The following is a 50093-nucleotide window of genomic DNA, read 5'->3' on the forward strand; positions in this document are numbered from 1 at the left end:
TTTCGGGACACGCCGTGAACCCATCCATGGGGGCTCGTAGGCGACATCCATGTCGCCTACGGTCCCGAAAGGGCCCCACCCCCGCAGGCCCGACAAATCCCGCAACCGGACAACAAGAGCGAAGGCGCATCCCACGCACGCCCACACCGCCCCCCGCCCGCGCCCGCTCCCTGTAGGAGCGGCTTCAGCCGCGACCGGAAAAATTAAAGAGAGGGGAGATTTGAAGAGATGAGAGAGGATCAGTCGAGGGCTTTGGCTTTGGCCTTTGCCTTTGCTCTTCCCCACCCACCCTCCCGCGCACCCCAAACGAAGCGTGAAAGACAAAGCGCCTAGCGCCGGTCTGCCGGGTATGAGCGTCAGCGGGCCATGGATGGCCCGCGGCGGCGAATCGGACATGGATGTCTGCTGAGCCGTGACGCTCATACCCGGCAGACCGGTGCCCACACCGCAAGTCAGCGCACCCCACCGCCCGAACACGCAGCAGCAGCGCGCAAAAAAACTACTCCTCTCCCTTCGCCACCAACGTAGTCAACGCCAGATCACCCGTCACGTTGAGCGCCGTCCGGCACATATCCAGGAAGTGGTTCACGCCCAGGATCAACCCGATCCCCACCGGATTTACCCCCACCATCGCGCAGATCAACGCCACCACCGGCAGCGAGCCCGAGGGCACCCCCGCCGTGCCGATGCCGCCCAGGATGCACACCAGCATCACCATGAACTGCTGGCCCAGGCTCAGGTCCACGCCGAAGAACTGCGCCAGGAAGATCACCGTCACGCCTTCGAAGAGCGCCGTGCCGTTCTGGTTGGCCGTGGCGCCCACCGTCAGCACGAAACGCGAAACGCGCTGCGGCAGGCCCATGCTGTCGGCCACGCGCAGCGCGGTCGGCAAGGTGGCGTTGCTGGACGCGGTCGAGAAGGCCATCAGCGTGGCCGGCTGCGTTTCGCGGAAGAACTGCAGCGGCGAGCGCCCGGCGAACTTCACCGCCAGGCCATAGGTCACCACCATGTGCAGCGCCAGCGCGAGGACCACCACGCCCACGTACGCGCCCAGCTTCACCAGCAGGTCCAGGCCGAACAGCGCGGCCAGGTTGAACATGAAACAGGCCACGGCATACGGCGCCAGGCGGATCACCAGGCCGATCAGCGTCATCGAGATCTCGAAGATGCCCTCGATGCCCTTGCGCAACGTGGCCACCTTCTCGTCCTCGGTCAACACCATGCCCACGCCGAACATCACCGCGAAGAACATCAGCGAGAGGATCGCGCCATTGCTGGACGCGGCCGCGATGACGTTGCTCGGCACGATCGACATCAGCATGTCCATGCCCTGCGGCTGCCCCGAGGCGCCGGCGACGATCTCCTTGCTGCGTTCGGCGTTGGCCTGCAGCAGCTGCGCGGCCAGCTGCGGGTCCACGCCCGCGCCCGGCTTGAGCAGGTTGACCAGCACCAGGCCCAGCAGCACCGCGATGCCCGACAGGATCACCGTGTAGGCCAGCGTGCGCCAGCCGATGCGGCCCAGCGCGCGGATGTCGCCCATGTCCGCCACGCCCATCACCAGCGCCGAGAACAGCAGCGGGACGATCAGCATGAAGATCAGGTTGAGGAACAGCTGCGAGAACGGCGTGGTGACGTAGCGGGTGAAACCCTGCACCCAGGACGCCTCGGCACCGCCGATGAAGTGGACCGCCAGCCCCAGCAACAGGCCGGCGGCAAAGCCAATCCCCATCTTCCAGTGCAGCGGCATGCCGGGACGGCGGGAGGGTTCGGACCGGTTCGGGGTCGTCGGCATCGGCGGCTCCTGTCTTTTGCGCAGCGAAACCGCGACTTTAACAGGCCCCCTCCCCGCGCCGTCCGCTGCGAAACTGCATCGATGCCGGCGCGCCGGCGCCGATCAGCGCCCCGGCGGGCCGCTGTCCGGGTACAGCGGCGGCAACTCGGGCGGTGTGCGGGCAGTGGCGTGGCGCCACTGCGGGCCCTGCCGGAAAGCCTCGCGCAGGCGTTGCCGCGCCTGCACCACGTCGCCCTCGCCGGCCCAGCGCGCGCGTTGCATCGCGGCGATGGCCTCGCGCTGCGGCGCGGAAGCCAGCCGCGCGACGACCTCGTCCAGTTCGCGCACGCCCGCCATCGCGCACAGGCATTGCGCAACCTCGTCCAGGCCGCCCTGGTCCAGTGCACGCCGCAGGTCGGCCACGCTGGGACGATGCACCGGTGTTCCGGCCTCGCCGCTCGGCAACGGGCCGGGGGCTCTGTATGCGCCACGCGGGCGCCGCCGCCACAACCACGCCGTCACCGCCAACGTGGCCAGCCACAGCACCGCCAACACGCCCGCGACGATGCGCCAAGGGCCCGGCGCACGGGCCACGGCCTGTTCCTGCGCGCCGGGCGCGGTCGGGGCGACCGCCGCGCCGGGCGCCGGTGCCGCCGGCGCGGCGAACGCGCCACTGCCGGCAGCCACCTCCAGGCGCAAGTCCGGCAAGGTGGCGCTGCGCGGGGCACCGGCACGCACATCCCACCAGTCCACGCGCGGGCCGGCCACCTGCAACGTGCCGGCCTGGTTGGGCACGAGGGAAAAGCGCCGCGTCATCTTCAGCTGCGGCGAACCGTCGACGAAGCGTTCGTCGTACTGCGGCGGCTCGGGGAACACCTGCGCGCCGCTCACCGGCGGCAGCAGCAGATCGGGGAACTGCGCGCGAGTGGCGCCGCTGGCGGTGGCCTCGACCACCACCTGCACGGCTTCGCCGGCCACCGCGCGCTGCGGCGTGGCGACATAGCGCAACTGCAGGTCGCGCAACGGCAGCCAGGGTTGCGGTGCCTGGTCCGGTTGCGGGCGCACCTGCAGCGTGGTGGCCGCACTGCGGGCGCTCAACTCGCCATTGCCGCGGCCGAAGTAATCATCGAAGAAGCCGCCGACGGCGCGGCCGCTGAAGCGCGCGCCCGGTAGCACCAGCGTGCCGCTGCGTTCGGGCACGAGCAGGTAGCGGCGCTCGGCGACGTTGTAAGGCCGGCCGTTGACGTTCTGCACCGAGTTGCCATCGTCGCCGACCTGTTGCAGCGACGCGCCCGCCGGCGCATCCAGTTCCAGCGCGCCGGCCGCCAGCTGCGTGGCGTAGTACAGGCGCACGACAACGCCCACGCTCTGCTGCACGTAAGGCTGGGTGTCGTCCACGCGCGTTTCCACGAACACCGGCTCGTCGCCGCGCGCGGGCGTGGCGGCCGCCGTGGCCGCGCCCTCGGTCACGGTCAGGCGGATCGGCGCGGTGCGCTCGCTGCCCACCTGCAGCGCGGGCACCGTCAGCACGCCGGTTGCACGGGGCGTGAGCACGACGGCGAACCGGTTGCGGGTGGACATCGTGCCGTTGACCGCCTGCAGCTGCCGGCTGCTGCGCTGCGCGCTGAGGCCGAAATCGGCGCGCAGCGGCGTGTAGTCCGGGCCGGCGGTGAGCTGGTCGGTCTCGATGTTCAAGGTCACCGGCATGCCGACGTCCACCTGGTCGCGATCGAGCCAGGCGCGCGTGGCCGCGTGCAGGGGCGCGGCCAGCGTGGCCAGCAGCAGCACTATCAACAGCGCGGCGGAGGAGAAGGAACGTGCACTCATGGTTGCTCTCTTTGCCTGCGTTCCTGCTCCAGGCGGAACTTGGTGCGCAGCAGGCTGCCGGGATCATCGGGCACGCGGCGCATCCAGGCTTCCAGGGCCTGCCGCTGCTCGCGCTGCTGCGGGGTTTCTTCGCCGCGCACGGCCTGGGCCTGCTGCGGGGCCTGCGCCTGTTGCTGGGCCATCGCCTGGCGCATGCGCTCGCGTTGCGCGGCGTCGGCCTGCTGCTGGGCCTGGCGGTCGGCCTGCTGCGGCGTTGCCTGATCGCCGTCTTGCTGGCGGGGCGACGGTGGCGGCTTGTCCTGTGCGGCCTGCGCGGGCTGCGCGGGCTGCTTCGGGCCCGCGTTGTTCCGGGCGTCCTGCGGCGAGGACGGCGACTGCCCCGGCTGCTGCTGCCCCGGCTTGGGCTGGCCGGCGTTGTTCTGGTTCGGCGCGCCTTGCTGGCCCTGCCCCTGCGCGCCATCGTCGTTGTGGCCGCCGTTGCGCTTGCGCGCGGCATCGACCGCGGCGCGATTGGCGACGGCGTCGGCCATGCGCGGGTGCTTGGCCAGCGCCTTGTCGTAGGCGGCGATGGCGTCGTCGTAGCGGCCCTGCCGCGCCAGCGCGTTGCCCAGGTTATACCAGCCCTGGTCACTGTCGATGCCCTCGAAGCGACGCTGCGCGGCGGCGAAATCGCCGCGCCGGTAGGCGTCCACGCCGGCCTGCAGCTGCTGTTGTTCCACCTGGTCGGCGCGCCGCCACGGCGTGCCTTCCGCGGCATGCGCCGGCGGCGCCAGCGCGGGCGTCACGCACAGTGCGAGCAGCAGCAGCGCGCCCCGCCGGCGGAAGGCGGGCAACAGCAGCAGCATCACCGCCGGTAGCAACCAGTAGCCTTCATCGCGCCATTGCTGGCCCTGGGCGTCCTCGCCGGCGGCCTCGTCGGTGCGGGTCGGGTCGAGCACGCCCAGCGCACGCAGGTCGTCGTCGCCGCGCTGCAAACGCGCGTAGGCGCCGCCACCGCTGGCCGCCAGCCGCTGCAGCGTGTCTTCTTCCAGGCGGGCCTGCAGGATGCGCCCGTCGTCCTCGCGATAGGCGGCGCCCTGCGGCGTGCCCAGCCCCAGCGCGGATACGCGGTAGCCCGCCGCGCGCGCCTGCGCGGCCTGGGTCCGCGCGGCGGCGTCGGCGCGGTCGGTCAGCAACAGGATGTCGCCATGGGCGAACTCGGCCTGTTGCAGCAGCTTCACGGCGGCGGCGATGGCGCGGTCGCCACGCTGCCCGCCCACGGGCATGACCGACGGATCGAGTGCATCGAGGAACAGCGCCACGTTGCCGGCGTCGTCGGTCAATGGGGCCACGGTGAAGCTGTCGCCGGCATAGGCGAGCAGCGCCACTTCGCCGCCACGGCGCTCGCGCAGCAGCTCGGCCAGCTTGGCGCGCGCCTGGAGCAGGCGCGAGGGCGGCAGGTCGGCGGCCTGGATGCGCGTGGACAGGTCCAGCGCGATCACCAACGGGGAATGCGTGCGGAACATCGGCTGCGCCTCCTGCCGCCAGCTCGGCCCCGCGAGCGCGAGCACGCCCAGCACGCAGGCGAGCAGGCCGGCGGTGAAGCCGATCCACAAGGTGCGGCCGCCGGCGACCAGCAAGGCCGGCAGCAGGTGGGCATCCACGTTCGCGCGCCACGCATCGGCGCGGCGCAGCCGCAGGCGCCACAGCACCGCCAGCAGCGGCACGAGCAGCAGCGCCCACAGCACCTGCGGACGCAGGAAATGGAAGGCCTGCACCATGGCGGGCAGATCGTTCATCGCGCCCTCCACGGCCAGGCGAAATGCAGCGCCATCAGCAACAGCGCCAGCGCCAGCGGCCCCGGATAACGTTCGATGCGCGGACGCACGGCGATACCGGCGGCCGCCACCGGCTCCAGCCGGTCGAGTTCGGCGTAGATGCCGGCCAGTTCGGCCGCATCGCGCGCGCGGAAGAAGCGCCCGCCGGTCTTGCTGGCAATCTGCCGCAACGCGGTTTCGTCGATCTCATCGCCGCCGCCCGGCAGCGGAATGCCGAACAGCGAATAGCCGCCCGCCCCGCCGAAGGCGATGGTGTGCACGCGCACGCCGGTGGCGGCGGCGAGGTCGGCGGCCTTCTCGGGGGTGATGCTGCCGGCGTTGCTTTCGCCATCGGTGAGCAGGATCACCACGCGCTGGCCGAGCGGTTGTTCGCGCAGCCGCTTGACCGACAGCGCCAGCGCATCGCCGATCGCGGTCTGGCGGCCGGCCAGGCCCACCACCGCATCGCGCAACTGGTCGCGCACGGTGGCGAGGTCGGCGGTGAGCGGCGTCAGCGCGTAGGCGCGCTCGGCGAACACCAGCAGGCCGACGCGGTCGCCCTGGCGGCGGTCGAGGAAGTCGGCCAGCACGGCCTTGGCGGCGGTGAGGCGATCGACCACCTGCCCGCCGATCTGCATGTCCGGTTCGGTCATGCTCGCCGACAGATCCACCGCGAGCATCATCTGCCGCGCCTGGTGCGGCGGGGTGACCGGCGCGCCGAGTTCCTGCGGCCGCGTCAGCGCGGCGCACAGGCAGATCCACGCCAGCCAGAGCAGCCACGGCGTGCGGCGCCACACGGGGCGATGCGCGCCCTCGCGGGCAATCCCGCGCAGGGCATCGCCATACGGCACGCGCAAGGCCGACGCGCGGCTGGCGAGCGCCGGCAGCAGCGCCACCAGCAAGGGCAGTGGCAGCAGCCACCACGCCCACGGCCAGGCGGATTCGGCGAACGCCTGCAGCCAGGCGGCGGTATCGAGCGCGCTCATCGGCGGCCCGCCATCAGCTGCAGGAAGCGCCGCCGCGCGAGCGGCAGCAGCGCGGCGAACTCGGCGTCTTCGATGCGCGGCCGGAAACCGCCATCGAGCAGCAGCCGGCCGGGGCCTTGCGAGAAATCCTGGCGCTTGCGCCCGTCGAGCCAGCGCAGCCAGGCTTCGCCTTGCAGGGTGTCGGCCGCCGGATCGAGGCGGCGCGCCGCGCGGCGCAGCAGCACCGACATGGCGGCCACGCGCGCGGCGCTGCTCTGGCCGGCGGTGTCGGTGTCGAACAGGCGTGCCCAGCGGCGGCGACGCGCCCGGCGGCGATACAGCAGCGCGGCGATGACCGCCAGCACGGCCAGCACGCCCAGGCCGACCCACCACCAACCGGCGGCCGGCGGCCACCAGCTTGGCGGCGGCGGCAGGTGGACGTCGCGCAGCGGGAGCTCGGCGGGCGACATCAACGCCTCCCCATCCCGGCGCCGAGCCAGGCATCGCTGCTGTCGTCGGTGCGCAGCACGCGCACGGCGACGCGGCGCGCGGGCAATTCGTCCTGCAGCTTCTGCAAGGGCGCGACGAATTCGTGCTGCCATCCTTCGCGCGCGCTGCGCCCGGCCAGGTCCAGCTCGATGCGACGTTCGCCGCTCAGGAACGGCAACTGCGCGGACGGCGGCGACAGCTCCAGCGGATCGACCAGGAGCACGAGCACGACCTCGTGGTGAAGCGCGAGCGCCGACCAGCGCGCCAGCGGCAGGGCGGCGGCGCTGTGCGGATCGGCGAACACGCTCAGGCGCGCGCCGGGCCGCAGCAGGCGGCCAGCGTGGTCGAGCGCAAGCGCCAGCCCGGCGTCGTCGGCCGGCGGCTGCGCGTACCAGCGGGTCAGCGCATCGAGCACGCGCAGTACGCCACGGGCGCCACCGGCCGGTGCGACGGGGGCTTCGCGCAGGCTGCCGCGCAGCGCGGCCACGCGATCGCCCTGGCGCTGCGCCTGCCACGCCGCCACCGCCGCCGCGCGGGCGGCCTGCACGGACTTGAAGCGCACGCGGGTGCCGAAATACAGCGTCGGCGCGGTATCGGCCACGATCAAGCTCAGGCGCTCGCGCTCGGCCTGGAACAGCTTGGTATGGGCACGGCCACTGCGCGCGGTGAGGCGCCAGTCGATATGGCGGGCATCGTCACCGACCACGTATTCGCGCGATTCGGCGTACTCCATGCCGCGCCCGCGCAACGCGGACGGCGACGGACCGGTGATGCCCAGGCGGCCGCGGCCCGGCGGCGCGCGGTGGCGGCTGGTGCCACGCAGGGCAATCAGTTCGGCCAGCGTGGGCCGCAGGCCGTCGCCCTGGATAGCCGGCGCGGGAGCGGGAGAAGCAGTCAAGCGCGACCCTCAGCAGCGCGCGGCCGGCATCGCGGTGTCCCGCATGCGCGCGCTCACGGCAGCGGCACCTTGTCCAGCAACGCATGCACCAGGCGCTCGCCGTCCCAGCCTTCGGCGGTGGCCTCGTAGCTGGGCAGGATGCGATGGCGCAGCACGTCCGGCGCCACGGCGCGCACGTCGTCGGGGGTGACGTAGTCGCGGCCGGCCAGCCACGCGCGCGCCCGCGCGCAGCGTTCCAGCGCGATCGACCCACGCGGGCTGGCGCCCCAGGCGATGCGCTGGGCGAGCGCGGGGTCGTAGCGGCGGGCATCGCGCGAGGCGAGTACCAGCTCGATCAGATAGCGCTCCAGTGTGGGAGCGACGTGCAGGTCGAGCACGGCGCGGCGGGCGGCCATCACCGTCTCCACCGACAAGCGCTCGGGCACCGCATCCGGGGTGGCCAGCGCGTCGCGCGCGGATTCGCGCGCCAGGCGCAGGATCTCCGCTTCGGCCTCGGCCTGCGGATACCCGATGCGCACATGCATCAGGAAGCGGTCCAGCTGGGCCTCGGGCAACGGGAAGGTGCCTTCCTGTTCGATCGGGTTCTGCGTGGCCATCACCAGGAACAGCGAGGGCAATGCATAGGTGTGGCGCCCGACCGTGACCTGGCGCTCGCCCATCGCTTCCAGCAGGGCCGACTGCACCTTGGCCGGGGCGCGATTGATCTCGTCGGCCAGCAGGATGGGATGGAAGATGGGACCGGGCACGAACTCGAAGCGGCCTTCCTGCGGGCGCCAGATTTCGGTGCCGGTGAGATCGGCCGGCAGCAGGTCGGGGGTGAACTGGACGCGGGCGAAATCCGTCTCCAGCCGCGCGGCCAGGGCGCGGATGGCCGTGGTCTTGGCCAGGCCCGGCGCGCCCTCGACCAGCAGGTGGCCATCGGCCAGCAGCGCGATCAGCAGGCGCTCGACCAGGTGCGCCTGGCCGACGATACGCGCGGACAAGGCATCACGCAGGCCGATGAAGGCGCCATGCAGGGTGGAAGTGTCGGCGGTGTCGCCGGGGGTCTCGTGCGGCAGGGGCGGTGCGTTCATAGGTCGAGTTTGACCTATCGGGCGTCGATTGGTTCATCGCCCGCCCCCTTCGCTGGCCCGCGCGGGCGGGCACGGTCATCCGCCGGCCAGGCTGCAGGGCGCTTCACGCATGAAGAAAGGCCGCCCTGAGGCGGCCTTTCGCTATCCATCACGACATGAGGCGAGTGCGATCAGGACGCCTTGGCCACGCGCAGCACCTTCGGGGTGACGAAGATCAGCAGCTCGGCCTTGTCCTTGCTGCGGCCCCGCTTCTTGAACAGGTTGCCCAGGAAGGGGATGTCGCCCAGGAACGGGACCTTGCTGACGCTGGAGCGGTCGGTGAATTCGTACACGCCACCGATCACCACCGTCTGGCCATCGTCCACCAGCACCGCGGTGTTGATCTCGCGGCGGTTGATGCTCGGCACGGTGCCGTAGCCTTCCAGTTCGATCAGCTGGTCCACCTCGTCCTTCTTCACGTTCATGTTGAGGAAGACGCGGTTGTCGTTGGTGATGGTCGGGGTGACCTTCAGCTCGAGCAGCACTTCCTTGAACTGGACGTTCGGCGTGGCGGCGGTACCGGAGGTGCCACCGGTGATGGTCACGTAGCCGATTTCCTTACCCTGCTTGATCACGCCTTCGCGCTGGTTGGCGGTGACGATGCGCGGATTGGAGATCACCTCGCCACGGCCTTCTTCCTGCAGGGCCGACAGCTCCAGGTCCAGGTTGAAGTTGGCGCCCAGCAGCGTGTAGGCGATGGTCGACGGCGTGCCGTTGGTGAAGGAGCCCGCCGGCAGGTTCACGTTCAAGCCACGGTTCGCGCTGGTGTTGGCGCCACCGGTGGTGGTGTTGCCGATGGTGGCGGTGTTGCCGCCGTACTGGCGCGTGCCGCCGATGCCGAACTTCGCACCCAGGTCGCGGGCGAAGGTGTCGGTGGCGATGACGATGCGGCCTTCGATCAGCACCTGGTCGACCGGGCGGTCGATGTGGTCGATCAGCTCGCGCATCTGCGACACCTTCTTGGGGATGTCGCTGATCATCAACGTGTTGGTGCGCTCGTCGGCGACGACGCGGCCGCGCGGCGAGAGGAAGCCGTTCTCCTGGTTCTGGCCCTGGCCGCCGCCGTTGCTGCCGCCGATGCCCTTGGCCTCGGTCAGCGCCTTGAAGATCGCGGTCGCCGAGTGGTAGTTGATCTGGATGTAGTCCGTGATCAGGTCTTCGCGGTTCTCGATGGCGATGCGCGCGTCTTCCTTGTCCTGCTCGAACTTGGCCAGCTCGGCCTGCGGGGCCACCCAGATCACGCCGCCGTCGCGGCGCTTGTCCAGGCCCTTGGCGCGCAGGACGATGTCCAGCGCCTGGTCCCACGGCACGTTGACCAGGCGCAGGGTGACGTTGCCCTGCACGGTGTCGGAGGCGACCACGTTGAGGTTGGACTCCTCGGCGATCAGCTGCAGCACCGTGCGCACCGGCACGTCCTGGAAGTTGAAGGTGACCGGGCGGCCGCTGTAGCCACGCTTGGCGACCGCGGCGGCAGCCTGGGTCACGCTGGCGGCGGTCGGGGCGCCCATGGCGGCGGTGCCCTTGCGCGGGCTGATCTCCACCACGTACTCGTTGCCGGTCTGGTAGGCCAGCGACTCGAACGCACCGGTGGTGCTCAGCACCAGCTGCGCGCCGCCGCCGGACGGCTTGGCGTCGATGCGCTGCACCGGGGTGGCGAAATCGACGACGTTGAGCGGGCGCTGCAGCTCGGCCGGCAGGCTGGCGTTGCCGACATCCACCAGCACCGTGTTGCCCTGCGTGCGCAGGTCCGGGCTGGCGCCCTGGCCGCTGAACTGCAGGATCAGCCGACCCGCGCCGTCTTCGCCGCGCTTGAAGTCGATCTTGGAGACCGCCACCGTCGCCGGCACGGTCTTGGCCGGGTCATGGGCGTTGAGGTCCGCGGCGCCCAACGGAGCCGCGAAGGAAGAGCCGCTAGCCAGTGCGAGCGCGAACCCCATCGCGCACGCCCGGATCGCTTGGCGCCGGATGGGACGCAGGCTCAGGGCTTTGGAAAAAGTCATCGTGCTATCCCCTAATCAATCATTGATCGTCAAGTGCGATGGAGGCCGGACGTTCCAGCCAACCACCGGCACCATCCGGCACCAGTTCAATCAAATCGATGCGATCCTCGGACACTCCCGTTACCCGACCATCGCTCTGTCCCAGGTACACGCCCGGGCGCACCCGGTACGTCACCTTGTCCGGCGCCATCACCAGCGCGACCAGGCCGGGGCCCTTGCCGATGCTCCCGAGCATGTCGAGGCTGTCGAGCGGGAAGGCTTCCAGCGGTTCCTTGCGGCGGTTCGGGTCCGGACGCAGGCCATTGCCGCCTTCCGGGTTGGTCCAAGCATCGGAGAACGGATCGCGCATGCCCTGCGCGGCGTACTCGAACGTCTCGAACTGCTGCATCACCGGCAGGGGCTCGAGCGGCGGGGCCGGCCGGGCGCGCACTTCGGCGACAAAGCTCTTCAGGTTGGGTGCGTCGCCGGGCGTGCTGGTGATGCCGCGGCCGCAGCCGGCCAGCAGCACCACCCAGGCCAGGCACGACAGACGCTTGCAGGTCGTCATGTTCATTCTTTGGCCTCGCCCGTCTTCTTGCCCTTCTTGTTCTTCTTGTCCTTCTTGGCGGCCTCGGCGGCGGCCTTCTCCTGCGCGGCCATTTCCTCGTCGTCGAGGTAACGGTAGGTCTTCACCGTACCGGCCAGCTCCAGGGCGCCGCGCTGCGTGATGCCGGTCTTCGGATCCTTGGGCTTGAGGTTGATGTCGTGCATGGTGAGGATCACCACGCGCGGCAACGACGCCACGCCACTGACGAAGGCACCGAACTGGTGGTAGCTGCCCACCATGCGCAGGGCGATCGGCTTTTCGGCGTAGAACTCGCGCGGCGTCTCGGCGCCCGGCTGGAACAGCTCGTTGTTCAGGCCGCTGGACAGCGCGGTCTGCGAGATGTCGATGATCAGGTCGGGCATTTCGGTCTTGCTGGGCAGCTGGCGCAGCATCTGCTGCAGCACCTGCTCCATCTGCGCGAGCTGCTGCTTGAGCGGCTCCAGGTTGACCGCGCGGCCCTGCTCCTTCTCGAACTCCTGGCGCAGACTGACTTCCTTCGCCTCCAAGCGCTGCAGTTCCTCGCGCTTGCCGCTGATCAGGGCGAAATACGCCACCAGCAGGATGACCAGCGCCAGGATCACGCAGAACACCACCTTGGCCTGCTGCGGCCAGGCGCCCATGTTGCGGAAATCAAGGTCGTTGATGCTGAATTTCTTGCTCATGACGCCGCTCCCGCCTGCGGTTTGGCCGCCGGCGCCGTGGCCGGCGCCGTGTTGTTGGCCGGCTTGTCGGCCGCACCCTTCGCATCGGCGGGAGCCGCCGGCGTGGAGGCTGCCTGGTCGGCCGCCGCGCTACCCGGGCCTTGCTCGGCCGGGGTGCCGGTGCCGTCCTTGTTCGGCTCGTTGGGATTGGCCAGCTTGACCTTCAGCGTGAACACGTACGGCAGCGCCTTGCTGTCGACGTTCGGCACGACCTTCTGGTTCTTCTCCTGCGCCTTGGCCTCGATGATCGACAGGTCCGGGCTGGTCATCCAGCCGGAGCCTTCCAGGTTGCGCATGTAGGTACTGACGCGCGCGTTGGACTGCGAGCGGCCTTCCAGCGTGAGCACCTCGCCTTCCTGCTTGAGCGAGGTCAGCACCACGCCGTCGGGGATGGTGCGCACCAGCGAATCGAACAGGTGCACCATCTGCGAGCGGTTGGCCTGCAGCTCCTCGATCACGCGCTTGCGCGCGAGCAGGCGCTCCTTCTTCTTGTCCAGCTCCTCGATCTCGCGGTTCTGCGCCTTGACCTTGTCGATCTCGGCGGTGAGGAACTTGTTGCGCTCCTCCTGGCCGCTGACCTGGCGGTCGAAGTAGAACCAGATCAGCAGCGAGAGCAGCACGCCGGCCACGGCGGCGAAGCCGAGCATGCCGTAGAACTCGCGCTCGCGCTGCTTGCGGCGCTCGGCGCGCCAGGGCAATAGGTTGATTCTGGCCATCAGTCGAAGCTCCTCAGGGCCAGGCCGGTGGCGATCATCAGCGCGGGGGCGTCTTGCTGCAGCGCCTGCGCCTGCACCTTGGGTCCGAGGGTCATCTGCGAGAGCGGGTTGGCGACCACGGTGGTCACGCCCAGCTGCTCTTCGACCATTTCCGGCAGCCCGGCCAGCGCCGCGCAGCCACCGGCCAGGACGACGCAGTCGACCCGGTTGAATTCACTGCCCGCGTAGAAGAACTGCAGCAGGCGGCTGATCTGCTGGACGGTCGCTTCCTTGAAGGGTTCCAGCACCTCGACCTCGTAGCTCTCCGGCAGCCCGCCCTGGCGCTTGGCCATGCCGGCTTCCTCGTAGGTCAGGCCGTAGCGGCGCATGACCTCGTCGGTGAGCTGCTTGCCGCCGAACACCTGCTCGCGGCTGTAGAGGCTGCGGCCACCGCGGATCACGTTGAGCGTGGTCATGGTGGCGCCGATGTCGACCAGGGCGACCAGGCCGTCGTGCGGGATCGGCAGCTCGCTGGCCAGCAGGGCGAACGCGTTCTCGACCGCGAAGGCCTCCACGTCCATCACCTTGGCGGTCAGGCCGCCGAGCTCCAGCGCCGACTGGCGCAGCTCGACGTTCTCCGAGCGCGAGGCGGCCAGCAGCACCTGGACCATTTCCGGGTTGTTCGGAATCGGCCCGAGCACCTCGAAATCGAGGTTCACTTCCTCGATCGGGTACGGAATGTAGTTGGTGGCCTCCAGTTCGACCTGGGCCTCCATGTCGTTCTCGTCCAGCTCGGCCGGCATCGGGATCAGCTTGGTGATCACCGCCGAACCGGCCACGGCGGCCGCGGCGTTCTTGGCCTTGCTGCCGGAGCGGTTCATGGCGCGGCGAATGGCTTCGCCCACCGCCTCGACCTCGACGATGTTCTTCTCCACCACCGCATTGGGCGGAAGAGGCTCGACCGCGTAGTGCTCCACGCGGAAACGGTTGCCGCTACGGGAAAGCTGCAAAAGCTTTACCGCAGTCGAACTGATGTCGACGCCAATGAGCGGCGACTGACTCTTGGGAATAAGCCCCACGGAAACTCCCCTGCCGACGGGCACTTGGACGCGCTTTGTGCGCCCGCGCATTAATAATTAGTTTTTTGCAATTGGCAACCACCCCGCGCGAAAGCCGAGAAGCCCGTCACGCCTGCCCCGTGCCTACCCCATGCCTGCCCGGCGAGGGGGTTCCCCAATTGCGTTCCCCGAGTCCGGCCCCAGCCAGACCCGCGTAATCTATACTCTGCGGCCAAGAAATCTGCAATCGGAATCTGCTTGATGCCCCGTTTCCGTCGTTGGCTCGGCTGGGTCCTGGCCGCGTTTGTCGTGCTCGCCCTGCTTGGCCTGGTGGCCGCCGGCGGGGTGTACTACACCCTGTCCTCGCGCCTGCCGGACGTGCAGTCCCTGCGCCAGGTGGAGATGCAGGAGCCCATGTACGTCTATGCCAGCGACGGCCGGCTGATGGCGGTCTACGGGCAGGCGCGGCGCTACCCGATCCAGATGAAGGACGTGCCGGAAAGGCTCAAGCAGGCCTTCCTCGCCACCGAGGACGCCCGCTTCTACGAGCACGGCGGCGTGGACTACAAGGGCATCGCGCGCGCGGTGTGGCTGCTGGCCACCACCGACGACAAGCGCGTGCCGGGCGGCTCGACCATCACCCAGCAGGTGGCCCGCCAGTTCTTCCTCAGCTCCGAATACAGCTATACCCGCAAGCTCAACGAGATCCTGCTGGCGCGCAAGATCGAGAGCGAGCTGAGCAAGGACGAGATCTTCGAGCTGTACCTCAACAAGAGCTTCTTCGGTAACCGCGCCTATGGCGTGGGCGCCGCGGCCGAGTATTACTACGGCAAGAAGCTCAATGAGCTGAGCCTGGACGAGATGGCCTCGCTGGCCGGCATCCCCAAGTTCCCCTCCAGCGGCAACCCGATCAGCAACCCCGAGCGCGCCCGCGAGCGCCGCGACTACTACGTGCTGCAGCGCATGGCCGAGCTGGGCTTCATCACCCAGGCCGAGGCCGACGCGGCCAAGGCGGTGCCGATGCACGCCAAGCCGCACGAGCCGCCGGTGGAGGTCTACGCGCCCTACGTGGCCGAACTGGTGCGCCAGGAGATGATCGCCCGCTACGGCGGCGAGGTGCTGGACAAGGGCTACCGCGTCACCACCACCATCGACGCCAATCTGCAGCAGGCCGCCGACGTGGCCGTGCGCGATGGCTTGATCCTCTACGACCACCGCCACGGCTGGCACGGCGTGGAGCAGCACATCGACGTGGCCGCCGACGCCGACGCCACCGCGCTGGCGGGGCACCTGGCGGGGATCGTGGCGCAATCGGGCCTGCGCCCGGCCATCGTGGCGGCCACCCTGCCCGACGGCGGGGTCAAGGTGGTCCTGCCCGACCGCAGCGAGCTGAGCCTGCCGGCGGCGGCCACCCGCTGGGCCGGCAAGAGCCCGGCCGCCCTGCTCAAGCGCGGCGACGTGGTGCGCGTGCGCGCCGGCGAGAAGGACGGCGAGTGGATCATCGACCAGATCCCGCGTGGCCAAGCCGCGCTGGTGTCGCTGGATGCCAACAACGGCGCGCTGCGCGCGATGGTCGGCGGCTTCAGCTTCGCCGGCAATAAGTTCAACCGCGCCACCCAGGCGCGCCGCCAGCCCGGTTCGAGCTTCAAGCCGTTCGTCTACGCGGCGGCCTTCGAGAAGGGCTTCAACCCGGCCTCCATCGTGCTCGATGCGCCGGTGGTGTTCCGCGACCGCCGCGGCAAGACGTGGTCGCCGCAGAACGACGGCGGCGGCTTCAAGGGGCCGATGCGCCTGCGCGAGGCGCTGGTGCAGTCGCGCAACCTGGTGTCGGTGCGGCTGCTCGACGCCATCGGCGTGGACTTCGCCCGCCAGTACATCGCCCAGTTCGGCTTCGAGCCGGCCGAGTTGCCGCCCAACCTGTCGATGTCGCTGGGCACCGCCTCGCTGACCCCGCTGTCGGTGGCGCGCGGCTATGCGGTGTTCGCCAACGGCGGCTCGCGCGTGGACCCGTGGATCATCGACGAGGTCCGCGACCGCGACGGCACCGTGCTGTTCAAGGAGAACCCGGCCGTGGCCTGCCGCACCTGCGCCACCAGCGGCGGCAACGCCGCGCCGGTGAGCCAGGTGGTGGACGGCTTCAATTTCGGCGCGAGCGCGCCGCCGCCGCCGCCCAAGCCGGCCGCCAGCGCGGAGAAATCGCCGGCCGAGGTCACGCCCGCCCCCACCGCCAGCGACGCCAAGATCGCCCCGCGCGCGATCGACGAACGCACGGCCTACCAGCTGGTCTCGATGATGCGCGACGTGGTCCAGCGCGGCACCGGCACGGCGGCCAAGGTACTCGGCCGCGAGGACGTGGGCGGCAAGACCGGCTCGACCAACGACCACCGCGACGCCTGGTTCTCCGGCTTCGGCGGTGCGCTGGTGACCACCGTGTGGGTGGGCCGCGACGACTTCAAATCGCTGGGCTATCGCGAGTACGGCGGCAAGGCGGCGTTGCCGATCTGGATCGACTACATGCGCGTGGCGCTGAAGGACGCGCCGATCACCGCCAACGATCCGCCGGACGGCATGACCCAGGCCACGCTCAACGGCGCGGTGGAGTGGGTGAAGAATGAGGACATGGATCGCCTGCAGGACTACGACTACGGCCTGCAGGACCAGCAGGCGGACGACAAGGCATTCGACATCTTCTGATCGCCCGGCGATGCGCGGACCACGAAGGGGCGCCCCAGGGCGCCCCTTCGCTTTGGCGGCGCCTTGCGCCTTGCGCCTTGCCCTTTCCATCGCCCCACAATCTTCACGCCGATGCGCTACATTCGATCCCGGTTCCAGTCACGGGGGAAACGGCCATGCATCACGCCCGCCAACACGCCGAGACGCGCACCCGCGAACGCCGCCATCGCCTCGCCCACGAAGCCGCGCGGCTGATGGCCGAGGGCGGCATCCGCGACTTCCACCAGGCCAAGCTCAAGGCCGCCAACCGGCTCGGCATCCACGACGACGCCTCGTTGCCGCGCAACCGCGAGATCGAGGAGGCGCTGCGCGAGTACCAGCGCTTGTTCGCGGGCCCCCAGCACGCCGAAGGCCTGCGCCAGCGCCGCGAGGCCGCGCTGCGCGCGCTGGAGTTCCTCAAGCCCTTCTCCCCTCGCCTGGCCGGCCCGGTACTGGACGGTACCGCGGACGCCAATGCGCCGGTGCAGCTGCAATTGCATAGCGACGACCCGGAAGCGGTGGCGCGGTTCCTCGAAGAGCACCGCATCCCCGCCGAGATACGCACGCGCCGCCTGCGCCTGGACCGCGAGCGCGCGGACGATTTCCCGGTCTGGCTGTTCAGTGCCGAGGAGCTGACCTTCGACCTGGTCGTGCTGCCCTACGATGCGCTGCGGCAGGCGCCGCTGTCGCAGGTGGACGAGAAGCCGATGCCGCGCGCTTCGGCCGCGCAGCTGCGCGAGCTGCTGGCGCAGGAGGAGATCCTTGGCTACACCGGTTGAGGAAGGCACGCCGCGCCGCCGCGTGGTGTTGATCTGGTGCTGCCTGCTGGTCCTGGTCGCGGTGGTGATCCAGGCCGCGCGGGTCGGCGCCCAGCGCGAGCGCCGCGACGGCCCGGACCGCCCGTGGATCGGCCTGCCCTCCAACGGCACCGACATCACCGGCTGGGACGCGCGCCGCGCGGTGGAAGAGCGGCTGCATGCCGATGCACCTGCCGGTTCGCTGGCCGCGCACTGCGGCGGCGATGCCGCGTTGCCGGCCGAGCGCTATGTGGGACGGATCGCGCCGGGCCAAGGGCTGCCGCCGCTGCAGGTGGTGATCGACGTGGCGGGTGACCAGGTCACCCTCTCGCCACCGTCCGGTACGCGCTGGCCTGAGCGTGCGGCGCAGGCGCCGCAGCGCTTCCAGCGCGGCGAGCTCAAGGGTATCCGCGAAGCCTGGACGACCGCGCTGCTCTGGGGCCAGGCGATGCCCGAACCGGTCGCGAGCATTGACCCGAACGGCGCCAGCTCGCGCCTGGAAGCCTGCGTGGCCGGCAACTACGCGCTGCGCACCGGCACCTATGCGCCGGACGTCAAGGCGCTGTACGCGGCCCTGGCCCAGGCCATCGCCCGCCACTGAGCCGCAGAAAGCGAAAGGCCCCTTGCGGGGCCTTTCTGCGGAAAGACTGCGGCAAGCGCTTAGCGCTTGTCGTTGGCCTTGTAGTCGCGCACGTCGTAGCCGGTGTAGATCTGGCGCGGACGGCCGATCTTCATTTCCGGATCGACCTGCTGCTCCAGCCAATGCGAGACCCAGCCGGAGGTACGGGCGATGGCGAACATGACGGTGAACATTTCCACCGGGATGTTGAGCGCCTTGTAGATGATGCCCGAGTAGAAGTCCACGTTCGGATACAGCTTGCGCTGCACGAAGTAGTCGTCCTTCAGCGCGGCTTCTTCCAGCTTGAGCGCCACTTCCAGCAGCGGGTCGTTCACGCCCAGCTCGCCGAGCACCTTGTGGGTCATCTCGCGGATGATCTTGGCGCGCGGGTCGAAGTTCTTGTAGACGCGGTGGCCGAAGCCCATCAGGCGGAAGCTGGAGTTCTTGTCCTTGGCCTTGGCCACGGCGGACTCGACGTTCTTCGCATCGCCGATCTCTTCCAGCATCTTCAACACGGCTTCGTTCGCGCCGCCGTGGGCCGGACCCCACAGCGCGGTGATGCCCGCGGCCACCGAGGCGTACGGGTTGGCACCGGTCGAACCCACCAGACGCACGGTCGAGGTCGAGGCGTTCTGCTCGTGGTCGGCGTGCAGGATGAACAGCAGGTCCATGGCCTTGGCCACGACCGGGTTCATTTCCAGCGGCTCGCTCGGCACTTCGAACATCATGTGCAGGAAGCGGTTGACGTACTCGAGGTTGTTGCGCGGGTAGCGGATCGGCTGGCCGACCGAGTAACGGTAGGCGGCCGCGGCCAGGGTCGGCATCTTGGCGATCAGGCGGATCGCGGCCTGGCGGCGCTGTTCCGGATCGTTGAGGTCGAGGTTGTCGTGGTAGAAGGCCGACAGCGAAGCCACCGAGGCGGCCAGCATGGCCATCGGGTGGGCGTCGTAGTGGAAGCCCTTGAGGAACGACTTCAGCGACTCATGCATCATCGTGTGATGCGTGACCTCATGCTCGAACTTGGAGAATTCCTCCTTGTTCGGCAGTTCGCCATTCATCAGCAGGTACGAGACTTCCAGGAAGTTCGAGTGCTGGGCCAGCTGCTCGATCGGGTAGCCGCGGTACAGCAGCACGCCGTTGTCGCCGTCGATGTAGGTGATGGCCGACTTGCAGCTGGCGGTGGCGGTGAAGCCCGAGTCGTAGGTGAAAAGACCCGTTTCCTTGGTCAGCTTGGAAATGTCGACGCAGTCATTGCCCAGCGTGGGCTTGAGTACCGGCAAAACTACCGACTTGTCGCCGGCGTTGAGCGTGACCTGATCAAGATCGGACACAGTGTCGCTCCTCACAGTTTGGTTCGCCTGCACGGTGGGGCCGGGCGGGCATTGATGGCTGTCCAGAGGAATATTCCCTTGGATACCCATCATTATCGCACAGCAGCATAGGGGCGGAACTCAGACTGAAGTCGAACACGGGCCGGCAACGTTGCGTTGCAGCCAGTCGCCAGAAAGCGCAAAAGCGACGGCCGCACCTGAGCGCGGCCGTCGCCTGGATCGGATTTTTACGCCCGGTGAGGGGCGCCGTCTCGACGGATCAGCGCGCGTAGCGCTTCTGGAACTTGTCGATGCGGCCGCTGGTGTCGATCACCTTGTGCTTGCCCGTGTAGAACGGGTGCGAAGCCGAGGAGATTTCCACCTTGATCAGCGGATATTCCTGGCCGTCTTCCCACTTCACGGTCTCCTTGGAGGCCATGGTGGAACGGGTCAGGATCTTGAGATCGGAAGTCACGTCGTGGAAAACGACGTCGCGGTAGTTCGGATGGATGTCGGCCTTCATGGCTCGCACCGTAGGGGGCTGCTGGACAAGAGCGGCATTATAGCCACGCCGCCCCTGCCAGGCAAGCCGCCCCTCATCCGGCCGCCAGCGCCTCCCGCACCAGGGCCTCGAAGCTGGCCTGGTCGTAGCTGATCAGCAGGGTGGCGTTGTCGGCCAGGCCCAGCTGGCGGTTCCAGTCCACCACGGTGGCGCCGCGGGTATGCACGCCGGCGAGCTCCACCTGCAGCGGCCGCCGCTCGACCCGGCCGGCACCCTCCGGCGCCAGCGCCCACGCCATCGCCAGGGCATCGGCGGCATACCAGCGCTCGCCGCGGCTGTCCTCCGACCACAGGCGGGTCTTGCGCGAGATTTCGTCGTAGAAGCGCGCGCGTGGCGAACCGGCGCCCAGCCACTGCTCCACCTCGCGGTGCGGCAGGCCGTGGGCGACCGTGGCTTCCCAATCGGCCACTTCCACATGCGGGAACGCGGAGAACACGATGTGCGCCGCTTCCGGATCGAAGGCGATGTTGAACTCGGCCTGCGGGGTGATGTTGCCGTGGCCGTTGATCGCGCCGCCCATGACGAGAAAACGCCCCACGCGCTGCGGCAGCGTGGGATCCAGCTTCAGCGCCACGGCGATGTTGGTCAGCGGGCCGAGCGCGACCAGCAGCAGCCTGCCGGCGTACTGGTGCGAAAGCCGCAGGATCGCCAGCGCCGCATGCTCGGCTTCGACGCCGCGCGTGGCCGCCGTGTAGCCGACATCGCCGAACCCGTCCACGCCGTGCACGTGCGCGGCGTCCACCGCCGGGTGCAGCAGCGGATCGGGGCAACCGGCATACACCGGGACATCGCCGCGGCCGGCGACTTCGCACAGCTTCAGCGCGTTGCGCACGGTGTGGTCCAGGCCGACGTTGCCGGCGGCGATGGTCAGGCCGACCACGTCGTGGCGCGCGTCGTTGAATGCCATCAGCAGCGCCAGCGCGTCGTCCACGCCCGGGTCGGTATCGATCAACAGCGGAATCTTCTCGCTCATCTTGTCGGTCTTCTGGGTCAGACCGGCGAGTCTGTCACCGTTGCGATGACAAACCAAGCCAAGGCGATGCCGCGCTCAGGCGAGCGCGTCGAGGGCCTGGCGCAGCGCGCGCACCTGCGCGACATCGGTCTGCAACACGGTGGGCGCGAGGCCGGCCAGGCGGGCGGGTGCCTGGGTGGGACGCACGGCCCGCGCGGAGGCATGCACTTCGCGCACGCCGCTGCGTCGCACGAGATCGGCGGCGTTGGCGGCCGTGACGCCGGCGCCGGCCATCACCGCGATGCGCCCGCGTGCCTGCGCCACGAGCGCGCCGATAGTACCCGCGCCTGCGAGCGCATCGGGCTGCGCGCCGGAGGTGAGCACACGCTCGCAGCCGAGCGCGATGGCTGCCTCCAGCGCGCGCGCGGCATCGGCGGCCACGTCGATGGCGCGGTGGAACGTGACCCCCAGCGGTCCCGCTGCCGCGCGCAGCGCCGCGCATGTCGGCACGTCCACTTCGCCGTGCGCGTCCAGCGCGCCGATCACCACGCCATCGCAGCCCAGGCGCACGCAATGCTCGACATCGCGCAGCATGACCTCGCGTTCGCCATCGTCGTACACGAAATCGCCGCCGCGCGGCCGCACCAGCACGTACAACGGAATGCGCAGGCGATCGCGCGCGACGCAGAGCGTGCCGTGCGAAGGCGTGCAACCGCCCTCGCCCAGGTTCTCGCACAGCTCGACGCGGTCGGCGCCGCCTTCCTGCGCGGCCAGCGCCGACGCCAGCGAACCGGCAGCGATCTCCAGCCGCGGCGCGCCGCTCACGCCTGCTCCGTCGTGTAGATCGAGCCGGCGTCGTGCAGTACGTCGTGCGGGCCGGCACCGTTGTCCTGCAGCGCATACACGAAGCCGCGATGCAGCGCGAACGCGCCCACGCGCCCGTCGCGGCCGAGCGCGAGGAAGCACACCTGCAAACGCTTGCTCTCCTGCGGGCGCTTGCGCACGACGCGGTCGATCGCTTCGCGGCAGGCATCGGCGGGCGAATGGCCCTGCCGCATCAGTTCGACGACGAGGAAGCTGGCGGCGTTGCGAATCATCTCCTCGCCCACGCCGGAGGCGGTGGCCGCGCCGGCTTCCTGGTCCACGTACAAGCCCGCGCCGATGATCGGGCTGTCGCCGACGCGGCCGTGCAGCTTCCACGCCATGCCGCTGGTGGTGCAGGCGCCGGCCAGGCGCCCCTGCGCATCCAGCGCGAGGATCCCCAGCGTGTCGTGGTTGTGGTGGTCACCGGGGCGCCCCGCGCGTTCGGCGTTGATCTGCGGTGCGTACTGCGAGGTCTTGAGCCATTCCCGCCATGCTTGCCGCGCGGTGTCGGTCAGCAGCGGCGTCTTCTGGAAACCGTTGGCCAGCGCGAACTGCTGCGCGCCCTCGCCCACCAGCATCACGTGCGGCGATTTTTCCATCACCGCGCGCGCCACCGACACCGGGTGGTCGATGTCTTCCAGCGCGGCCACCGCACCGCAGCGGCCGTCGCCGGCCATGAGGCTGGCATCGAGCGTCAGCACGCCATCGCGGTCCGGGTTGCCGCATCGTCCGACGGTGGGGTTGCACAGCTCGCTCTCGGCCCAGCGCGCGCCGGCCTCGACGGCATCAAGCGCGCTCCCGCCGCCGCCGAGCACTTTCCAGGCGGCGGCGTTGGCGCCGACACCGAAGTCCCACGTGGAGACGACGCGCGGGCCGTTGGTGGCCGGCGCGTTGGCCCCGGCGGGCAGGGCCAGCGCGGCGCCGGCCGCCAGCGAGGATTGCAGGAAGCGACGTCGGGTAGCCATGCGGTGCCTCGGGTCGGGGCGCGTCAGTACGCGCCGTGGGAATGACGATGACGCTGCTGGTACCACGCGGCCGCGCCCACCAGGCCAAGTTGGCCGTGGTCGACCAGCCACACCGGCACCTGCGCCAGCACCTGGGCGAGCACGCCCTTGTTGACGAAGCGCGCGGCGAACACGCCATCGAGCAGTTGCGGGCGAATCTGCGCCGGGATGCCGCCGGCCAGATACACCGCGCTGGCGCCGAACGTCAGCGCCAGGTCGCCGGCGAGGCTGCCGAGCAAGCCGCAGAAGATCCGCAGGGTTTCGGCGGCTTGCGGGTCGGCGTCCTCGGCCAACGCGGCGCCGGAGATCTGCGCCGGCCCGTGCAGCGTGGGCGGCACGCCGTCCAGCTCGCACAGCGCCTGGTACGTGTTGACCAGCCCGGGGCCGGAGAGGATGCGTTCGTTGTCCACGTGCGGCCAGCGCCGCAGCAGCCGTTCGAGCACGGCCAGCTCGCGCGCGTTGCCGACGGCCAACGCCGCGTGCCCGGCTTCGCTCGCCAGCACCTGGGCCGGCGGCCCCGGCAGGCGCAGCGCGGCGCCCAGGCCCGTGCCCGGGCCCAGCACCACCGCCGCGCCCGGCGCGGCGCGTTCCGGGCCGCACACGCGGGTCATGGTGTGCGGCTCGATGTAGGGCATCGCGCAGGCCACGGCCTCGAAGTCGTTCATCAGCGCCAGTTCGCCCAGGCCGGCCTCGCGGCGCGTATGCGCCACCGATACCGGCCATGGCAGGTTGGCGTTGACCAGTTCGTCTCCCTCCAGGCGGCCGGCGATGGCGACCACCGCATGGCCCGCCGGGGCGCCGCTGCGCGCGATGAAGTCGCGCAGGATCGCCGCCAGGCTCGCGTAGCCGGCGCAGGCGTACTGATGGAACTCATCCACCACCACGCGCCCTTCGGCGGTCATGCGCACCACGCCCACGCGCGCATGCGTGCCGCCGACGTCGGCGGCGATGAAGCGCTGCCCCGCACGCAACGCACCGGGCCCGTCGCACGGCGCGTCCTCGGCAGGGCGCGCGGGAGAGGCGGGTCGGTCGGTGGGAACGGCGTCGTGCATCGGGCAACGGGACGGGAGGGACAGCGGATTATCGGCCAGCGGCGGTGTCGGCGTCGCCCGCTTCACGCCGCGGCGTAGCGCACGGCGCTGCCGATCCAGCGCGAGACCACCTGGTCGGCCACCGCCGGCGACTGCGCCAGCAGCGTTTCGGCCAGTCGTTGCACGCGCGGCAACAGGGCGGCGTCGCGGGCCAGGTCGGCGACACGGAAACTGGCCAGGCCGGTCTGGCGGGTGCCGAGCAGTTCGCCCGGGCCGCGCAGCTCCAGGTCCTTCTCGGCGATGACGAAGCCATCGCTGGTCTGGCGCATGGTCTCCAGCCGCTGGCGCGCCATCTGCGAGAGCGGGCCCTGGTACATCAGCACGCAGCTGGAGGCCGCCGAGCCGCGCCCCACCCGCCCGCGCAGCTGGTGGAGCTGCGCCAGGCCCAGGCGCTCGGCATTCTCGATGATCATCAGCGAGGCGTTGGGCACATCCACGCCGACCTCGATGACGGTGGTGGCGACCAGCAGGTCGGTTTCGCCCTGCTTGAAGGCGCGCATCGCCGCCTGCTTCTCGGCCGCCTTCATGCGCCCATGCACGAGCCCGACACGCAGCCCCGGCAACTGCGCCGACAGCGCCTCGTACGTGGCCTGGGCGGCGGTGGCCACGACCTCGTCGCTTTCGTCGATCAACGTGCACACCCAGTACGCTTGGCGCCCTTCGGCGCACGCCACGCGGATGCGCTCGACCAGATCGGGCCTGCGCTCGGCGCTGATCACGATGGTCTGCACCGGCGTGCGGCCCGGCGGCAGCTCGTCGATGGCCGAGACGTCCAGGTCCGCGTAGGCGGCCATCGCCAGCGTGCGCGGGATGGGCGTGGCGGTCATCACCAGTTGATGCGGCACGCTGCCGGCCGCCGCGCCCTTGTCGCGCAGCGCCAGGCGCTGGTGGACGCCGAAGCGGTGCTGCTCATCGACGATCGCCAGCGCCAGGTCGTGGAACACCACGGCCTCCTGCATCAGCGCATGCGTGCCGACGACCACCTGCGCCTGCCCCGAAGCGACCTCGGCCAGTACGCGCTCGCGCGCCTTGCCGGTGACCTTGCCGGCCAGCCACGCGATGCGGATGCCCAGCGGCTCCAGCCAGCCACGCAGGTTGTTCAGATGCTGCTCGGCGAGCAACTCGGTCGGCGCGGCCAGTGCCGCCTGCTTGCCCTGCTCCACCGCCAGCATCGCGGCAAGCGCGGCCACCACCGTCTTGCCGCTGCCCACATCGCCCTGCACCAGCCGCAGCATCGGCGAGGGCTGCGCCAGGTCCTGGCGCACCTGCGCGAACACACGTTGCTGCGCGCCCGTCAGCGCGAACGGCAGCGCGGCGAGCAAGCGCTTGACCTGCACGCCCTGCCCCGCGAGCGCCGGCGCCCGATGCCGCTGCAAGGCGATGCGTTGGCGGCGCAGGCTCAGGTGATGGGCCAGCAGTTCTTCCATCGCCAGGCGCTGCTGCGCCGGATGGCGGCCGGCCGCGAGCGCGGCCAGGTCGCTCTGCGGTGTGGGGCGGTGCATGTCGAGCAGCGCCTGCCGCAGCGAAGGCAATTGCTGGCCTTCGAGCCAGTCGGCGGGCAGCAGCTCCAGTTCCGCCTCGGCGGGCAGCCGGTCCAGCGCCTGGCCGATGAGCCGGCGCAACGACACCGGGCCGATGCCATCCACGGCGGGATACACCGGGTCCAGCGCATCGCCCAGCACGCCGGCCTCGTGTTCGGCGATGACGCGGTAACTGGGGTGCACCATCTCCCAGCCATGCTGGCCGGGCTTGGCGGTGCCAAACGCGCGCACCAGGGTGCCGACCGCGAACTGCGCGACCTGGGCGGCGCGAAAATGGAAGAAGCGCAGCACCACGCTCCCGCCCGATGCATCGCTGATCGCCACCCGCAACATCGGCCGGTAGCGAAAACCCCGCTCCACCGCTTCCACGCGGCCTTCCACCTGCGCGGGCACGCCGTTCTGCAGCTGGGCGATGTCGGTCAGGCGGGTGCGGTCCTCGTAGCGCAGCGGCAGCAGCAGCCACAGGTCCTGCAAGGTGAGGATGCCGCGCGCAGCCAGCTTGGCCGCGACCGCCTGCCCGACACCGGACAGGCTGGTCAGCGGCGCATCGCCGGCCCGGGTCAGGCTCGGCGCGGGCGGGCGCGCGCGCGGCACGGAACGGTCAGTCGAGCACCATCACCGCGTCGACCTCGAAGCCGGCGCCCTTCGGCAGGCCGGAGACCTCGATGGTGGAACGTGCCGGGAACGGCGCCTGGAAGTATTCCTGCATCACCGCGTTGACGGCGGCGAACTGGCCCAGGTCGGTGAGGTACAGGCCGAGGCGCACGATCTGGTCGAGCGAGCCACCGGCCGCTTCGGCCACGGCCTTGAGGTTGTCGAAGGCGCGGCGCGCCTGCGCGCCGATGTCGCCGCCGCCGACGATTTCGCCGGTGGCCGGGTCCAGCGGAATCTGGCCGGAGAAATAGACGGTATGGCCGGCGCGCACGGCCTGCGAGTACGGGCCGATGGCAGCCGGCGCCTTGTCGGTCTGGATGATCTGACGGGTCATGGAGTCACCGCGTTGGGAATGACGGGTGATTTTAGCCGGTGGAACCGCGGTGCGGGGCACCGCGGGTGCTACTGCCGGCGCACGCTCTGCACGACGTGCAACCGCCGCAGCCGGCGCATCACCTCGGCCAGGTGGCGGCGGTCGCGTACCTGGATGTTGAACCGCAGCACCGCCGCGTTGAAATCGCGGTCCAGGTAATCCACCCGCTCGATGTTCGACTCGCTCTGCGCGATCGCCGCGGCCAGCTGCGCCAGCACGCCGGTACGGTTTTCCACTTCCACCACCAGCGCGGTGTCGTAATCGCCGCTGACATTGGAATCCCAGTCGATCGGTACCCAGCGCTCGGGCGACTTGCGCAGCTCGGCCAGGTTCGGGCAGTCGAGCCGGTGCACCACGATGCCCTTGCCGGCGGTGTGGTAACCCATGATCTCGTCGCCGGGGATCGGCTGGCAGCAGTTGGCGAAGCTCACCACGCCGCGCTCGCTGCCGTTGATGAGGATTTTTTCCTGCGAATGCTTCGAAAGCCCGGCACCCCGCAGTTCGGCATAGGCCATCAGCGCCTGCGCGGCCTGCGTGGGCATCCAGTTGCCCAGCGCGACATCGGCCAGCAGCGCTTCCAGGCGCGGGTAGCGGTGTTCATTGAGGAAGGCGTCCAGGCGCCCCTTCGGCAGGCGTTCGAGCGAGGAATCCATCGCTTCCAGCGCGCGGTCGAGCATGCGATGGCCCAGCTGCACGGCATCTTCATGTTCCAGCTGCTTGAGCTGGTGGCGGATGGCCGTGCGCGCCTTGCTGCTGACCACGAATTCCAGCCACTGCGGCTTGGGCGTGGCCGAGCGCGCGGTGATGATCTCCACCGTCTGCCCGCTGACCAGCTTGGTGCGCAGCGGCACGAGCTTCTTGTCCACGCGTGAGGCCACCGCCTGGTTGCCCACGTCGGTGTGCACGGCGTAGGCGAAGTCCAGCGCGGTGGAATTGCGCGGCAGCGCCAGGATCTTGCCCTTGGGCGTGAACAGGTAGACCTCGTCGGGGAACAGGTCGACCTTGACGTTGTCCAGGAACTCCAGCGACGAACCAGCCGCGCGTTGCGACTCGATCAACTCCACGATCCACGCATGCGCGCGGCTCTGCGCGCTGTTGGGCGAATCGCTGCCGAACTTGTACGTCCAGTGCGCGGCCACGCCGCGCTCGGCGATCAGGTCCATCTCCTCGGTGCGGATCTGCACTTCGATCGGCGAGCCATACGGGCCGAACAGCACGGTGTGCAGCGACTGGTAGCCGTTGGCCTTGGGAATGGCGATGAAATCGCGGAAGCGTCCGTCCAGCGGCTTGAACGTGGCGTGCACCGCGCCCAGCGCGTGGTAGCAATCCGGCACGGTGCGCACGACCAGGCGGAACCCGAACACGTCCATCACCTGGTCGAAGGATTTGTTCTCGTCGCGCATCTTGTTGTAGATGCTCCACGGGGTCTTGATGCGGCTGACCAGCCGGTGTTCCAGGCCTTCCTTCGCCAGCCGCTGAGAGAGCTGCACCTCCACTTGCGCCAGCGACTCGCGCCGCACCACCGGCTGGCTGCGGATGTGCTTTTCGATGATCGCGTGGCGCCAGGGGTACAGCGCCTTGAAGCCGAGGTTCTGCAGCTCGGACTTGATCAGGCTCATGCCCAGGCGCTGAGCGATCGGCGCGTAGATCTCCAGGGTCTCGCGCGCGATGCGGCCGCGCGCCTCGGTGCTCTGCGCGCCCAGCGTGCGCATGTTGTGCAGGCGGTCGGCGAGCTTGATCATGATCACGCGCAGGTCGCGCGACATCGCCAGCAGCATTTTGCGGAAGCTCTCGGCGGCCGCTTCCTGGCGGTCGCGGAACTTCAGCTTGTCCAGCTTGGTGACGCCATCCACCAGTTCGGCCACGGCCTCGCCGAACTCGGCGGCCAGTTCCTCGCGGGTGAGCGGGGTGTCCTCGATGGTGTCGTGAAGGATCGCGGCGATCAGCGACTCCACGTCCATGCCCAGCTCGGCCAGCACGCCGGCCACGGCCACCGGATGGGTGATGTACGGCTCGCCCGACTTGCGGGTCTGCCCGGCATGCGCGGCGGCGCCCACTTCCCACGCGCGGCGCAGCAGCGGGCGCTGCTCGGCCGGCAAGTAGGCGGCGGCGCGCTCCAGTTCCAGGACGTAATCGGGTACCTCGCCGGTCGGCGACGACGGCGCGGCAAGTGCAGCCTGGGCGGAAGGGCCTGGGTTCATGCGGGAAGACTATGCCAGCGCAACGGGTACGGCAAACGCCGAAAAGCAGAACAGCCCGCGGCAGGCGGGCTGTTCTGCGGATCGATCCAGGGGCGCACGGGCGCCGGCGGATCAGTCGTCGTTCTTGGACATGTCCTCGTCGGCGACGACCTCGGCGGCGGCCCACTCCAGGGCTTCACGCTCGGCGCGCTCGCGCTCGGCCTTCTCGACTTCCTCGATCAGCGCGTTGTCGATCTTGCGCGCGGCGATCTCGCGCAGCGCCAGCACGGTCGGCTTGTCGGCCGATTCGCTGTTGTCCAGGGTGGCCTGCACGCCGTTGGCCAGCTGGCGGGCGCGCTTGGACGCCATCATGACCAGCTCGAAACGGTTGTTCACGACTTCCAGGCAATCTTCTACGGTAATGCGGGCCATGCGGGCTCCCGGCGACCGGCTCGGTCGCGCCTTCGAATGAGGGAAAGGGCGGCGATTGTAGGCGCCCCACCGGCCCGGGCGCAAGCCAAGACCGTTCAGTTTCCTTTGGAATCAGCCAGTTGCGCCCGCCTCGTCGGCCAGCAACGCGCCGATCAGCCCGGCGTGGCGCTGCCGCTGGGCGGGCGTGCGCAGGCGGCTGGCGGTGAAGATCGCGCACATCTCGCCGACGGCGGTGTCGAAATCCTCGTTGATGATGACGTAGTCGAACTCGCCGAAGTGCGACATCTCCTCGCGCGCGGCGGCCAGCCGGCGGGCGATGACGTCCTCGCTGTCCTGCCCGCGCTTGCGCATGCGCTCCTCCAGCGCGGCGCGCGAGGGCGGCAGGATGAAGACGCTGACCGCGTCGGGCACCTTCTCGCGCACCTGGCGCGCGCCCTGCCAATCGATCTCCAGCAGCACGTCGCGCCCGGCGGCCAGCTGCGGCTCCACCGACTGCCGCGCGGTGCCCTTCCAGTCGCCATGCACACTGGCGTATTCGAAGAAGTCGCCGGCGGCGATCATCTCCTGGAACGTCTCGGCCGAAACGAAGTGGTAGTGCTCGGCATGCCGTTCGCCCGGGCGCGGCGCGCGCGAGGTGAAGGAGATCGACAGGGCGATCTGCGGATCGCGCGCCAGCGTCGCGTTGACGATGCTGCTCTTGCCGGCGCCGGAGGGCGCCGCGACGATGTACAGGGTGCCGCGCATGGGAGTGAGGTTCGGCATTCGAGGAAGGGGACGGCATGCCGGCCCGATGAAAGCGGGCGGCCATCTTACACGCCGGCGCCGCCCCTCCAGGCCGGAGGCGCCCGGCTACTCGATGTTCTGCACCTGCTCGCGGATCTGGTCGATCAGCACCTTCAGGTCCACCGCCGCGTTGGAGGTGCGGCTGTCCACCGACTTGGAGCCCAGCGTGTTCGCCTCGCGGTTGAACTCCTGCAGCAGGAAATCCAGGCGCCGGCCGACCGGCTCGCGCTGCTTGAGCACGCGGCGGATCTCGCCGATGTGGCTGGCCAGCCGGTCCAGCTCCTCGTCCACGTCCAGCTTCTGCAGCCACAGCACCAGTTCCTGCTCGGCGCGGCCCGGGTCCACCGGGTGTGGCAGGTCCGCCAGGCGGGTGGCCAGCTTGGCGCGCTGGCCGTCGCGGATCGCCGGGATCAGCGTGCGCACCTCGGCGGCGATGCGCTCGATGGCATCCACCCGCTCGCTGATCGCCGCGGCCAGCTTGGCGCCCTCGCGCTCGCGCGCCACCACGAACTCCTCCACCACCTTGTCCAGCAGGGCCAGCGCCTCGGCCTGCAGCACGGCCGGATCGGCGGCCTCGCTCTTCAGCACGCCGGGCAGCTGCAACAGGTCGGAGAACTCCACCCGCAGGTTCGGGAACTCGCGATCCAGCCGCCGCGCCAGCGTGCCGAGCTGCTCGACCAGCATCTCGTTCAGTGCCAGGGTGGCGCCGCCTTCCGGCGAGCGCAGGCGCACGACCAGATCGAGCTTGCCGCGGCTGATCCGCGCCGACACCCGCTCGCGCAACTGCGGCTCCAGGGCGCGCAGTTCGTCCGGCAGGCGCACGCCCACCTCCAGGAAACGGTGGTTGACCGAGCGCAGCTCGCACCCCAGCGTGCCCCAGGGCGTGACGTGCTCTGCACCCGCGAAGGCGGTCATGCTTCGGATCATGGCGTTCGGTGTCCGGCAAAGCGCGAATGGTACCCTAGCGCACTACGCACGCCGCCTCTCGGCGGCACCGATGCGCCCGCCTTTCGAACCCGGATCCTCCATGACCTTCTCCCGTCCCAGCGGCCGCACGGCCGACCAGCTGCGCCCGGTGCGCATCGAACGCGCCTTCACCCGCCACGCCGAGGGATCGGTGCTGGTGAGCTTCGGCGATACGCGCGTGCTGTGCACCGCCAGCGTGGACAACAAGGTGCCGCCGTTCCTGCGCGGCAAGGGCGAGGGCTGGGTCACCGCCGAATACGGCATGCTGCCGCGCTCCACGCACACCCGCTCCGACCGCGAAGCCGCGCGCGGCAAGCAGGGCGGCCGCACGCTGGAGATCCAGCGCCTGATCGGTCGCGCGCTGCGCGCCTGCGTGGACCGTAACGCGCTGGGCGAGCGCACCATCACCCTGGACTGCGACGTGCTGCAGGCCGACGGCGGCACCCGCACCGCGGCGATCACCGGCGCCTATGTCGCGCTGGCCGACGCCGTGTCCTGGCTGCAGAAGCGCGGGGAGATCAAGCGCCATCCGCTGGTGGGCGCGGTGGCCGCGGTCTCGGTGGGCGTGTACCGCGGCGTGCCGGTGCTGGACCTGGACTACGCCGAGGACAGCGACTGCGACACCGACATGAACGTGGTGATGAACGACGGCGGCGGCTTCATCGAGCTGCAGGGCACCGCCGAGGGCCACGCCTTCCGCCGCGACGAACTGGACGCCCTGCTGGCGCTGGCCGAGAAGGGCGTGGGCGAACTGCTCGCCCTGCAACGCGAGGCCCTGCAGGGATGAGCCAGCGCCTGGCCCTGGCCACCCTGGTCGTGCGCGACTACGACGAGGCGCTGGCGTGGTATCGCGACGTGCTCGGCTTCCGCGTGCTCACCGACCAGCCGCTGGGCGAAGGCAAGCGCTGGATCGTGGTGGCCCCGCGCAGCGAAGACCCCACCGGCCTGCTGCTCGCCCGCGCAGGCGACGAACACCAGGCCAGCCGCATCGGCGACCAGACCGGCGGGCGCGTCGGCTTCTTCCTGCATACCGACGACTTCTGGTACGACTACAAGGCCATGCGCGAGCGCGGCGTGGAATTCCTCGAAACCCCGCGCGAGGAGCCCTACGCCATCGTCGCGGTGTTCCGCGACCTGTACGGCAACACGTGGGACCTGCTGGAGCCCAAGCCATGAGCCCTCCCGATACCCTCGTGCTGGCCAGTGGCAACACCGGCAAGCTGGAAGAACTGCGCGCCATGCTGGCCGGCCTGCCGCTGCGCATCGTGGCGCAGGGCGAGCTGGGGGTGGAGGACGTGCCCGAAACCGGCCTGACGTTCGTCGAGAACGCGCTGATCAAGGCCCGCCACGCCAGCGCGGTCACCGGCCTGCCGGCGCTGGCCGACGATTCGGGCCTGATCGTGGACGCACTCGGCGGCGCCCCCGGCCTGTACAGCGCGCGCTACGCCGGCAGCCCGACCAACGCGGCCGCCAACAACGCCAAGCTGCTGGAAGCGATGCGCGAGGTGCCCGCCGGGCGTCGCGGCGCGCGCTTCTACGCGGTGATCGTGCTGCTGCGCCACCCCGAGGACCCGCAGCCGCTGATCGCCGAAGGCAGTTGGGAAGGCGAAATCACCTTCGCCCCGCGCGGCGATGGCGGCTTCGGCTACAACCCGGTGTTCTTCGACCCGATGCACGGCCAGACCGCGGCGGAGATGGATGCCGCCACCAAGAACCGGCTCAGCCACCGCGCCCGCGCCCTGGAGACGCTGCGCGAGCGGCTGTTGCAGCTCACCGCCTGAATCCCGCGGCGCGGCGGCCTTGCGTCCCGCGCCGGCGCCCGCATCCTGTTCTCCCGTCCGACGCCACGCGCGCGCGGCCTCACATCGTGACCATGCTCATTCCCCCGCCCCTGTCGCTGTACGTCCACCTGCCCTGGTGCGTGCGCAAATGCCCGTACTGCGACTTCAACTCGCATGCGGCCAAGGGCGCGTTGCCGTTCGAGGAATACGTGGACGCGCTGATCCGCGACCTCGACCACGACCTGCCGCTGGTGTGGGGGCGGGTGGTGAATTCGGTGTTCTTCGGCGGCGGCACGCCCAGCTTGTTCCCGCCGGAAGCCATCGACCGCTTCCTGCAGGCCGCCGGCGCGCGGCTGCGTTTCGCGCCGGGGCTGGAGATCACGCTGGAGACCAATCCCGGCACCGCCGAACACGGCCGCTTCGACCGCTACCTGGCCGCGGGCGTGAACCGGCTGAGCTTCGGCATCCAGAGCTTCGATGACGCCGCGCTGCAGCGGCTGGGCCGCATCCACGACAGCGCCGAGGCCGAGCGCGCGGTGAAGCTGGCGCAGGATGCCGGCTACGACAACATCAACCTGGACCTGATGTACGCGCTGCCCGAGCAGACGCTGGCGCAGGCCGAGCACGACCTGCTGCGCGCCTTCGCGCTGCAGCCGACGCACGTGAGCCATTACCAGCTCACCCTGGAGCCCAACACGGTGTTCCATGCGCGCCCGCCGCAGGGCATTCCCGACGACGACAGCGCCTGGGACATGCAGGAGCACTGCCAGCGGCTGCTCGCCGAGGCCGGCTACGCGCACTACGAGGTGAGCGCCTATGCGCGCGCGGATCGCCAGTGCGCGCACAACCTCAACTACTGGCGCTTCGGCGATTACCTGGGCATCGGCGCCGGCGCGCACGGCAAGATCACCTCCGGCGCCGAGCAGCACGTGCTGCGCCGCTGGAAGCACAAGCATCCGCAGACCTACCTGGCGCAGGCCGGCGGCGCGGCGGCGATCGGCGGCGACGAGGTCGTGCCGCGCGAGCGCCTGCCGTTCGAGTACATGCTCAACCTGCTGCGCCTGCACGAAGGTTTTGCCGTCGCCGATTTCACCGCGCGCACCGGCCTGGCCGGAGAGGTGCTCGCCACGCCACTGGCGCAGGCGCGTGAACGCGGCTGGCTGGAGGAGACGGCCGCCGGCCGCTGGCGGCCGACCGAGCTGGGCCGCCGCTTCACCAACGACGTGATCGAACTGTTCCTCGACTGAGGCCTGCCGTCCGTCGGCCAGGCGGGCGCTTTCCATGGCCGCCCCGGCAAAAACGTGATACATAGCGCGTTCTCGGGGGGAGAACAGCGCTGCTACGGATGGTTACGTCCGCTTCTTCGTCGTCCACGCATGTCCACGGCCCGCTGGCCCAGGCGCCGGTGTCGGCGCGCGCGCGCCGCCTGCTGGAGGCGCTCTACACGCAGTACGCGCAGGGGCTGGCCGACCCGCTCAAGCTGACGCTGGTCACGCTCGAACGTGAGCTGTTCAGCCACGCCGAGCGCGCGCGCAACAGCCAGATCCAAGCCGATCTGTACGCGGAAATGCAACGCCTGCGCGAACGCGGCGAGCGTTTCGCGCCGCGCTTTCTCGAAGCGCTGCAGCAGGAGCTGGCCTCGCTGTGCGAACCGCGCCGCAGCAGCGCGCCTTCGCAAGATACCGGCAACAGCCAGGCCTTCCATGCGCTGACGCTGGTCGAGGACACCGAGATCGACCGCGACATCGTGCTCAACGAGATCGCCCGGCGCGAAGCCTCGCGCTGCAACACCCAGCTGCAACTGCTCGGCCAGCGCTTCGGCGTGCTGGCCGCCGCGCCCGCGTTCGAACCCGAACACGTGCCGCTGGGCCCGCATGCGGCCTGCCGCGTGCTGCGCGAGGCGGGCGACGTGCTCGGCCTGGCGCTGGATACCCAGCTCATGCTGTACCGCGTGTTCGAACGCCAGGGGCTGGAGCGCTACCTGGAGCTGATCGAGCGCGCCAATATCCTGCTGGCGCACGAAGGCGTGCTGCCCGGCCTGGTCTATCTGCCCTACCTCGCCAAGCCCAATGCGCCGCGACGTGGCGCACGACCGCCCGGCCAGGAACGCGGCGCCGACACCGCGGCGGCGCCAGCGCAGGCCGCCCAGGCCGGCACGCCCGGCCGCGGCGGCCAGGCACACGCGCAGCGCCCGCTCACCAGTTGGAGCGGCCAGGCGCCGCAGGCGGCCTGGGGCTCGGCGATGCTCGGCGACGGCCGTGCCGACGTGCTGCCGGCGGCCGGGGGCCACCTCGCCGATCCCGGCCAGGGCAGCGCCAACGACGACCGCTTCGCACCCGCGCTGACCGCGCTGCACGACATGCTCGGCAGCGCGCGCCAGCAGCCCGGTTTCACGCAGGCCGGCAGCAAGCCCGGCGTCGCGCGCCCGAGCAGCGCCGGCGTGCCGGTGCAGGCCCAGGCACTGCACCAGACCCTCGGCACGTTGCAGTCGCGCACCCCCGTGGGCGAAGGCGCCGCGCACGGCCCGCGCAGCATCGCCGACGTGCAGCAGGAGCTGTTGCGCATGCTGCGCGCCGAGCACGGGCCGCAGGCGGGCCTCTCGGCGCAGGACACCGACACCTTCGACCTGCTCGGCCTGCTCTACAACGAGATCGACCGCGAGGTCCGCGGCGGCACCTCCGCCGCCGAGCTGCTGGTCCGCCTGCAGGTGCCGGTGGTGCGTGCCGCGCTGCAGGACCGCGCGTTCTTCGTGCGCGACCAGCATCCCGCGCGCGAGTTGCTCAACGCGGTGGCCGAATCCGGCGCCACCTGGCTGGCCGAAGACGACACCGACCCGCAGCTGCTGCTCAAGCTCGGCAGCGCGGTGGACAAGGTCGTCACCGAATACCAGGGCGACGAGGCGGTGTTTGAGGCCGCCAACCAGGAAATCCAGACCCATTACCGCGCCCAGGCGCGCAAGGCCGAAGTGGCCGAGCGCCGCCATGTGGAGGCCGCGCGCGGCAAGGAACGCCTGGAGATGGCCAAGCGCCTGGCCGGCGACAGCATCGAGCACGTGTGCGCCGAACGCGCGCCGCCCAAGTTCGTGCAGACGCTGCTCAAACAGGCGTGGAGCGACGTGCTCACGCTGACCCTGCTGCGCCAGGGCGAGCAATCGGAGGAATGGGCCGAGCGCCAGCAGGCGACCGACCGCATCGCCGAAGTCACCTGCCAGCCCGCCGGCGGGCCGCCGGATATCGCCCTGGGCGGCGAGGTCGAGAGCGCGCTGCTGCAGGTGGGCTACCACCGCGACGAGGCCGGGGCGATCGCGCGCCGGCTGTCCACGCCCGGCGGCGAGGACGATGTCACCTCGCGTACCGAGCTGACCGCCAAGCTGAAGGCGCGCAGCCGCCTGGGCGAAGGCGAAGGCGAGGCCGCCCGCAAGCCGGCGCCGCCGACGCGTTCGGCGAGCGAGGAAAGCCATTACCGCGCGCTGCGCACGCTGCCGTTCGGCACGTGGTTCGAGTTCGTCACCAACCAGCAGGGCGACGTGCGCCGCCAGCGCCTGTCCTGGTACAGCCTGATCACCGACAACGCGCTGTTCGTCAACCCGCGCGGGCAGAAGATCGGCGAGCAATCGCTGGATTCGCTGGCCCGGCTGATGGCGTCCGGACAGGCACGTATCGTCACCGAGGAAAAGGGGCGGCTGATCGACCGCGCGTGGCAGGCCACCGTGCGCGCGCTGCGCTCGCTGACCGGCGGCGGCCGCGCCGCGCAGGAGCAACCGGCATGATCCACGAAGCCCGCCGCAGTCCGCGCCGCCAGCCGACGGCCAGCATCACCGTCACCGACCACATGGCCGAAGGCAGCATCGGCCGCCTGGGCAACGTGTCCGAAAGCGGCATGCTGCTGCTCGCCTCGGCACCGCTGACCGAGGACGCGCTCTACCAGCTGGGCTTCACCCTGCCCGACCGGCAGGGTCGCGAACACCCCATCGACGTGGGCGTGCACCTGCTGTGGCTGGAGCAGGCCCACGCCCCGGGACAGCACTGGGCCGGCTTCCGCTTCCTGACCATCAGCGACGAGCATCGCGAACGCCTGCGCGACTGGGTGGCCGAAGCGCAAGTCTGAGCGGGCGACCGCGGCTGCGGAGGTTTTGCGGCAAAATCGCGCCTTGCACTCCGCAATGCCGATCGAGCCACCGCCATGCCCCTGCAGGATCCCGCTTCCCTCTACGCCACCCACCTGGCCGTACTCAAGCAGCGCGCCGACGAAGCGCTGGCGCGCGGCGGTTTCGACCACTTGGTGATCCCCAGCGGCACCCTGCACTACCAACTGTTCGACGACCGCGACTACCCCTACGCGGTCAACCCGCAGTTCAAGGCGTGGCTGCCGCTGACCCAGGTGCCCAACAGCTGGCTGGTCTACACGCCGGGCCGGCGCCCGCAGGTGATCTTCCACCAGCCGTTCGACTACTGGCACGTGGTACCGGCCGCGCCCAGCGGCTGGTGGGTGGAACACTGCGACATCCACATCATCCGCCAGCCGCAGGAGGCGCTGGCGCTGCTGCCCAAGCCGGCCGCGCGCTGCGCCATCCTCGGCGAAACGCAAAGCACGCTGGGCGAGTACGCGCCCAACAATCCGCCGGCCGTGGTCGACTACCTGGAATACCACCGCGCCTACAAGACGCCCTACGAACTGGCGCTGATGCGCCAGGCGCAGCACCTGGCGGTGCGCGGCCACCGCGCCGCCGAAGCGGCTTTCCGCGAGGGCCGCGACGAATTCGCCATACACATGGCCTATTGCAGCGCGGTGGGCCAGGACGCCAACGACCTGCCCTACGGCAACATCGTGGCCGTCAACGAACACGGCGCGGTGCTGCACTACACGCAGCTGGACCGTGCCCCGGCCGATGCCCCGCGCAGCTTCCTGATCGACGCGGGCGCGTCGGCGGCGGGCTATGCCAGCGACATCACCCGCAGCTACGCGGCCGATCCCGGCAGCGAGTTCCAGGCGATGATCGAGGCGGTGGACCGCGCGCAGGTCGCGATGGGCCAGGGCGTGCGCAACGGCGTGGACTACAAGCAGCTGCACGTGGACGCGCATCTGTCGCTGATGGGCATCCTCAAGGACTTCGGCGTGCTGAAGGTGTCGCCGGAAGCGGCGCTGGCCACCGGCGTGAGCGCGGCATTCTTCCCGCACGGCCTGGGCCATCTGATCGGCCTGCAGGTGCACGACGTGGCCGGCTTCGCCGCCAGCGACCGCGGCGGTCGCATCGAGCGCCCCGCCGGCCACCCCTACCTGCGCATGACCCGCGTGCTGGCGCCGGGCATGGTGGTGACCATCGAGCCGGGCGTGTACTTCATCGACATGCTGCTGGACGACGTGAAGAAGAACGGCCACGCCGACAGCGTGGACTGGGACCGCGTGGCACAGTTCCGCCCGTACGGCGGCATCCGCATCGAGGACGAGGTGGTGTGCACCGAGGGCGAGCCGGAGAACCTGACGCGCCCGGTGTTCGCGGCGGCGGAAGAAGAAGCGCGCGACCTGAAGTTCGTGGCGCACTAGCCCGCTTGCGGAGTGCGCCGGAAGCGAAGCCGCTTCGCGGCTTCGCTCCCGAAGTTTGCTGCGAAAACCTTGGGGCCCATCCGCCCGCCTTGCCGGTCCCCGCGGCGATCGCCGCGCCCCCTCACGAAGAGGCTTTGCGCTATCAGATGAGCGGGGGGCTGGTGGGGTCTTGTTTCGCGGTGGCCATGAAGGCTTCGATTTCGTCGGCGCTGCGTTCCAGTTCGCCCGTCAGTACCTGATGGCCTTCGGCGGTGATCAGCACATCGTCCTCGGTGCGGATGCCGATGCCGCGCCACTTCGCCTCCACCGTGTCGTCGTCCGGGGCGACATACAGGCCCGGCTCCAGGGTGAACACCATGCCGGGTTCGAGCAGTCGCGATTCGCCGCCCAGGCGATATTCGCCCACGTCATGCACGTCCAGGCCGAGCCAGTGGCCGGTCTTGTGCCGGTAGAAACGCCGGTACAGGCCTTCGTCGATGTTGGTCTGCAACTTGCCCTTCAACAGGCCGAGCCGCAGCAAGCCTTCGGTCAGCACTTCCACCGCCGCCAGGTGCCCGGCTTCGTAGGCCACCCCGGGGCGCGCCTGCGCCAGCGCGGCGGCCTGCGCATGCCCGACCAGGTCGTGCAGCGCGCGCTGCTCGCGGGTGAAGCGCCCGTTGACCGGGAAGGTGCGGGTGATGTCGCTGGCATAGCCGCGGTACTCGGCGCCGGCATCGATCAACACCAGGTCGCCGTCGCGGCTGCGCGCGCTGTTGTCGCGGTAATGCAGCACGCAGGCGTTCGCGCCGGCGCCCACGATGGTGCCGTACGCCGGCCAGGCATCGCCGGCGCGGAACTCGCGTTCGACATCCGCCTGCAGTTCGTACTCGTGGATGCCGGGCCGCGCGGCGCGCATCGCGGCACGGTGGGCACGCACGCTCAGGTCGGCCGCGCGCTGCATCAGCGCGATCTCGTCGCGCGACTTGAACAGGCGCTGCTCATGCAGCAGGTGGCCCAGCTCCAGGAACTCGTGCGGCGGCTGCGCGCCGTAGCGCACCTGCGAACGCACGCGGTTCACCCAGCCGATCAGCTTGAGGTCGAAATCGGCGTCGCGCCCGAAGTGGTAGTACACGCGCGAGCGGCCTTCGAGCAGGCCGGGCAGGATGTCATCGAGGTCTTCGATCGGGTACGCATCGTCCATGCCGTAGTCGTCCACGGCGCCTTCCTGCCCGGCACGGGGACCATCCCAGGCTTCGCGCTCGGCGTCGCGCTCGCGGCAGAACAGGATCACCTCGCCATGGCGGCGGCCGGGAATCAGCACCAGCACCGCGTCGGGCTCGGGAAAACCGCACAGGTACCAGAAATCCGAATCCTGCCGGTACGGGTAGTGCGTATCGTGGCTGCGCACGCGCTCGGGCGCGGCCGGCAGCACGAGGATCGCCTGGTCGCCGGCCATCTGCATCAGCTGGCGGCGGCGGCGCGCGTACTCGGCGGCGCTGATCCCGGTCAGGCGCTTCATGCGGCGCCCTTCAGTTCAGGCGTTGGCGGTAGCGCGGCCCGAGCACGCAATCGCCATGCAGCAGCAAGGCCGCCACGCGCACGAATTCCTCGATCTCCGCCAGCGCGCTTTCATCCTCGTCGGCGCTGTCGAAGTCGCTGCTGGAGGCCTGCGCCAGGCGCGCCAGGTCCTGTAGCGCCTCCTCGCCTTCTTCCGACAACTGCGGGCGGGTGCGTGCCGCCAGCCCGAATCCGCCCAGGAAGGCACGGCACCATTCGAACAGCGCATCGGCGCGCGCGGCCAGCGGCGCGCCGTCCTCGGCCAGCAGCAACTCGAAGGCGAAGTCGCGATCGCCCAGCTCGCGCGCGCTCACCGTGCGCAGCTGGTCCAGCGCGCCGCCGGGTGCCGGCGCGGGCAGGCTGTCGTCGGCCAGCACGCGGGCCGGCCAGGCGGGCACGTCCTCGCCCCCGGCGGCCAGCCAGCCGCACAGGCCACCGTGCAGCTCGGCCGCACTGGCGGCCAGGCCCAGTCGCTGGCTCTCTTCCTGGACCGCCAGGACGTCCGGCAATTCGCTCATCTGTTTCGGTTTCCGCACACGTGGGGCATGCCGAGGCCGCGCAGCATGCGACATCGGGTGTCCAAGTGTAGCAATCCGGTGGGATTGTCTTGTCGGTTCGCGCCGCGCGGGCGACACTCGCGCATCACCCGTCGCACTGCCTTCCATGCCGCTCGCCAGTTCCGCCGCCCTGCTGCTCCAACGTCCCTTCGCGGTCATTGCCGCAGGCCTGGCCTCGGCGGCCACCGCCGCCGCGTTCTGGCGTACCCGCCTGGCGCACCGCGACCAGCGCCTGGACGGCGCCGCGCCGCAGGCGCTGCGGATGATCGAGGAAGCGGTCCTGCTGCTGGACGAGCACGATTGCGTGCTGGACGCCAACCCGGCCTTCCTGCGCCTGGGCGGCTGGCACGAGGAAGCCGAACTGCGCCGGCGCACCTTCTCCGGCCTGCAGGCGGGCAGCGAGGAGGCCCCCGAGCCGGTAGGCGAGGACGAAATCTGGCTGCGCCGCGCCGATGGCCGGCTCGTCCCGTGCCGGGTAACCCGCCAGGCACTCTCGGCCCCCGGGCCGGCGCGTAGCCTGCTGTGCCTGCGCGATATCGGCGAATCGCGCCGCGCCGAGCGCGAGCTGCGCTACCTGGCCAACTACGACACCCTCACCGGGCTGCCGCTGCGCGCCCGCCTGGCCGAACACCTGGCGCACGCGCTGGTGGAGGCGCGCCGCGAAAGCCGCACCGTCGCCCTGCTGGCCATGGACATCGACCACCTGGGGCATATCAACGACTGGCTCGGCCACCGCGCCGGCGACCAAGCGCTGCGCGCCACCGCCGAGCGGCTGGCGGCGATCATCGGCCAGCGCGGCGTGCTGGCCCGCCTGGGCGGCGACGAGTTCGCCGTGGTGATCAACGCCGCCGACGCCACGCGCCAGGCCGAGCAGCTGGCCGAGGACATCCTGCGCGCCTTTGCCGAGCCGCTGCTGCTGGGCGATGACCACACCACCATCGTCTCGCTGTCGATGGGCATCGCCGAGGCGCCGGCGCACGGCCGGCTGCCCAGCGAATTGCTGGCCCACGCCGAGAGCGCGACCCGCCGCGCCAAGGCTGCCGGCCGCCGCACGTGGCGCGCATATTCGGCCATGCTCGACCGCGCCAGCCACCGCCGCGCGCGCATCGCCAACGCGCTGCGTTCCACCGAAATGGACCGCTGCTTCCACCTGGTGTTCCAGCCGCGGCTATCGCTGCGCAGCGGGCGCATGGCGGCGGTCGAGGCGTTGCTGCGCTGGCACGACGATGGGTTCGGCAACGTGTCGCCGGAGGAATTCATCCCCATCGCCGAGCAGATCGGCGTGATGCCGGAGATCGGCAGTTGGGTGCTGCGCCAGGCCTGCGCCACGCTGGCACAGTGGCGCGAGGAAGGCATCACCGAGCTGCGCATGTCGGTCAACGTGTCGGCCTGGCAGTTGCGCCAGCCCATCTTCGCGCTGGAGGTGGCCGACCTGCTGACCGCGCACGACCTGCCGGCGGGCTGCCTGGAACTGGAACTCACCGAGACGGCGATGCTGGCCGAAGGCGAGCGCGGCATCGCCCTGCTGCGCGAACTGCGCGAGCTGGGCGTGGGCATCGCCATCGACGACTTCGGCACCGGCTATTCCTCGCTGGCCTACCTGCGCCAGCTACCGGTGACCACGCTGAAGATCGGCCAGCCGTTCGTCACCGACCTGGCCCAGGGGGGCGGGCCGATCGTGGCGGCGATCATCGCGATGGGCCACGCGCTGGGCCTGCTGGTGGTGGCCGAAGGGGTGGAGTACACCCGCCAGCGCGATTTCCTGCAGGCCCACCATTGCGACGAGATCCAGGGCTACCTGGTGGCGCCGGGCCGCGACGCGGCGGCCTGCCGCGCCCTGCTGCAGCCGCAGGCCGGGGTGCGTACCCCGCTGCTGGCCGTGCCTTGACCGCCGCGCGAGCCGCCCCCTAGTCTTGGCCGATGGAACCGACCGATCCCCTCGCCGAATTGCGCGCGCTCGCCGCCCGGGTCGAGGGGCTGGTCGAACGCGCACAGCGCCTGGCCGATGAGAACCGCAGCCTGCGCCACCAGCAGGAGCAGCTGATCGCCGAGCGCGCGCAGCTGCTGACCAAGAACGAGCAGGCACGTTCGCGCGTGGAAGCGATGATCGCCCGCCTCAAGTCGCTGGAGCAGCACACGTGAGCCAAGGCACCGAACCGGTCAGCGTCCGCATCCTGGACCGCGAGTACACCGTGGGCGTCACCGCCGAGGAGCGCGACAGCCTCGCCGCCGCCGCCCGCCTGCTCGACGCGCGCATGCGCGAAATCCGCGGCAGCAACCGCATGGTCGCGCTGGACCGGCTGGCCGTGCTGTCGGCCTTGAACCTGGCGCACGAGCTGCAGCAGCTGCGCGAGGAACAGGCACGCCAGCAACGCGAGCTGGCGCGCACGCTCGGCGAGCTCAACCGCCGCCTGGACGGCGTGTCCGATACACCGCGTTGAAGCGGAATACGCATTCCCATCGCAACAATGAATCCCCGGGCAACCGTTTGCGCGCCGATGGACTGGCGGGGCGCGCGGCGCTGGCTATAATGGCGCTGCGTTCTCTGCTGTGAACGACGGCGTGTGCAAACATTCGCCTTGTCCCTTAATAACGACACCGGGGGCGCGACGACGCCGGGTGTGCATGTCCGCCTCGTAGCGGAAAGCCCGATGGTTTCCCAGCGTTCCCACTTGAACCTCGGGTTCAAGGTCGTTTCGCATGCATCGTCACCGCGGAGAATGCAATATTCCGCAGGAGCGGCTCCCGCAAGGGCGCCGCTCCTGTTTTTTGCGGCGTTGCCCGCGCGCCCCGCCGCGCCTTCCCTGCCCCGACTGGACCCGCATGACGGACGACCGCGACGCCCTGCGCCGTGAACTGCGCGACCGCCGCCGCGCACTGCCCGCGGCCACCCGCATCGCCGCCGCCGACGCGCTCGCCGAGCGCCTGCTCGCGCTGCCCTTCGCCCCGCGCAGCGGCTTCGTCGCCGGCTACTGGGCGATGGATGGCGAGATCGGCCTGCATCGCTGGCAGTTGAGCCTGCCGCCGCAGGTGCGCTATTGCCTGCCCGTACTGCACGGCCAGGTACTGCGCTTCGCGCCCTGGCGCGCCGGCGAGCCGCTCAAGCAGAACCGCTACGGCATCCCCGAGCCGGACATCGACCCGGCACAGGCGCTGCCGGCCGAGGCAATCGACCTGGTCGTCGCGCCGCTGGTCGGCTTCGACGCGCGCGGCGGCCGGCTGGGCATGGGAGGCGGCTGGTATGATCGCAGCTTCGCTTTCCGTCAGCGCCAGGCGGCACCGCCCTGGCTGGTCGGTGTCGGCTTCGGGGTGCAGGAAGTGGCCGCGCTGGCGGTCGCCGACTGGGACGTCCCGCTCGACGCGATCTGCACCGAACTCGCCACCCACCTGATCCAGACCGTTCCCGCATGACCGCACGCAAGCGCTACTGGCTGATGAAGTCCGAACCGGACGCCTTCTCCATCGACGACCTGCAGCGCGTCGGCACCGAGCCGTGGAACGGGGTGCGCAACTACCAGGCGCGCAACTTCATGCGCGACGGGATGAAGGTGGGCGACGGGGTGCTGTTCTACCACTCCAACACCCAGGTGCCGGGCATCGTCGGCTTGGCCACGGTGGCCAGCGAGGCCTACCCGGACGCGACCCAGTTCGACCCGAAATCCGACTACTACGACCCCAAGGCCACGCGCGAGGAACCGCGCTGGCTGCTGGTGGACGTGGCATTCGAGCGCAAGCTCAAGCGCACGATCCCGCTGGAGGAGATCAAGCAGCACGCCGAGGAACTCGGCGAAGGCTTCGCGCTGATCGCGCGCGGCAACCGGCTGTCGATCCTGCCGGTCACCGCGGCGCAGTGGAAGTTCCTGCTGTCGCTGGAGTAAGGCGCGCCCTCCCGATTCCCCGTTGCAGATCCCCAACATGTCCGAAGCAAAGCGGCTGGCCGCCGAAAAGGCCATCGAGTACGTCCAGGACGGCATGATCGTCGGCGTGGGCACCGGTTCGACGGTGGCCTACTTCATCGACGCCCTGGGCCGGATCGGCCACCGCATCAAGGGCGCGGTCTCCAGCTCCGAGCAGAGCACGCAGCGCCTGCGCGCGCACGGCATCGAGGTGCTGGACCTCAACCACACCGGCACCTTGTCGCTGTACGTGGACGGCGCCGACGAGTGCGACCCCTCGCGCTGCCTGATCAAGGGCGGCGGAGCGGCGTTGACGCGCGAGAAGATCATCGCCGAGGCCAGCGAGCGCTTCGTGTGCATCATCGACCCGAGCAAGCAGGTGCCGGTGCTGGGCAAGTTCCCGCTGCCGATCGAGGTCATCCCGATGGCGCGCAGCCTGGTCGCCCGGCAGATCCTGGAGCGCACGGGCGGGCAGCCGGCCTGGCGCGAAGGCGTGGTGACCGACAACGGCAACGTGGTGCTGGACATCCACCACCTGCGCATCACCGACCCGGTGGCGCTGGAGCGCGAGCTCAACCAGATTCCCGGCGTGGTGTGCGTGGGGTTGTTCGCGCGGCGGCGGGCGGATGTGGTGATCGTGGGTGGGGAGCCGCCGGTCGTTCTCTGAGTTCTTGCGTTTTTCGGCGGTCTTTTCTGGGGCGCGGGGCGCCCGGGGGCGCTGCCCTGCAGGGGACGCCGAAAACGGCGCTCCATGGCCCCGCGCTCGTGAGGCGACCTCCTGTCGCCTCACGCCCCCCGCAGGGCAGCGCCCCCGGGCACCCTCGCGCATCAGGACGACCGGAACGGAAGCGGCTTTACCAAGACCTTGACGACGCATCGACCATGGCCGATGGTGCGCCGTCCCTTCCTACTCCCTCGCCTGCCATGAACCTGTTCCGCTTGCTCGCCCTCGCCTCGATCTTCGCCCTGGCCGGCTGTGCCAGCGCCGGCTCGCACTGGGTCGAGCTCGGGGGCCAGCGCTACCAGGTCGAGCTGGCGCAGGACGAAGCCTCGCGCGCGCGCGGCCTGATGTTCCGCGACGAGATGCCGGCCGACCACGGCATGCTGTTCATCCACGAGCGCGAGGAGCCGCAGGCGTACTGGATGAAGAACACCAAGATCGCGCTGGACATCCTGTATTTCGACAACCAGCGCCGCCTGGTCTCGCAGCAGCGCGACGTGCCGCCCTGCACGCTGGGCGATGGCTGCCCGCCCTACCCGAGCCAGGGTGCGGCGCGCTACGTGCTCGAACTCAACGCCGGCCAGGCCAACCGCCTGCAGCTGAAGGACGGCGCGGAACTCACCTTCGGCCCGGGTATCCCGACCGCGCCCTGAATCCGCTTCGCCCGACGCCGATGTCGGGACCTGCCGGACTTGAACCCCCGCGCTTTTGGCCGCAACCTTTGGCGCATGGGGGATAGACTGACATTGCCAAGCTGGACGACCCTGGCGAAGGTGGACGACGACGCACTGCCGCTGCTGTCCACCGCGCTGCTGATCGCGCGCGACGAATACCCGGGCCTGGATGCGGACCTGTACGACACGCTCGTGCAGAGCCATGTCGAGCACCTGCGCACGGAAGTGGACGCCATCGCGCTGTGGCCGCTGAAGATGGCCGCGGTCAACCGGCACCTGTTCGACGAGCTCGGCTACGCCGGCAACCACGACGAATATTACGATCCGCGCAACAGCTATCTGAACGAAGTCTTCGAGCGTCGCCTCGGCAACCCGATCTCGCTGGCGATGGTGCAGATGGAAGTGGCGCGGCGGCTGGGCATCCCGCTGGACGGCGTGTCCTTCCCGGGGCATTTCCTGGTGCGCCTGCCGGTCGACGACGGGCTGCTGGTGATGGACCCGTTCAACGGCGGTCGCCCGTTGGGCGTGGACGAACTGCGCGAACGCGCGCGCCCGCACCTGGGCGGCGAATTGCCCGACGACCGCGCGCTGTTGCAGATCCTCGACCCGGCCCCGCACCGCGCGATCCTCGTGCGCATGCTGCGCAACCTGCACGGCGTGTACGCCGAGGACGACCAATGGGATCGCGCCGCGCGCAGCGCCGACCGCATCCTCAAGCTGATGCCGGACCAGCCCGAAGCGCTGCGCGACCGCGGCATGGCGTATCTGCAACTCGAACACCGGCACGGTGCGCGGCAGGACCTCTCGCGCTACCTCCAGCTCAACCCGCAGGCGCGCGATGCGGCGTCCATCCGCGAGCGGCTGGTGGAACTGAGCCCGGATCGCACGCGGATGCACTGAACCACGGGCTTGGGCGGTCGCGCGGACCGGTTCACGCGCCTACAGCGGGTGCCATCCGCGACTGGCGATCACCGGCACCGCGGCACCCCGCGGCTTGCCGTCAGTCCATCTCCATCATTTCGAAATCGTCCTTGGTCACGCCGCAGTCTGGGCAGGTCCAGGTGTCGGGAATGTCTTCCCAGCGCGTGCCCGGGGCGATGCCCTCTTCCGGCAGGCCGTCGGCTTCGCGGTAGATGAAGCCGCAGACGACGCACATCCAGTTCCGGTAGGTGGTCGCGGTTGCATCGCTCATCGGATAATCACGCTGGCCAATCGGGGGAAACGGCATTGTCCCACCCCGCCCGCCCCATCGGAAGCCGCTCCATGAATCCACGCCTTGCCCGCCGCGGCCTGTACCTCATCACCCCCGACGAGACCGACACTCATCGGCTGCTGGCCCGCACCACGCCGCTGCTGCCGGGCATCGCCTGGCTGCAGTACCGCAACAAGGCCGTCGATGCCGACACCCGCCAGGCCCAGGCCGGCGCGCTGGCGCAGCTGTGCCGCGAACACGGCGTGCCGTTCATCGTCAACGACGATGCGAAGCTGGCCGAGGTGGTGGAAGCCGATGGCGTGCACCTGGGCGAGGACGATGGCGACATCGCCGCCGCGCGCGCGCTGCTGGGACGCGACGCCATCGTCGGCGCTTCCTGTTACGACGATCCCGCGCTCGCCCGGCGCGCGGTGGCCGCCGGCGCCAGCTATGTGGCCTTTGGCGCGTTCTTTCCCAGCGCCAGCAAGCAGAACACGCGCCAGGCACGTCCGGCGCTGCTGAGCGAGGCCGCAACGCTGGGGGTGCCGCGGGTGGCGATCGGCGGCATCACCCCGGACAATGGCGCGGCGCTGGTGGCGGCCGGGGCCGACCTGCTGGCGGTGATCAGCGGTATCTACGCCGCGCCGGCCCCGCTCGATGCGCTGCGCGCCTACCGCGCGTGCTTCTCCGCCTGACCTTCCTGTTTCCCGCACGGACATCCCGATGAACCACGAACGCTCGCACGCCCTGTTCTCCCGCGCCCAGCAGCTGATTCCCGGCGGGGTGAATTCGCCGGTGCGCGCGTTCCGCTCGGTCGGCGGCGAGCCCTTCTTCGTACAGCGTGCCGATGGCGCCTACCTGTTCGACGTGGACGGCAACCGCTACATCGACTACGTGGGTTCCTGGGGCCCGATGATCGCCGGCCACAACCACCCCGCGGTGCGCGAAGCGGTGGAGCGCGCGATCCGCGACGGCCTTTCCTACGGCGCGCCGTGCGCGGCGGAGGTGACGATGGCCGAAACGATCACCCGCCTGGTGCCTTCGTGCGAGATGGTGCGCATGGTCAACTCGGGCACCGAGGCCACCTTGTCGGCGATCCGCCTGGCGCGCGGCGCCACCGGGCGCAGCCGCATCGTCAAGTTCGAAGGCTGCTACCACGGCCACGGCGACTCGTTCCTGGTGAAGGCCGGCAGCGGCATGCTCACCCTGGGCGTGCCCACCTCGCCGGGGGTGCCGGCAGGCCTGAGCGAGCTCACCGCCACGCTGAGCTACAACGATTTCGACGGCGCGACCGCGCTGTTCGACGAGATCGGCGGGGAGATCGCCGCGGTGATCATCGAGCCGGTGGTCGGCAACGCCAACTGCATCCCGCCGCTGCCGGGCTACCTGGAGCATCTGCGCGCGCTGTGCACGCGCCACGGCGCGGTGCTGATCTTCGACGAGGTGATGACCGGCTTCCGCGTCGCCCTGGGCGGGGCGCAAGCGCATTACGGCATCACCCCGGACCTGACCACGTTCGGCAAGATCATCGGCGGCGGCATGCCCGTGGGCGCCTATGGCGGCCGGCGCGAGCTGATGTCGCAGATCGCGCCGGCCGGCCCGATCTACCAGGCCGGCACGCTGAGCGGCAACCCGGTGGCGATGGCCGCCGGCCTGGCGATGCTGGAACTGGTGCAGGCCCCGGATTTCCACCGCGACCTGACCACCGCCACCGCCCGCCTGTGCGAAGGCCTGGAAGCGGCCGCGGGCGAAGCCGGCGTGCCGGTGACCACCAACCAAGTGGGTGCGATGTTCGGCCTGTTCTTCACCGCGCAGAAGGTGACGACCTACGCGCAGGCCACCGCCTGCGACATCCCCGCGTTCAACCGCTTCTTCCACGCCATGCTCGAACGCGGCGTGTTCCTGGCGCCTTCGGCCTACGAGGCCGGCTTCGTGTCCAGCGCGCACGATTCGGCGGTGCTGGATGCCACGCTGAAGGCCGCGCGCGAAGCCTTCCAGGTGGTGGCCGCCGGCTGAGCCGCCGGCGCTGCGGCGTGCTCAGCCGAAGCTGAGCGTGCCGCGCATCAGCGCGAAATGGCCCGGGAACGAGCAGAAGAAGCTGTAAGCGCCGCCTTTCTGCAAAAGCCGGGTCGAGAAACGCACGGTTGCCACCTGGCCGCCGCCGATGACTTTCGTATGCGCGATGACGCGCGGGTCGTTTGGCGGCACGTAATCGTCCTCCAGGCGCGCGCGCATGCCGGCCATCGCCACCGCCTGCATGTCGGCCGAACGCGTGAGCACCCAGTTATGGCCCATTGCCCGGGCCGCCAGCGTGCCGGTATGGCGCAGCGTCAGCACGACCTCGGTGCAGTCCGCCGCCACCTTCAATGCCGCGGTGTCAAAGCGCATCTGGTCGTTGCTGTTGACCGTGAACGCGCAGCTGCGCGCCGAGGCCTGCGACGCGGCGCCCAGGCCAGCGAGGCACAGGACGAGGGCGAGAGGGAATTTCATGCAACGTGCTCCGGAACCGATGGCGCCATTCTAGAAAGCGCGTTCCCGCCGCGGGCGCGACCGGATGTCGCAGCACCCGGCGAGGCGATGACATCCGTCGCAAGCGTAGGCGGCCGGCCAACGCGCGAGCGCGTGCTCGCCCCCTTATGATCGGCCGATGATGCCCCACCCACCACTGCGCACCTTGCTGCTCGATTTCGATGGCGTGGTGGCGCACTACAGCCGCGCCATTCGTTTGCGCCACCTGGCCGAGCATGCCGGCTGCCCGGCGACCCATGTCCACGACGTGCTGTTCGTCTCGGGCCTGGAGACCGCCTATGACGGCGGGGAACTCGGCACGGCGGAGTATCTGGCGCGGCTTGGCACGGGCCTCGGCCGGCCGGTGGACGAGGCCACGTGGATCGACGCGCGCGTGGCGGCATGCCGGCCGTTCGCCGAGGTGGCCGAGACCGCGCACCGGCTCTCGGCGCGGATGCAGGTGGCGGTGCTGACCAACAACGGGCCGCTGATGGCGCAGGCGATCACGCGGATCGTGCCGGGCTTGTCGGTGCCGGTGTTCTGCAGCGGCCAGTTGGGCGGGCGCAAACCGCAGCGCGAAGTGTACGAGCGCGCGTTGGCAGCGCTGGACGCGCAGGCACGCCGAACGCTGTTCGTGGACGACCTGTTCGTGAATGTCCGTGGCGCGCGCGCGGCGGGATTGTGGGCGGAAACCTCGCGCGACCCGCGCGGATTCCGGCGGGTGCTGTCGCGGCATGGGCTGGCCTAGGGCGCGCAACGAAGGGACGCCCATCCGCTGGAACAACAATCTCGATCCCCATCCACCAGCCACCGCGAGGGCGGCGAAAAGAAGCGACGTGCTTTGCCCTTTCGTCCGCCGCAGAAATTTATCGGGCCTGCGGGGGCTGGGCCCTTTCGGGACCGTAGGCGACATGGATGTCGCCTACGAGCCCCCATGGATGGGTTC

General features: G+C 70.2%; 49 protein-coding genes and 1 other RNA gene. 22 read left to right on the forward strand and 28 right to left on the reverse strand.

Going from position 1 to position 50093, the window contains the following annotated elements; genetic code table 11:
* Positions 1–499: 499 nt before the first annotated feature.
* The 12 genes from P6166_RS15655 to P6166_RS15710 all read right to left on the reverse strand — a co-directional run bounded on the left by P6166_RS15655 (position 500) and on the right by P6166_RS15710 (position 13919).
* Positions 500–1792 (reverse strand): dicarboxylate/amino acid:cation symporter, encoded by a 1293-nt coding sequence (locus P6166_RS15655; RefSeq protein ID WP_345781880.1) that lies wholly within the window; start codon positions 1790–1792, stop codon positions 500–502.
* 102 nt (positions 1793–1894) lie between these two features.
* Entirely contained in the window at positions 1895–3598 is a 1704-nt protein-coding gene (locus P6166_RS15660; protein ID WP_277765373.1) for a BatD family protein, read from the reverse strand.
* On the reverse strand, positions 3595–5376 hold the full coding sequence (locus tag P6166_RS15665; RefSeq protein WP_277765374.1) for a tetratricopeptide repeat protein: 1782 nt from the start codon (positions 5374–5376) through the stop codon (positions 3595–3597). The genes P6166_RS15660 and P6166_RS15665 overlap by 4 nt, the downstream gene beginning before the upstream one ends.
* The gene (locus P6166_RS15670) at positions 5373–6380 is read right to left on the reverse strand and encodes a VWA domain-containing protein (RefSeq protein ID WP_277765375.1); all 1008 of its coding nucleotides are present in this window, start codon (positions 6378–6380) and stop codon (positions 5373–5375) included. The genes P6166_RS15665 and P6166_RS15670 overlap by 4 nt, the downstream gene beginning before the upstream one ends.
* Complete coding sequence (locus P6166_RS15675; RefSeq protein WP_277765376.1) at positions 6377–6829, reverse strand: DUF4381 family protein; 453 nt, start codon at positions 6827–6829, stop codon at positions 6377–6379. The genes P6166_RS15670 and P6166_RS15675 overlap by 4 nt, the downstream gene beginning before the upstream one ends.
* Complete coding sequence (locus P6166_RS15680) at positions 6829–7746, reverse strand: DUF58 domain-containing protein (RefSeq protein WP_277765377.1); 918 nt, start codon at positions 7744–7746, stop codon at positions 6829–6831. Before P6166_RS15680 ends, P6166_RS15675 begins: the two co-directional genes overlap by 1 nt.
* A gap of 53 nt (positions 7747–7799) precedes the next feature.
* Complete coding sequence (locus P6166_RS15685; protein ID WP_277765378.1) at positions 7800–8819, reverse strand: MoxR family ATPase; 1020 nt, start codon at positions 8817–8819, stop codon at positions 7800–7802.
* Positions 8820–8989: 170 nt separating this feature from the next.
* Positions 8990–10858 (reverse strand): type IV pilus secretin PilQ family protein, encoded by a 1869-nt coding sequence (locus P6166_RS15690; RefSeq protein ID WP_277765379.1) that lies wholly within the window; start codon positions 10856–10858, stop codon positions 8990–8992.
* Between the two features lie 19 nt (positions 10859–10877).
* Positions 10878–11411 carry a pilus assembly protein PilP gene (locus P6166_RS15695; RefSeq protein WP_277765380.1) on the reverse strand — a complete coding sequence of 178 codons (534 nt, stop codon included), beginning with the start codon at positions 11409–11411 and terminating at the stop codon, positions 10878–10880.
* Positions 11408–12106, reverse strand: a complete 699-nt coding sequence (gene pilO, locus P6166_RS15700; protein WP_277765381.1) for a type 4a pilus biogenesis protein PilO — start codon at positions 12104–12106, stop codon at positions 11408–11410. The genes P6166_RS15695 and pilO overlap by 4 nt, the downstream gene beginning before the upstream one ends.
* A complete protein-coding gene (locus P6166_RS15705; protein WP_277765382.1) occupies positions 12103–12861 on the reverse strand; it encodes a PilN domain-containing protein in 759 nt (252 codons plus the stop codon). Before P6166_RS15705 ends, pilO begins: the two co-directional genes overlap by 4 nt.
* Positions 12861–13919 (reverse strand): pilus assembly protein PilM, encoded by a 1059-nt coding sequence (locus P6166_RS15710; protein WP_345781881.1) that lies wholly within the window; start codon positions 13917–13919, stop codon positions 12861–12863. Before P6166_RS15710 ends, P6166_RS15705 begins: the two co-directional genes overlap by 1 nt.
* A gap of 240 nt (positions 13920–14159) precedes the next feature.
* Here P6166_RS15710 and P6166_RS15715 point away from each other — a divergent pair, with 240 nt between their 5' ends.
* The 3 genes from P6166_RS15715 to P6166_RS15725 all read left to right on the forward strand — a co-directional run bounded on the left by P6166_RS15715 (position 14160) and on the right by P6166_RS15725 (position 18008).
* Positions 14160–16592, forward strand: a complete 2433-nt coding sequence (locus P6166_RS15715) for a penicillin-binding protein 1A (protein ID WP_277765384.1) — start codon at positions 14160–14162, stop codon at positions 16590–16592.
* A 155-nt stretch (positions 16593–16747) separates the two neighbouring features.
* Positions 16748–17389, forward strand: coding sequence for a hypothetical protein (locus P6166_RS15720; RefSeq protein ID WP_277765385.1), 642 nt, complete (start codon positions 16748–16750; stop codon positions 17387–17389).
* Positions 17373–18008, forward strand: coding sequence for a hypothetical protein (locus P6166_RS15725; RefSeq protein ID WP_277765386.1), 636 nt, complete (start codon positions 17373–17375; stop codon positions 18006–18008). The genes P6166_RS15720 and P6166_RS15725 overlap by 17 nt, the downstream gene beginning before the upstream one ends.
* Before the next feature lie 59 nt (positions 18009–18067).
* On the opposite strand, the gene P6166_RS15730 is transcribed toward P6166_RS15725, so the two are convergent.
* From P6166_RS15730 to P6166_RS15785, 12 genes are all read right to left on the reverse strand, one after another.
* The gene (locus P6166_RS15730; RefSeq protein ID WP_277765387.1) at positions 18068–19357 is read right to left on the reverse strand and encodes a citrate synthase; all 1290 of its coding nucleotides are present in this window, start codon (positions 19355–19357) and stop codon (positions 18068–18070) included.
* A gap of 259 nt (positions 19358–19616) precedes the next feature.
* The gene (locus P6166_RS15735; RefSeq protein WP_130318669.1) at positions 19617–19859 is read right to left on the reverse strand and encodes a type B 50S ribosomal protein L31; all 243 of its coding nucleotides are present in this window, start codon (positions 19857–19859) and stop codon (positions 19617–19619) included.
* Between the two features lie 73 nt (positions 19860–19932).
* Positions 19933–20871, reverse strand: coding sequence for a nucleoside hydrolase (locus tag P6166_RS15740; RefSeq protein ID WP_277765388.1), 939 nt, complete (start codon positions 20869–20871; stop codon positions 19933–19935).
* Between the two features lie 75 nt (positions 20872–20946).
* Complete coding sequence (locus P6166_RS15745) at positions 20947–21675, reverse strand: copper homeostasis protein CutC (protein ID WP_277765389.1); 729 nt, start codon at positions 21673–21675, stop codon at positions 20947–20949.
* On the reverse strand, positions 21672–22679 hold the full coding sequence (locus P6166_RS15750) for a N(4)-(beta-N-acetylglucosaminyl)-L-asparaginase (RefSeq protein WP_277765390.1): 1008 nt from the start codon (positions 22677–22679) through the stop codon (positions 21672–21674). Before P6166_RS15750 ends, P6166_RS15745 begins: the two co-directional genes overlap by 4 nt.
* Positions 22680–22702: 23 nt before the next feature.
* Positions 22703–23770 (reverse strand): glucokinase, encoded by a 1068-nt coding sequence (locus P6166_RS15755; RefSeq protein ID WP_277765391.1) that lies wholly within the window; start codon positions 23768–23770, stop codon positions 22703–22705.
* Between the two features lie 62 nt (positions 23771–23832).
* Entirely contained in the window at positions 23833–25944 is a 2112-nt protein-coding gene (recG, locus tag P6166_RS15760; protein ID WP_277765392.1) for an ATP-dependent DNA helicase RecG, read from the reverse strand.
* A gap of 7 nt (positions 25945–25951) precedes the next feature.
* Positions 25952–26338, reverse strand: coding sequence for a RidA family protein (locus tag P6166_RS15765; protein ID WP_277765393.1), 387 nt, complete (start codon positions 26336–26338; stop codon positions 25952–25954).
* A 68-nt stretch (positions 26339–26406) separates the two neighbouring features.
* Positions 26407–28578, reverse strand: a complete 2172-nt coding sequence (locus P6166_RS15770) for a bifunctional (p)ppGpp synthetase/guanosine-3',5'-bis(diphosphate) 3'-pyrophosphohydrolase (RefSeq protein WP_277765394.1) — start codon at positions 28576–28578, stop codon at positions 26407–26409.
* A 111-nt stretch (positions 28579–28689) separates the two neighbouring features.
* Positions 28690–28989 (reverse strand): DNA-directed RNA polymerase subunit omega, encoded by a 300-nt coding sequence (rpoZ, locus tag P6166_RS15775; RefSeq protein ID WP_057642555.1) that lies wholly within the window; start codon positions 28987–28989, stop codon positions 28690–28692.
* 111 nt (positions 28990–29100) lie between these two features.
* On the reverse strand, positions 29101–29733 hold the full coding sequence (gene gmk / locus P6166_RS15780; RefSeq protein WP_277765395.1) for a guanylate kinase: 633 nt from the start codon (positions 29731–29733) through the stop codon (positions 29101–29103).
* A 105-nt stretch (positions 29734–29838) separates the two neighbouring features.
* Positions 29839–30699: a YicC/YloC family endoribonuclease gene (locus tag P6166_RS15785; protein WP_277765396.1), complete on the reverse strand. Its 861-nt coding sequence runs from the start codon at positions 30697–30699 to the stop codon at positions 29839–29841.
* Positions 30700–30799: 100 nt separating this feature from the next.
* Between P6166_RS15785 and rph the strand changes: the two genes are divergently transcribed.
* From rph to pepQ, 7 genes are all read left to right on the forward strand, one after another.
* Positions 30800–31525, forward strand: a complete 726-nt coding sequence (rph, locus tag P6166_RS15790) for a ribonuclease PH (protein ID WP_277765397.1) — start codon at positions 30800–30802, stop codon at positions 31523–31525.
* The gene (locus P6166_RS15795) at positions 31522–31914 is read left to right on the forward strand and encodes a VOC family protein (protein ID WP_277765398.1); all 393 of its coding nucleotides are present in this window, start codon (positions 31522–31524) and stop codon (positions 31912–31914) included. The genes rph and P6166_RS15795 overlap by 4 nt, the downstream gene beginning before the upstream one ends.
* A complete protein-coding gene (gene rdgB, locus P6166_RS15800) occupies positions 31911–32519 on the forward strand; it encodes an RdgB/HAM1 family non-canonical purine NTP pyrophosphatase (protein WP_277765399.1) in 609 nt (202 codons plus the stop codon). The genes P6166_RS15795 and rdgB overlap by 4 nt, the downstream gene beginning before the upstream one ends.
* A gap of 86 nt (positions 32520–32605) precedes the next feature.
* Positions 32606–33766, forward strand: coding sequence for a radical SAM family heme chaperone HemW (gene hemW, locus P6166_RS15805; protein ID WP_277765400.1), 1161 nt, complete (start codon positions 32606–32608; stop codon positions 33764–33766).
* Positions 33767–33864: 98 nt separating this feature from the next.
* Positions 33865–36288 (forward strand): DUF1631 domain-containing protein, encoded by a 2424-nt coding sequence (locus P6166_RS15810; RefSeq protein WP_277765401.1) that lies wholly within the window; start codon positions 33865–33867, stop codon positions 36286–36288.
* Positions 36285–36626 (forward strand): PilZ domain-containing protein, encoded by a 342-nt coding sequence (locus P6166_RS15815; protein ID WP_277765402.1) that lies wholly within the window; start codon positions 36285–36287, stop codon positions 36624–36626. The genes P6166_RS15810 and P6166_RS15815 overlap by 4 nt, the downstream gene beginning before the upstream one ends.
* Positions 36627–36701: 75 nt before the next feature.
* Positions 36702–38063, forward strand: coding sequence for a Xaa-Pro dipeptidase (pepQ, locus tag P6166_RS15820; RefSeq protein ID WP_277765403.1), 1362 nt, complete (start codon positions 36702–36704; stop codon positions 38061–38063).
* Positions 38064–38205: 142 nt separating this feature from the next.
* On the opposite strand, the gene pepP is transcribed toward pepQ, so the two are convergent.
* Together pepP and P6166_RS15830 are read right to left on the reverse strand one after the other, a co-directional pair.
* Positions 38206–39561, reverse strand: coding sequence for a Xaa-Pro aminopeptidase (gene pepP, locus P6166_RS15825; RefSeq protein ID WP_277765404.1), 1356 nt, complete (start codon positions 39559–39561; stop codon positions 38206–38208).
* A gap of 10 nt (positions 39562–39571) precedes the next feature.
* Entirely contained in the window at positions 39572–40117 is a 546-nt protein-coding gene (locus tag P6166_RS15830; RefSeq protein WP_277765405.1) for a YecA family protein, read from the reverse strand.
* Between the two features lie 145 nt (positions 40118–40262).
* On the opposite strand from P6166_RS15830, the gene P6166_RS15835 reads away from it, so the two are divergent.
* From P6166_RS15835 to P6166_RS15875, 9 genes are all read left to right on the forward strand, one after another.
* On the forward strand, positions 40263–42044 hold the full coding sequence (locus P6166_RS15835; protein ID WP_277765406.1) for an EAL domain-containing protein: 1782 nt from the start codon (positions 40263–40265) through the stop codon (positions 42042–42044).
* A gap of 32 nt (positions 42045–42076) precedes the next feature.
* Entirely contained in the window at positions 42077–42298 is a 222-nt protein-coding gene (locus P6166_RS15840) for a TIGR02449 family protein (RefSeq protein WP_277765407.1), read from the forward strand.
* On the forward strand, positions 42295–42597 hold the full coding sequence (locus P6166_RS15845; protein WP_277765408.1) for a cell division protein ZapA: 303 nt from the start codon (positions 42295–42297) through the stop codon (positions 42595–42597). Before P6166_RS15840 ends, P6166_RS15845 begins: the two co-directional genes overlap by 4 nt.
* Positions 42598–42695: 98 nt before the next feature.
* Positions 42696–42880, forward strand: a non-coding RNA gene (gene ssrS / locus P6166_RS15850) — 6S RNA.
* 99 nt (positions 42881–42979) lie between these two features.
* Complete coding sequence (locus P6166_RS15855; protein WP_277765409.1) at positions 42980–43567, forward strand: 5-formyltetrahydrofolate cyclo-ligase; 588 nt, start codon at positions 42980–42982, stop codon at positions 43565–43567.
* On the forward strand, positions 43564–44034 hold the full coding sequence (locus P6166_RS15860; protein WP_277765410.1) for an EVE domain-containing protein: 471 nt from the start codon (positions 43564–43566) through the stop codon (positions 44032–44034). The genes P6166_RS15855 and P6166_RS15860 overlap by 4 nt, the downstream gene beginning before the upstream one ends.
* A gap of 37 nt (positions 44035–44071) precedes the next feature.
* Entirely contained in the window at positions 44072–44719 is a 648-nt protein-coding gene (gene rpiA, locus P6166_RS15865) for a ribose-5-phosphate isomerase RpiA (RefSeq protein WP_277765411.1), read from the forward strand.
* Between the two features lie 257 nt (positions 44720–44976).
* Entirely contained in the window at positions 44977–45426 is a 450-nt protein-coding gene (locus tag P6166_RS15870; protein WP_277765412.1) for a DUF192 domain-containing protein, read from the forward strand.
* A gap of 75 nt (positions 45427–45501) precedes the next feature.
* Positions 45502–46347, forward strand: coding sequence for a SirB1 family protein (locus P6166_RS15875; RefSeq protein WP_277765413.1), 846 nt, complete (start codon positions 45502–45504; stop codon positions 46345–46347).
* Positions 46348–46447: 100 nt separating this feature from the next.
* Here the strand turns inward: P6166_RS15875 and P6166_RS15880 are convergent, their stop codons facing one another.
* A complete protein-coding gene (locus P6166_RS15880; protein WP_277765414.1) occupies positions 46448–46639 on the reverse strand; it encodes a rubredoxin in 192 nt (63 codons plus the stop codon).
* Between the two features lie 71 nt (positions 46640–46710).
* On the opposite strand from P6166_RS15880, the gene thiE reads away from it, so the two are divergent.
* Both thiE and hemL read left to right on the forward strand, forming a co-directional pair.
* Positions 46711–47334: a thiamine phosphate synthase gene (gene thiE / locus P6166_RS15885; RefSeq protein ID WP_277765415.1), complete on the forward strand. Its 624-nt coding sequence runs from the start codon at positions 46711–46713 to the stop codon at positions 47332–47334.
* A gap of 28 nt (positions 47335–47362) precedes the next feature.
* Entirely contained in the window at positions 47363–48655 is a 1293-nt protein-coding gene (gene hemL / locus P6166_RS15890; RefSeq protein ID WP_277765416.1) for a glutamate-1-semialdehyde 2,1-aminomutase, read from the forward strand.
* A 21-nt stretch (positions 48656–48676) separates the two neighbouring features.
* Here the strand turns inward: hemL and azu are convergent, their stop codons facing one another.
* Positions 48677–49129, reverse strand: a complete 453-nt coding sequence (gene azu / locus P6166_RS15895) for an azurin (protein WP_277765417.1) — start codon at positions 49127–49129, stop codon at positions 48677–48679.
* A 157-nt stretch (positions 49130–49286) separates the two neighbouring features.
* Between azu and P6166_RS15900 the strand changes: the two genes are divergently transcribed.
* Entirely contained in the window at positions 49287–49895 is a 609-nt protein-coding gene (locus tag P6166_RS15900; protein ID WP_277765418.1) for an HAD-IA family hydrolase, read from the forward strand.
* The last annotated feature ends 198 nt before the right edge of the window (positions 49896–50093 follow it).

This window comes from Stenotrophomonas sp. HITSZ_GD (assembly GCF_029543105.1).
Taxonomy (GTDB): Bacteria; Pseudomonadota; Gammaproteobacteria; order Xanthomonadales; family Xanthomonadaceae; genus Stenotrophomonas_A.

Excerpts from the sequence above, each read along its gene's own strand:
- P6166_RS15655 (WP_345781880.1), bottom strand. The coding sequence starts at position 1,792 with ATGCCGACGACCCCGAACCGGTCCGAACCCTCCCGCCGTCCCGGCATG.
- P6166_RS15660 (WP_277765373.1), bottom strand. The coding sequence starts at position 3,598 with ATGAGTGCACGTTCCTTCTCCTCCGCCGCGCTGTTGATAGTGCTGCTG.
- P6166_RS15665 (WP_277765374.1), bottom strand. The coding sequence starts at position 5,376 with ATGAACGATCTGCCCGCCATGGTGCAGGCCTTCCATTTCCTGCGTCCG.
- P6166_RS15670 (WP_277765375.1), bottom strand. The coding sequence starts at position 6,380 with ATGAGCGCGCTCGATACCGCCGCCTGGCTGCAGGCGTTCGCCGAATCC.
- P6166_RS15675 (WP_277765376.1), bottom strand. The coding sequence starts at position 6,829 with ATGTCGCCCGCCGAGCTCCCGCTGCGCGACGTCCACCTGCCGCCGCCG.
- P6166_RS15685 (WP_277765378.1), bottom strand. The coding sequence starts at position 8,819 with ATGAACGCACCGCCCCTGCCGCACGAGACCCCCGGCGACACCGCCGAC.
- P6166_RS15690 (WP_277765379.1), bottom strand. The coding sequence starts at position 10,858 with ATGACTTTTTCCAAAGCCCTGAGCCTGCGTCCCATCCGGCGCCAAGCG.
- P6166_RS15695 (WP_277765380.1), bottom strand. The coding sequence starts at position 11,411 with ATGAACATGACGACCTGCAAGCGTCTGTCGTGCCTGGCCTGGGTGGTG.
- pilO (WP_277765381.1), bottom strand. The coding sequence starts at position 12,106 with ATGAGCAAGAAATTCAGCATCAACGACCTTGATTTCCGCAACATGGGC.
- P6166_RS15705 (WP_277765382.1), bottom strand. The coding sequence starts at position 12,861 with ATGGCCAGAATCAACCTATTGCCCTGGCGCGCCGAGCGCCGCAAGCAG.
- P6166_RS15715 (WP_277765384.1), top strand. The coding sequence starts at position 14,160 with ATGCCCCGTTTCCGTCGTTGGCTCGGCTGGGTCCTGGCCGCGTTTGTC.
- P6166_RS15720 (WP_277765385.1), top strand. The coding sequence starts at position 16,748 with ATGCATCACGCCCGCCAACACGCCGAGACGCGCACCCGCGAACGCCGC.
- P6166_RS15735 (WP_130318669.1), bottom strand. The coding sequence starts at position 19,859 with ATGAAGGCCGACATCCATCCGAACTACCGCGACGTCGTTTTCCACGAC.
- P6166_RS15740 (WP_277765388.1), bottom strand. The coding sequence starts at position 20,871 with ATGAGCGAGAAGATTCCGCTGTTGATCGATACCGACCCGGGCGTGGAC.
- P6166_RS15750 (WP_277765390.1), bottom strand. The coding sequence starts at position 22,679 with ATGGCTACCCGACGTCGCTTCCTGCAATCCTCGCTGGCGGCCGGCGCC.
- P6166_RS15755 (WP_277765391.1), bottom strand. The coding sequence starts at position 23,770 with ATGCACGACGCCGTTCCCACCGACCGACCCGCCTCTCCCGCGCGCCCT.
- P6166_RS15765 (WP_277765393.1), bottom strand. The coding sequence starts at position 26,338 with ATGACCCGTCAGATCATCCAGACCGACAAGGCGCCGGCTGCCATCGGC.
- P6166_RS15770 (WP_277765394.1), bottom strand. The coding sequence starts at position 28,578 with ATGAACCCAGGCCCTTCCGCCCAGGCTGCACTTGCCGCGCCGTCGTCG.
- rpoZ (WP_057642555.1), bottom strand. The coding sequence starts at position 28,989 with ATGGCCCGCATTACCGTAGAAGATTGCCTGGAAGTCGTGAACAACCGT.
- gmk (WP_277765395.1), bottom strand. The coding sequence starts at position 29,733 with ATGCGCGGCACCCTGTACATCGTCGCGGCGCCCTCCGGCGCCGGCAAG.
- P6166_RS15785 (WP_277765396.1), bottom strand. The coding sequence starts at position 30,699 with ATGATCCGAAGCATGACCGCCTTCGCGGGTGCAGAGCACGTCACGCCC.
- rph (WP_277765397.1), top strand. The coding sequence starts at position 30,800 with ATGACCTTCTCCCGTCCCAGCGGCCGCACGGCCGACCAGCTGCGCCCG.
- P6166_RS15795 (WP_277765398.1), top strand. The coding sequence starts at position 31,522 with ATGAGCCAGCGCCTGGCCCTGGCCACCCTGGTCGTGCGCGACTACGAC.
- rdgB (WP_277765399.1), top strand. The coding sequence starts at position 31,911 with ATGAGCCCTCCCGATACCCTCGTGCTGGCCAGTGGCAACACCGGCAAG.
- P6166_RS15810 (WP_277765401.1), top strand. The coding sequence starts at position 33,865 with ATGGTTACGTCCGCTTCTTCGTCGTCCACGCATGTCCACGGCCCGCTG.
- P6166_RS15815 (WP_277765402.1), top strand. The coding sequence starts at position 36,285 with ATGATCCACGAAGCCCGCCGCAGTCCGCGCCGCCAGCCGACGGCCAGC.
- pepQ (WP_277765403.1), top strand. The coding sequence starts at position 36,702 with ATGCCCCTGCAGGATCCCGCTTCCCTCTACGCCACCCACCTGGCCGTA.
- pepP (WP_277765404.1), bottom strand. The coding sequence starts at position 39,561 with ATGAAGCGCCTGACCGGGATCAGCGCCGCCGAGTACGCGCGCCGCCGC.
- P6166_RS15830 (WP_277765405.1), bottom strand. The coding sequence starts at position 40,117 with ATGAGCGAATTGCCGGACGTCCTGGCGGTCCAGGAAGAGAGCCAGCGA.
- P6166_RS15835 (WP_277765406.1), top strand. The coding sequence starts at position 40,263 with ATGCCGCTCGCCAGTTCCGCCGCCCTGCTGCTCCAACGTCCCTTCGCG.
- P6166_RS15840 (WP_277765407.1), top strand. The coding sequence starts at position 42,077 with ATGGAACCGACCGATCCCCTCGCCGAATTGCGCGCGCTCGCCGCCCGG.
- P6166_RS15855 (WP_277765409.1), top strand. The coding sequence starts at position 42,980 with ATGACGGACGACCGCGACGCCCTGCGCCGTGAACTGCGCGACCGCCGC.
- P6166_RS15860 (WP_277765410.1), top strand. The coding sequence starts at position 43,564 with ATGACCGCACGCAAGCGCTACTGGCTGATGAAGTCCGAACCGGACGCC.
- rpiA (WP_277765411.1), top strand. The coding sequence starts at position 44,072 with ATGTCCGAAGCAAAGCGGCTGGCCGCCGAAAAGGCCATCGAGTACGTC.
- P6166_RS15870 (WP_277765412.1), top strand. The coding sequence starts at position 44,977 with ATGAACCTGTTCCGCTTGCTCGCCCTCGCCTCGATCTTCGCCCTGGCC.
- P6166_RS15875 (WP_277765413.1), top strand. The coding sequence starts at position 45,502 with ATGGGGGATAGACTGACATTGCCAAGCTGGACGACCCTGGCGAAGGTG.
- P6166_RS15880 (WP_277765414.1), bottom strand. The coding sequence starts at position 46,639 with ATGAGCGATGCAACCGCGACCACCTACCGGAACTGGATGTGCGTCGTC.
- thiE (WP_277765415.1), top strand. The coding sequence starts at position 46,711 with ATGAATCCACGCCTTGCCCGCCGCGGCCTGTACCTCATCACCCCCGAC.
- hemL (WP_277765416.1), top strand. The coding sequence starts at position 47,363 with ATGAACCACGAACGCTCGCACGCCCTGTTCTCCCGCGCCCAGCAGCTG.
- azu (WP_277765417.1), bottom strand. The coding sequence starts at position 49,129 with ATGAAATTCCCTCTCGCCCTCGTCCTGTGCCTCGCTGGCCTGGGCGCC.
- P6166_RS15900 (WP_277765418.1), top strand. The coding sequence starts at position 49,287 with ATGATGCCCCACCCACCACTGCGCACCTTGCTGCTCGATTTCGATGGC.